55 protein-coding genes and 1 tRNA gene (1 of these 56 only partly in view) are annotated in these 54813 nt (G+C 69.4%); 14 read left to right on the top strand and 42 right to left on the bottom strand.

Going from position 1 to position 54813, the window contains the following annotated elements:
• The 21 genes from ACX40Y_RS05040 to ACX40Y_RS04940 form a co-directional block, all read right to left on the bottom strand.
• On the bottom strand, positions 1-514 hold the beginning of the coding sequence (locus tag ACX40Y_RS05040; protein ID WP_459118461.1) for an OmpA family protein. It extends 629 nt beyond the left edge of the window; only the first 514 of its 1143 coding nucleotides appear in the window; it begins with the start codon at positions 512-514; its stop codon lies beyond the left edge, outside the window.
• Between the two features lie 108 nt (positions 515-622).
• On the bottom strand, positions 623-1126 hold the full coding sequence (locus ACX40Y_RS05035; RefSeq protein ID WP_459118460.1) for a DUF2793 domain-containing protein: 504 nt from the start codon (positions 1124-1126) through the stop codon (positions 623-625).
• The gene (locus ACX40Y_RS05030; RefSeq protein WP_459118459.1) at positions 1123-3294 is read right to left on the bottom strand and encodes a GTA baseplate fiber-binding domain-containing protein; all 2172 of its coding nucleotides are present in this window, start codon (positions 3292-3294) and stop codon (positions 1123-1125) included. The genes ACX40Y_RS05035 and ACX40Y_RS05030 overlap by 4 nt, the downstream gene beginning before the upstream one ends.
• Before the next feature lies 1 nt (position 3295).
• The gene (locus tag ACX40Y_RS05025; protein ID WP_459118458.1) at positions 3296-3697 is read right to left on the bottom strand and encodes a peptidoglycan endopeptidase; all 402 of its coding nucleotides are present in this window, start codon (positions 3695-3697) and stop codon (positions 3296-3298) included.
• Positions 3694-4500 carry a DUF2163 domain-containing protein gene (locus tag ACX40Y_RS05020; RefSeq protein WP_459118457.1) on the bottom strand — a complete coding sequence of 269 codons (807 nt, stop codon included), beginning with the start codon at positions 4498-4500 and terminating at the stop codon, positions 3694-3696. The genes ACX40Y_RS05025 and ACX40Y_RS05020 overlap by 4 nt, the downstream gene beginning before the upstream one ends.
• The gene (locus ACX40Y_RS05015; protein WP_459118456.1) at positions 4497-6755 is read right to left on the bottom strand and encodes a DUF2460 domain-containing protein; all 2259 of its coding nucleotides are present in this window, start codon (positions 6753-6755) and stop codon (positions 4497-4499) included. The genes ACX40Y_RS05020 and ACX40Y_RS05015 overlap by 4 nt, the downstream gene beginning before the upstream one ends.
• A complete protein-coding gene (locus ACX40Y_RS05010) occupies positions 6755-7318 on the bottom strand; it encodes a tail tape measure protein (protein WP_459118455.1) in 564 nt (187 codons plus the stop codon). Before ACX40Y_RS05010 ends, ACX40Y_RS05015 begins: the two co-directional genes overlap by 1 nt.
• Positions 7311-7505, bottom strand: coding sequence for a phage tail assembly chaperone (locus ACX40Y_RS05005; RefSeq protein WP_459118454.1), 195 nt, complete (start codon positions 7503-7505; stop codon positions 7311-7313). The genes ACX40Y_RS05010 and ACX40Y_RS05005 overlap by 8 nt, the downstream gene beginning before the upstream one ends.
• Positions 7502-7825, bottom strand: a complete 324-nt coding sequence (locus tag ACX40Y_RS05000) for a gene transfer agent family protein (RefSeq protein WP_459118453.1) — start codon at positions 7823-7825, stop codon at positions 7502-7504. Before ACX40Y_RS05000 ends, ACX40Y_RS05005 begins: the two co-directional genes overlap by 4 nt.
• The gene (locus ACX40Y_RS04995; protein ID WP_459118452.1) at positions 7822-8229 is read right to left on the bottom strand and encodes a phage major tail protein, TP901-1 family; all 408 of its coding nucleotides are present in this window, start codon (positions 8227-8229) and stop codon (positions 7822-7824) included. Before ACX40Y_RS04995 ends, ACX40Y_RS05000 begins: the two co-directional genes overlap by 4 nt.
• A gap of 28 nt (positions 8230-8257) precedes the next feature.
• Positions 8258-8659, bottom strand: coding sequence for a tail completion protein gp17 (gene gp17, locus ACX40Y_RS04990; RefSeq protein WP_459118451.1), 402 nt, complete (start codon positions 8657-8659; stop codon positions 8258-8260).
• Positions 8656-8862 (bottom strand): hypothetical protein, encoded by a 207-nt coding sequence (locus tag ACX40Y_RS04985; protein WP_459118450.1) that lies wholly within the window; start codon positions 8860-8862, stop codon positions 8656-8658. Before ACX40Y_RS04985 ends, gp17 begins: the two co-directional genes overlap by 4 nt.
• The gene (locus tag ACX40Y_RS04980; protein ID WP_459118449.1) at positions 8862-9419 is read right to left on the bottom strand and encodes a head-tail connector protein; all 558 of its coding nucleotides are present in this window, start codon (positions 9417-9419) and stop codon (positions 8862-8864) included. The genes ACX40Y_RS04985 and ACX40Y_RS04980 overlap by 1 nt, the downstream gene beginning before the upstream one ends.
• A 93-nt stretch (positions 9420-9512) precedes the next feature.
• Entirely contained in the window at positions 9513-10541 is a 1029-nt protein-coding gene (locus ACX40Y_RS04975; protein ID WP_459118448.1) for a phage major capsid protein, read from the bottom strand.
• 21 nt (positions 10542-10562) lie between these two features.
• On the bottom strand, positions 10563-10931 hold the full coding sequence (locus ACX40Y_RS04970) for an HK97 family phage prohead protease (protein ID WP_459118447.1): 369 nt from the start codon (positions 10929-10931) through the stop codon (positions 10563-10565).
• Positions 10928-11236, bottom strand: a complete 309-nt coding sequence (locus ACX40Y_RS04965) for a DUF6127 family protein (protein WP_459118446.1) — start codon at positions 11234-11236, stop codon at positions 10928-10930. Before ACX40Y_RS04965 ends, ACX40Y_RS04970 begins: the two co-directional genes overlap by 4 nt.
• Positions 11233-12336, bottom strand: a complete 1104-nt coding sequence (locus ACX40Y_RS04960; protein WP_459118445.1) for a phage portal protein — start codon at positions 12334-12336, stop codon at positions 11233-11235. Before ACX40Y_RS04960 ends, ACX40Y_RS04965 begins: the two co-directional genes overlap by 4 nt.
• Positions 12337-12375: 39 nt before the next feature.
• On the bottom strand, positions 12376-13044 hold the full coding sequence (locus ACX40Y_RS04955; RefSeq protein WP_459118444.1) for a spermine/spermidine synthase domain-containing protein: 669 nt from the start codon (positions 13042-13044) through the stop codon (positions 12376-12378).
• A 358-nt stretch (positions 13045-13402) separates the two neighbouring features.
• Positions 13403-13693: an EF-hand domain-containing protein gene (locus tag ACX40Y_RS04950; RefSeq protein ID WP_459118443.1), complete on the bottom strand. Its 291-nt coding sequence runs from the start codon at positions 13691-13693 to the stop codon at positions 13403-13405.
• Between the two features lie 12 nt (positions 13694-13705).
• Positions 13706-14989 (bottom strand): DNA-packaging protein, encoded by a 1284-nt coding sequence (locus tag ACX40Y_RS04945; protein WP_459118865.1) that lies wholly within the window; start codon positions 14987-14989, stop codon positions 13706-13708.
• A gap of 32 nt (positions 14990-15021) precedes the next feature.
• Positions 15022-15528 (bottom strand): hypothetical protein, encoded by a 507-nt coding sequence (locus ACX40Y_RS04940; protein WP_459118442.1) that lies wholly within the window; start codon positions 15526-15528, stop codon positions 15022-15024.
• 582 nt (positions 15529-16110) lie between these two features.
• Between ACX40Y_RS04940 and ACX40Y_RS04935 the strand changes: the two genes are divergently transcribed.
• Entirely contained in the window at positions 16111-18354 is a 2244-nt protein-coding gene (locus tag ACX40Y_RS04935; protein ID WP_459118441.1) for a sensor histidine kinase, read from the top strand.
• A gap of 3 nt (positions 18355-18357) precedes the next feature.
• Here ACX40Y_RS04935 and dapF read toward each other — a convergent pair whose 3' ends face one another.
• Positions 18358-19302 carry a diaminopimelate epimerase gene (gene dapF / locus ACX40Y_RS04930; RefSeq protein WP_459118440.1) on the bottom strand — a complete coding sequence of 315 codons (945 nt, stop codon included), beginning with the start codon at positions 19300-19302 and terminating at the stop codon, positions 18358-18360.
• A gap of 32 nt (positions 19303-19334) precedes the next feature.
• A complete protein-coding gene (locus ACX40Y_RS04925; protein WP_459118439.1) occupies positions 19335-20000 on the bottom strand; it encodes a glutathione S-transferase family protein in 666 nt (221 codons plus the stop codon).
• Between the two features lie 97 nt (positions 20001-20097).
• Here ACX40Y_RS04925 and ACX40Y_RS04920 point away from each other — a divergent pair, with 97 nt between their 5' ends.
• On the top strand, positions 20098-22608 hold the full coding sequence (locus ACX40Y_RS04920; protein WP_459118438.1) for a DUF2339 domain-containing protein: 2511 nt from the start codon (positions 20098-20100) through the stop codon (positions 22606-22608).
• Between the two features lie 28 nt (positions 22609-22636).
• Here the strand turns inward: ACX40Y_RS04920 and ACX40Y_RS04915 are convergent, their stop codons facing one another.
• Positions 22637-23119, bottom strand: a complete 483-nt coding sequence (locus ACX40Y_RS04915; protein ID WP_459118437.1) for a DUF6456 domain-containing protein — start codon at positions 23117-23119, stop codon at positions 22637-22639.
• Positions 23120-23220: 101 nt separating this feature from the next.
• On the opposite strand from ACX40Y_RS04915, the gene ACX40Y_RS04910 reads away from it, so the two are divergent.
• Positions 23221-23784, top strand: coding sequence for a helix-turn-helix domain-containing protein (locus ACX40Y_RS04910; protein WP_459118436.1), 564 nt, complete (start codon positions 23221-23223; stop codon positions 23782-23784).
• Positions 23785-23852: 68 nt separating this feature from the next.
• Positions 23853-24215, top strand: a complete 363-nt coding sequence (locus ACX40Y_RS04905; RefSeq protein WP_459118435.1) for a hypothetical protein — start codon at positions 23853-23855, stop codon at positions 24213-24215.
• Between the two features lie 77 nt (positions 24216-24292).
• Here the strand turns inward: ACX40Y_RS04905 and ACX40Y_RS04900 are convergent.
• From ACX40Y_RS04900 to ACX40Y_RS04865, 8 genes are all read right to left on the bottom strand, one after another.
• Positions 24293-24368 (bottom strand) — tRNA-Val (locus tag ACX40Y_RS04900).
• 80 nt (positions 24369-24448) lie between these two features.
• Positions 24449-25399, bottom strand: coding sequence for a winged helix DNA-binding protein (locus tag ACX40Y_RS04895; protein WP_459118434.1), 951 nt, complete (start codon positions 25397-25399; stop codon positions 24449-24451).
• Positions 25400-25484: 85 nt separating this feature from the next.
• Complete coding sequence (locus ACX40Y_RS04890; protein WP_459118433.1) at positions 25485-26366, bottom strand: hypothetical protein; 882 nt, start codon at positions 26364-26366, stop codon at positions 25485-25487.
• A 19-nt stretch (positions 26367-26385) separates the two neighbouring features.
• Positions 26386-27861, bottom strand: coding sequence for an NAD(P)(+) transhydrogenase (Re/Si-specific) subunit beta (locus ACX40Y_RS04885; protein WP_459118432.1), 1476 nt, complete (start codon positions 27859-27861; stop codon positions 26386-26388).
• A gap of 25 nt (positions 27862-27886) precedes the next feature.
• Positions 27887-28180, bottom strand: a complete 294-nt coding sequence (locus ACX40Y_RS04880; RefSeq protein ID WP_459118431.1) for a proton-translocating transhydrogenase family protein — start codon at positions 28178-28180, stop codon at positions 27887-27889.
• Between the two features lies 1 nt (position 28181).
• A complete protein-coding gene (locus ACX40Y_RS04875; protein ID WP_459118430.1) occupies positions 28182-28475 on the bottom strand; it encodes an endonuclease domain-containing protein in 294 nt (97 codons plus the stop codon).
• Between the two features lie 175 nt (positions 28476-28650).
• Entirely contained in the window at positions 28651-29787 is a 1137-nt protein-coding gene (locus ACX40Y_RS04870; protein WP_459118429.1) for an NAD(P) transhydrogenase subunit alpha, read from the bottom strand.
• A gap of 1 nt (position 29788) precedes the next feature.
• Positions 29789-29926: an aa3-type cytochrome c oxidase subunit IV gene (locus ACX40Y_RS04865; protein WP_459118428.1), complete on the bottom strand. Its 138-nt coding sequence runs from the start codon at positions 29924-29926 to the stop codon at positions 29789-29791.
• Between the two features lie 162 nt (positions 29927-30088).
• On the opposite strand from ACX40Y_RS04865, the gene ACX40Y_RS04860 reads away from it, so the two are divergent.
• On the top strand, positions 30089-31516 hold the full coding sequence (locus tag ACX40Y_RS04860) for a sigma-54-dependent transcriptional regulator (protein WP_459118427.1): 1428 nt from the start codon (positions 30089-30091) through the stop codon (positions 31514-31516).
• A gap of 6 nt (positions 31517-31522) precedes the next feature.
• Here the strand turns inward: ACX40Y_RS04860 and ACX40Y_RS04855 are convergent, their stop codons facing one another.
• Positions 31523-31969 carry a response regulator gene (locus ACX40Y_RS04855; RefSeq protein WP_459118426.1) on the bottom strand — a complete coding sequence of 149 codons (447 nt, stop codon included), beginning with the start codon at positions 31967-31969 and terminating at the stop codon, positions 31523-31525.
• Positions 31966-33069 (bottom strand): PAS domain-containing protein, encoded by a 1104-nt coding sequence (locus ACX40Y_RS04850; protein WP_459118425.1) that lies wholly within the window; start codon positions 33067-33069, stop codon positions 31966-31968. Before ACX40Y_RS04850 ends, ACX40Y_RS04855 begins: the two co-directional genes overlap by 4 nt.
• Before the next feature lie 322 nt (positions 33070-33391).
• Between ACX40Y_RS04850 and ACX40Y_RS04845 the strand changes: the two genes are divergently transcribed.
• On the top strand, positions 33392-34189 hold the full coding sequence (locus ACX40Y_RS04845) for a Coq4 family protein (RefSeq protein WP_459118424.1): 798 nt from the start codon (positions 33392-33394) through the stop codon (positions 34187-34189).
• A 41-nt stretch (positions 34190-34230) separates the two neighbouring features.
• On the opposite strand, the gene ACX40Y_RS04840 is transcribed toward ACX40Y_RS04845, so the two are convergent.
• The gene (locus ACX40Y_RS04840; protein WP_459118423.1) at positions 34231-35010 is read right to left on the bottom strand and encodes a hypothetical protein; all 780 of its coding nucleotides are present in this window, start codon (positions 35008-35010) and stop codon (positions 34231-34233) included.
• Between the two features lie 78 nt (positions 35011-35088).
• On the opposite strand from ACX40Y_RS04840, the gene recF reads away from it, so the two are divergent.
• The gene (recF, locus tag ACX40Y_RS04835; protein WP_459118422.1) at positions 35089-36156 is read left to right on the top strand and encodes a DNA replication/repair protein RecF; all 1068 of its coding nucleotides are present in this window, start codon (positions 35089-35091) and stop codon (positions 36154-36156) included.
• Between the two features lie 25 nt (positions 36157-36181).
• Here recF and ACX40Y_RS04830 read toward each other — a convergent pair whose 3' ends face one another.
• Entirely contained in the window at positions 36182-36994 is an 813-nt protein-coding gene (locus tag ACX40Y_RS04830) for an EF-hand domain-containing protein (RefSeq protein ID WP_459118421.1), read from the bottom strand.
• 457 nt (positions 36995-37451) lie between these two features.
• Between ACX40Y_RS04830 and ACX40Y_RS04825 the strand changes: the two genes are divergently transcribed.
• Both ACX40Y_RS04825 and gyrB read left to right on the top strand, forming a co-directional pair.
• Complete coding sequence (locus ACX40Y_RS04825) at positions 37452-37820, top strand: ArsR/SmtB family transcription factor (RefSeq protein WP_459118420.1); 369 nt, start codon at positions 37452-37454, stop codon at positions 37818-37820.
• Positions 37821-37870: 50 nt separating this feature from the next.
• The gene (gene gyrB / locus ACX40Y_RS04820) at positions 37871-40375 is read left to right on the top strand and encodes a DNA topoisomerase (ATP-hydrolyzing) subunit B (RefSeq protein ID WP_459118419.1); all 2505 of its coding nucleotides are present in this window, start codon (positions 37871-37873) and stop codon (positions 40373-40375) included.
• An 18-nt stretch (positions 40376-40393) separates the two neighbouring features.
• Here the strand turns inward: gyrB and ACX40Y_RS04815 are convergent, their stop codons facing one another.
• The 4 genes from ACX40Y_RS04815 to ACX40Y_RS04800 all read right to left on the bottom strand — a co-directional run bounded on the left by ACX40Y_RS04815 (position 40394) and on the right by ACX40Y_RS04800 (position 47310).
• Positions 40394-42820 carry an ABC transporter permease gene (locus ACX40Y_RS04815; protein ID WP_459118418.1) on the bottom strand — a complete coding sequence of 809 codons (2427 nt, stop codon included), beginning with the start codon at positions 42818-42820 and terminating at the stop codon, positions 40394-40396.
• A gap of 8 nt (positions 42821-42828) precedes the next feature.
• The gene (locus ACX40Y_RS04810) at positions 42829-45240 is read right to left on the bottom strand and encodes an ABC transporter permease (RefSeq protein WP_459118417.1); all 2412 of its coding nucleotides are present in this window, start codon (positions 45238-45240) and stop codon (positions 42829-42831) included.
• A 94-nt stretch (positions 45241-45334) separates the two neighbouring features.
• Entirely contained in the window at positions 45335-46015 is a 681-nt protein-coding gene (locus tag ACX40Y_RS04805; protein ID WP_459118416.1) for an ABC transporter ATP-binding protein, read from the bottom strand.
• 11 nt (positions 46016-46026) lie between these two features.
• Positions 46027-47310 (bottom strand): efflux RND transporter periplasmic adaptor subunit, encoded by a 1284-nt coding sequence (locus ACX40Y_RS04800; protein ID WP_459118415.1) that lies wholly within the window; start codon positions 47308-47310, stop codon positions 46027-46029.
• 138 nt (positions 47311-47448) lie between these two features.
• Here ACX40Y_RS04800 and ACX40Y_RS04795 point away from each other — a divergent pair, with 138 nt between their 5' ends.
• Both ACX40Y_RS04795 and ACX40Y_RS04790 read left to right on the top strand, forming a co-directional pair.
• The gene (locus tag ACX40Y_RS04795) at positions 47449-48693 is read left to right on the top strand and encodes a sigma-54-dependent transcriptional regulator (protein ID WP_459118414.1); all 1245 of its coding nucleotides are present in this window, start codon (positions 47449-47451) and stop codon (positions 48691-48693) included.
• A 13-nt stretch (positions 48694-48706) separates the two neighbouring features.
• A complete protein-coding gene (locus ACX40Y_RS04790) occupies positions 48707-49840 on the top strand; it encodes a sensor histidine kinase (RefSeq protein WP_459118413.1) in 1134 nt (377 codons plus the stop codon).
• Positions 49841-49864: 24 nt separating this feature from the next.
• Here ACX40Y_RS04790 and purU read toward each other — a convergent pair whose 3' ends face one another.
• Positions 49865-50722, bottom strand: a complete 858-nt coding sequence (purU, locus tag ACX40Y_RS04785; protein ID WP_459118412.1) for a formyltetrahydrofolate deformylase — start codon at positions 50720-50722, stop codon at positions 49865-49867.
• The gene (locus ACX40Y_RS04780; protein ID WP_459118411.1) at positions 50715-51617 is read right to left on the bottom strand and encodes a methylenetetrahydrofolate reductase; all 903 of its coding nucleotides are present in this window, start codon (positions 51615-51617) and stop codon (positions 50715-50717) included. The genes purU and ACX40Y_RS04780 overlap by 8 nt, the downstream gene beginning before the upstream one ends.
• A 99-nt stretch (positions 51618-51716) precedes the next feature.
• On the opposite strand from ACX40Y_RS04780, the gene ACX40Y_RS04775 reads away from it, so the two are divergent.
• The 3 genes from ACX40Y_RS04775 to ACX40Y_RS04765 all read left to right on the top strand — a co-directional run.
• Complete coding sequence (locus ACX40Y_RS04775) at positions 51717-52421, top strand: alpha/beta fold hydrolase (protein ID WP_459118864.1); 705 nt, start codon at positions 51717-51719, stop codon at positions 52419-52421.
• Between the two features lie 4 nt (positions 52422-52425).
• The gene (gene desA / locus ACX40Y_RS04770) at positions 52426-53835 is read left to right on the top strand and encodes a syringate O-demethylase (protein WP_459118410.1); all 1410 of its coding nucleotides are present in this window, start codon (positions 52426-52428) and stop codon (positions 53833-53835) included.
• Positions 53836-54064: 229 nt separating this feature from the next.
• Positions 54065-54813, top strand: a 749-nt coding sequence (locus ACX40Y_RS04765; RefSeq protein ID WP_459118409.1) for an IclR family transcriptional regulator, incomplete at its 3' end; no start/stop codon positions are given.

Here is a 54813-nt window from a genome sequence, read left to right as displayed (position 1 = left end):
ACGCGAACACGGTGTCCGAATCGTCGACGGTGTCGGCCGCACCTGCGAAGCGCAGACGGTCCTTGATGCGGGCAACGCCGACGCCGCCGCCGACAAAGCCCTGGATGCCGGTGTCTTCACCGAAGTCGAGCAGGCCGTTGACCATGAACGACAATGCCGAGGTGCTGCCGCTCGAATCCTCGTAACTGCCGGCAATGCCGGTCGCGCCAGCGCCGCTGGCGAGCTGGATCGGCAGACCGATCGAGTTGCGCATGCTGTCGACGCGCGAGCGACGATAGCCGACTTCGGCTTCCGCGCGGAACGGACCGAAGTCATAACCGACGACGCCGTCGACGTCATAGCCGACATGGTTGTTCTGGGTCACCGCATCCTGGCTGGTGCCGACGTCGAAGTGAATGTCCTCCACCAGCATCGCACCGCCTTCGACACCCACGTACCACGCGTCGTCGCGGGCCAGAGCGGGCGTGCTGAGCGCGGTCGTCGCAAGTGCCAAAGTGACGGCAAGCTTCCGCATAATAATCCCCTTTCATGGTCGTCCTTACGGACAGGCCAAACTCACTACTCAAACCAAAGTTTCCACGCAAGCGCACAAATCCGCGGACTGTTGCATGAACGTCACAGGTTATCCAGCTTCGATAAGCCCGTGGGTTCGCAGCATCTGGAGGACCGCTGAAAGCGTGCTTCGCGCTTCGGCATCAACCGTTACGCCCCCATTGGGTTCCGCGATCGCCGGTGCGCGCGCGCCGATGAGCTGCTTTCCCTCGACGATCAGCCGCCCGTGCACCTCGCCCAGCCGCCATGCACCAGCGGCGAACACCGCCCATCCGCCATCGCGGCCGAGCCACGCCCGCATGCCCTCCACCGGCGCGACGAAGCGCCAGCCGCCTTCGGTCCAGCCGGCGATGCAGCCCGCCTGCGACGCCCAGGCGCCGGTCGGCGACGGGCCGACCAACCAGCACTGCCCGGGCAAGGGCGCATCGGGCGGCGTATTGATGTGCGCCGCAACAATGCTCGTGTGCACTGCAATGTCGATGCGCGCCAGCGCTTCGTTGTGCGCCATCTCCTTCTGCGCCTGGCCCGGCTCGATCAGCGGCAGGGCAAGGCGCGGCGTCGGCGATGAGGTCATGCGGTTTCTCCAAGGCTTGGCAGCGATAGCTGTGCGGGTTGCGAAAGGCCCAGCGTGCCGATCTGCCGCACGCGGATCGACAGCGGCAGGGCGCGATCGGCGTTCGGGATCGTTAGCTGCGGCGCATCGGTGACGAGCGTGCGGGTGGCCGCCGGGCTGGCGATCTCGATCGAATAGCGCTCCGCTTCTTCGCCCAGCGGCGCGTCGAGGCCGTCCTGCCACGCCCAGCCGAGCCTGCTGCGGCGGACCCAGCGGACGATCGTCGCATCGCCCGTCGTCACGGCGCTCAGCGCGACCGGCGATGGCGGCACCACCGACACGCCGGACAGCGTGGCGACGATGGCGGGTGCGGCCTCGTCGTCGCCGGGCCCTTGCGCGATCAGCGATATCGACGCGCCGATCGGCGCCGCGATATCGAGCGGCTTCAGCGTGTCGCGCGTGACGAGGACGAAGCGGTCGCCCGGCACCTGCGTCGCGATGGCGTATTCCGTGCCACGCCGCCCCCGCCACAGTTTCGATAGCCGCCAGCGCCCCGCCCCCAGCGGTTCAGCGCGGCCGAATTGGAGCAGCTCGTCCCCCACCATCGCCAGGTTCGCGCCGGCATCGATCGCCGCCGAGTCGGCATTGGTCAGCATCATCTCGTCATTGGCGACGGTGATCTCGATCCGGTTGATCCGGTCGATCAGCGCCGCGCGCGCGGGGCCGGGCGGCACCACCACCTGCCCGATCACCGCCGGATAGGCGGTCCGCCCGCCGTCGCGCCAGCTGGCGCCGCCATCGATGCTGTAGAGCAGCGCGGCGCTGCGCCACGCCGCGCCGGTGCCCGCGGCGGCGGCCACCAGCTGCGGCGCGCTCGCGGGCGCGGTATCGATCGCCGGCAACTCGAAGATCGTCGCTACCGTCCGCCCCTGCACCCGGTCGTCCGCCGCCAGCGATCGGCCGCCGCTCGCCGGCCCCGGCAGCGCCGCGGCGGCGATCCGCACGCAATCGAGCCGGATCGCCATCCGCTCGAACGCCCAGCGCTCGACGCGCCAGCTGCCCGGCACACCGGCGATGGCGATCCGTTCGCCCGGGCGCACCGTCATCGCATCCCAGCCCAGCCGCACGGTGCGCGTCTCGCGCTCGGCACTCGCACGGGCAAGCGCATTGCGCGCCATCGTCCGCGCGCTCGCGGCGTCGATCGCGACGGCCAACTCGATCCGCGTCTCGCGCCCGCCCGCACCCGCTCGCGCCGCCCGCTGCAGCCCCGCCTGATAGTCGCGCGCCGGATCATAATGGCCGATGCAGACGGCGCGCGGCGTCGCGTCCTCGGCGGCGATCGCCCGGGCGGCGCGCGCACCCCCGCGTCCCTCCGCCTCGGCGCCCACGTCGGCGAGCGTCACCGTGCTGCCGCCGCCGCACATCAGCCGCTGCCCGGCCCCATCGCTCGTCAACCACGCCCCCGCCGCCTGACGCAACCCCTCGATCGCGCCCTGCACGCTCTCGCCGGAGGCGGAAAAGCCACCCACCACCCCCAGCGCCTCGCCCCCTGCCAGCTCGGGCGCCAGATCGCCGACGATCGCCTCGATCGCCACCGGCGCCGCATCCGCCGTCACCTCGAAGGTCAGCTGCGGGATGCGATTGCCATAATCGGCCAGTTCCATCCCCTCGAACACCGCATAGGCGCAGCCGCGATGCGCCGGCGTCGTCGCCGCGCCTTCGATCGAGGCGATCAGCGGGTCGGGCGCCTGGTCCTCGCTGCCCCGGTACAGCCGGTATCCGGTGCGCGTCTTGAAGTCGCCGGCCGCGCCGCGCAGCAGCTTGCCGTCGGCCCAGATCCGCCCCACGCCCAGGATCGGCCGCGACGAAAGCGCCACCGCGAACGACGCACTATAACTATAGCTGGTCGTCGAAGGCTGCCCCTTGCCCCCGCCCTGCGTCGAGCGGTGCTCGATCAGGTCGGTCGCCCAGATCACGCAGCCGGCGACGCGCATCGTCCCGAACAGCCGGGGCAGCGGCGTGCCATAGGCGGAGGTCTGCACGCGCAGGTCGCTCAGCCGCGCGCCCTCGCGCCCCTTCGGCCTGAACAGGACTTGCCGGTCGATCGTGTTGCCGATCAGCGCGCCCACCGATGCGCCCAGCGGCCCGCCGATCAGCCCGCCGGCCACCGTCAATACCATCGTCGCCATGTCAGTCCTTCCCTTGCCAGCGCCACCGGCCGATCACCGGCCAGGGCGGCACGCCCGGTCGCTCGACCACGCGCCGCGCGATCAGGTCGGCATGGACGATCCCGTCCTCGGCCTGCACCGCCAGGTGGAGCTGCCCCGGCCCGCTGCGATACAGCAGCACGTCGCCCGGCCGCGCGGCCTCGACGGCAACCAGCCCCGCCGCCGCCAGCGCCGCCGCCACCTGCGCCGCATCGCCCGAATGCAGCGGATAGTCGTCGGGCACCGCGCCCTGCCGCCCCGCGCCCGCCAGCGCCAGCGCGACCAGCCCGACACAATCGACGCCCGCCGCGGCATCGCGCCCATGCGGCCGAAACCGCACCCCGATCATCGCCCGCGCCGCCGCAAGCACCGCCGCCCCGCTCATCCGCCCGGATACCGCGTCAGCAAATCGGTGCCCGGCAGCCAGGGCTCGCCACGGAAATTCACCGCATTGGCAAAGCGTCCCGCACAGCTCTCGATTCGCTTGTCACACCCCTCGATCAGCTCGATCAGCGCGCCGCTGCCGTCGAACCGGGGCGGTACGGCGAGCGTCACCCGCACCCCGTCCGAGGCGGCGATCGCATCCTCCAACCCCGAATTGCCCCCGCCGAACCAGCGCAGCCGCCCGTCGCCATAGGCATTGGCCTCCGGCTCGGCGGCGTCGAGCGTCAGCACCGAGCCGTCCACCGCCACCACCCGCGCGAACCGCCGCCGCCCCGCCATCGCCACGCGGCACCGCCGGTCGCCCAGCTCGGCGCGGCAGCCGGGCGAGGTCTCCTCCGTCACCGGCCGGTCGAGCGCGGCGGTCGCCCCGCGCAACTCGGCGGTGATCGCGCCGTCGCTCGTCTCGATACGCCCGATCGTCCCTTCGGCCAGCGCGATGCCGGCATCGGGCGCGGTCCAGTCGACCGCGAAGATCGCCACCCGCGCCCCGTCCCACCGCCCGGCAAGCAGATCGCGCTCGTCGATAGCCTCGCTGGTCAGCGCGCCTTCGACGTCCATGCTGTCGGCCTCGAGCGTGGCGCTGCGCTCGATCGCGCTCGGCGTCATCCCCGGCGCCGCGCGATAGGGCACACCGCCGATCACCAGGTCGCGATCATGCGCGGTCAGCCCGATCGTCACGCCGTCGCGCCGCTCGATCCGCCAGCACAAGGCGATCGTCGTCAGCGGTCCTTGCGGCCCGTTCATTCGCGGATCTCCACCAGCGGCACCGACGGCGCGGCGCCGGCCAGGAACGTCGCCCGGCTCACCCGCAACTGGTCCTCGGCAAAGCGCACCGGCACGTCGAACACGAACGATGCGCTCACCCGCACCCCCGCCGTCGGCGCCACATCGAGCGTCACCACCCCGCCCTCGCCCAGTGTGAACGCCGCCGTCGCCACCCCGTCGAGCGCGAGGCTCACCGTTCCCGCAACCGGCCGGGTAATCCGCCGCACCGCCTCGCCATAATGCTTCACCAGCTGAAACCGCCGGGTCGTGCCGTCGCCGGTACCGATCGGCACGTCGCGCGCGTCATGGTCGAACGGGTCACGCAGGCGAAAGCCACGCGCCGCCCCCATTCTCGCGCGAAAAAAGTGCAGCAATTCGGCGATGTCCGCCTCCGATCGCACGCCGGGGCCGACATCATAATGCGTCCGCGCCTCGGCCCATTCGGCATTGCGCCGCTCGGCCCCGCCCGCGCTCGTCACGATCGCGGTGGACAGTTCGGGCGCCACCTCCGCCTCGCGCCCCAGCGCGATCGGAAACGCCACGTCATCGAAAGGCGTCATCGCCGGCTCCTGGTCGAAATGAATGAATCCGTCGCGCATCACCTGCGGGATCGCCCAGACGAATGTCGCCGCAACGCCCCGCGCGCGCCCCGCCTCGGCCGCCTGGTCGATGGCCTGCCATTGCAGCCGGTCCTCGGGGCGCAGCACAAAGCCCGACAGATAATGCTGGCGCGCCCGCGCATAGCCCAGCCGCGCCTCGGCGGCGGCGAGCGCCTGCTCCGATGCGGCGGCATTGCCCGCCGCCGCCCAGTCATAATCCTCGAGTTGCAGCACATCGAACGCCGGCCATGCCCAGCCCAGGGGCAGGTTGGCGCGCTTCAGCTCGGGCATCGCCGGGTCGAGCACGGTGGGCAGATAGGCGAGCAGCATCACCACCGCGCCCGGCGCCTGCGCCTTCACCGCATCGCGCAGCGCCAGTGTCGATGCCGCGAGCAACGCCCCCGCCGCGTCGAGCACCGTCGGATCGACGCGCCCGCGCAGATTCTGTTCGCGCGGCTCGCCCAGCGCCGTGCGCGCCGCCGCGTCATGGATGCACAGCCGCCCATCGGCCATCACCCACCACCACGGCTCGCCCACCTGGAACTTCACCGCCAGCCCCGCGTCCTCGGCGATCGCGACGAACGCCAGCGCCACCGCGCGCAGATAGGCCATCGCCCCGGCATGGGCGGGGGAGAGCAAGGTCGATGGCGGTTCCCACCCGGTCAGCGCCGGGCTGCCATCGGCGGCGCACTGCTTCCAGTCGCCCCAGCAATGCGCGTCGAACAGCTCATAGCTGAGTGACCAGATCACGCCGTAGCCCAGCGCCTTGGCCCGTCGGGCAAAGTCGCCATGCCACGCCGCGCAGGGCACGTTGAGCACGCCGCCGGCAAGGCTGACGTAAAAGCCGCCGCCATTGGCTTCGAGCCGGAAATAATGGCTCATGCCGACATAATGGAGGATGTCGCCGCGATAGCCGAGGTGCAGCATGTTGCGCAGCAATCGCGCCGGCGTCAGGTTATAGCTGTCGTCATAGCCGCTGGCGATGCTCAGCCCATGTTCGGGCAGCACGGCCTCGCCGATCGCCAGCACCGATCCCGGCCCGCCGCACGCAATCTCGCTCAGTTCGACCCAGGCCTCGACCGGCGCCGCCAGCGCGCTCGCATCATCGGCGGCATAGCCCGGCGGCACCAGCGAGACGAACATCCGGTCGACATCGCCCGCCCACACCGGGTCCGCCTCGCCCGGCAGCATGAAGCCGCCGTCGATCGCGGCGAAATCGAGCACGATCCGCGCGTCGCCGGGCGTGCCCTCGGCATAGTTCCACAGCCGCACATACCAGGCGCGCGGAACGCCCGCGGCATCGCGCCCCTCGATCGTCAGCACCGGGCCGTTGACCGCGTCGAGCGCGACCACGCCCGAGGATCGCCAGCGAAAGCGCAAGGTGCAGTCGCGAAAATCGCGCCGCGTTTCATAGGCGAGCAGCGGATGATCGTGCCGGTCCTCGGCCTCCCAGATCAGCCCCGCCAGGTCGCCGCGCCGCTGGAACACCAGCTCGACGCGCAGCGCATCGGGCGCGGTGGTGACGACGCTGGCCATCATCGGCCGGGGGAAATTGACGGTCCAATAAGCGGGGTCGAACCGCGACAGCACGCCCTCCGCCTGCCCGCGCCGCGCGGCGGCCAGCCACCAGCCCATCAGTCGAGCCCGGCCAGCGCGGCGCGGACCGCGCGCGCCACCTGCCGGCTCGATTGCGCCAGTGCGCGCGGCGCCTCGCCCGCCTGCGCGTTGACGGTGATCGCCACGCGCACGTCGCGCCCGCCTGCAGGCGCAGCGTTCGGCGCCACCTGTCCCGCACTGGTCGGCACGAACAATTCCGGCCCGCGCTCGCCCACCCGATAGGCACGGCCGGGGCTCACCGGCCCGCCCGTCGCACGACCCGGCAGCCCCAGCAGCCCACCGATCAGCCCGGTCAACAGCCCGGTGCCGCCGCTCGCGCCGCCCAGCGACGGGATGGCGATGCCCAGCGCCGCGCGGGCAATCTCGTCCATCACCCCCAGCGCGGCACCGCGCAGATCGTCAAAGCCCAGCTTGCCGGTTCGCACGGCGCGCAGCAGCGATGTTTCCACCGCCCGCCCGGCGCGGTCGACACCCGCCTCGAACGGGCCTTCCAGCGATGCGCGCATCGCATCGACGTCGCGGGCGAAGCTCGCGGTATCGGCACGCACCGAAACCACCAGCCGCTCGATTTCCTCATCCATCGGGGAATTGCTCCTGCAATCGCGCCAGCAGCGCCGCGTCGGGCGGCGCGGCGACATCGCCTGCCGCCGCCTGCGCCAGCGCCGCCAGCTCGGCGGGGGTCGCCCGCCAGAAAATCTCCGGGGTCCATCCGAACGCCAGACCCGCCGCGCCCGCCAGTTGCGCGGCGCGCTCGGCAAAACCGGTCATCGCCCGGCCAGGATCTGGCCGATCAGCACCTTCAGCGCCGGGGTCGCCGCCGCGAGGCCTGCCTGCGTCACGCCCTCTGCGAAATCGGCACGGCTCAGCGCCGGTGGTGGCGCCTTCAGGCAATGCCAGAACAGCGCGATCATCTCGCCCAGCCCCAGCCGCCCCGCCGCCGCGCGCTCGACCAGCGCAAACAGCGATCCCACTTCCTGTTCGGCCGCCACCAGCGCCTCGAAACTCGGGCGCAGCGCCAGCATCGTGCCGCCCACCCGCAGCATCGCCTCGCCGCGGGCCGGGTTGGCACCCGGTTCGGCGCCGCTCATGCGCTCACCACCGGGCCGGAGCTTTCCAGGCTCAGCGTGTAGCTGCGCTCGCCGTTGAAATCGCCGGCATAGTCGAGCCGCGTGACCAGGAACTTGCCCGTCATCGTCTCGCCGCTCTCGAAGCTCAGCCGGTAATCGTCGAGCACGCCGGCCAGCGCATTGGCCTTCAGCCGTGTCTCGGCCGCCGATCCGGTGAACACGCCCGCGCCGGAGACGCTCACCGATCGCACGCCCGCGCCCGACAGCAATTCGCGCCAGCCGCCCGAATCTTTGCTGGTGATCGTCACCGCCTCGCCATTGACCGAAAGCTGTGTCGTGCGCAGCCCGGCCACCGTCGCGAACGTCACCGGGGTGCCGCCATTGCCCACCTTGAGCAGGAACGCGCTGCCCTTTTCCGCCGCCATGTCCATTCTCCTTGATCGTTGGGAAACGTCACGCCTCGCGCAGCATCCGCGCGCGATGCTCGATGATCGCGGTCAGCCGGTTGTCGCCCTCGGCGACGATCCGGCTGCGCAGCGGCACGAGGCTCGCGATCCGCCAATTGTCGCCGATCGCGCGCGGCATCGCCGCCAGCGCCGCCTCGATCTCGCCCACCAGCCGGCGGGCGCGCTCGCGCCGCTCGCCGCTGTCGCGCAGCAGGATCGTCAGCCGCGCCTCGCGCCCCGGCTGGTCCTTGGTGCCCCAGTCGGTCAGCAGCGGCTCGTCGATCAGCACGAACGGCCGTGCCGCGCGCAGCGGCGGCGCCTCGAACACATGGGTGACGACGCCGGCGATCGGGGCGTGGCTGCGCAGCGCGTCGGCCAGCGCCGCCATCAGGGCCGCATACGGGTTCATCGCAGCAGCCCTCCCGTCCAGCGCAGCATCGGCTCGGCCAGCCAGCGCCGCCACAGCCCGCGCCCGACGATCGTCACGCCCGCCTCGCCGGCCTCGATATCGAGATCGGGAAATTCGGCCGCCAGCCGCTCGCCCAGCCGCGCCGCCGCGTCGGCCGCGCGCCGTTCGCCGGCATCGCGCCCGCGCGCGATCAGTCGCGCCATCATGCGCAGCGCTCCGCCGGCGCCAGCCGCAGCCGCCGCCACGGGCGCCACAGCGCCGCCACGGCAGCGGGCGGCGCCGCGCCGTCGACGCGCGCCTCGAAACAATGGGCGGCAAGCGCAACCGCCCCGCTGGTCAGCGGCGCGGGCACCCCCGCCCAGTCGCTCGCCGTACCGGCGACAAAGGTGACACGCACCCGTCCGGGCGGCACCACGCCGCCGGCCAGCCGTACCCAGCCGTCGCCGCGCGCGTCGATGTCGATCGCATAGGCCGTCACCGGCAGCAGCGTCGCGGTGCCGGCGGCATCGACCGCCTCGACCAGCGTGATCGCCGTGACCGGCGTCGCCGGCAGTCGCTGCCAGCCGGGCGCGCGCGGCAGCATCGCGCGCCATTGCCTCGCGATCCAGGCGGTGCCGGTAAAGGCCTCGCCGATCGCCAGCGCGGTCGTCAGGGCGGCGTCGATCGCCTCGTCGTCGGCGGCGCCCTCGATGCGCAGATGCGCCTTGGTCGCGGCGCGGCCGGCATCGATCGCCGCCACCGGAAAGGGTGGTGCGTCCATCTATCATTCTCCAGTTGCAGGTCAGGGCAGGCGCGGGGCCGGTGCCCCTTCCCGGCTGCCGGGAAGGCCAGCGGGAAGGGGCGTTGGCCGCGCTCAGCTCGCTGCGAACTTGAGCAGCTTGATCGCCTCCGAATTGGCCACCATGCCGCCCACCCGCTTGGTCGCGTAGAAATGGACGTAGGGCTTGTTCGAATAGGGATCGCGCAGCAGCTGCGTCTCGCCGCGCTCGGCGATCAGATAGCCTGCGCGGAAATTGCCGAACGCGATCGACAGGCTGTTGGCGGCGATGTCGGGCATGTCCTCGGCCTCGACCACCGGGTAGCCCAGCAGCGTCGCGGGCTGGCCGGCGGTCAGCCCCGGCTGCCACAGCATCTGCCCGTCGGTCGATTTGAACTTGCGAATCTTGGCCAGCGTCGCCGAATTCATCACCCAGCTCGCCCCCTGGCGATAGGGTGCCCGCAGCGCCTGCACCAGGTCGATCAGCTTCTCCTCGGGGTTGGCGGCAAAGGCCCCCGCCGCGCCGCTCGCCAGATATTGCAGCGTGCCGAATGCGCGCGTCGCATCGGTCGTCGTCGCGGTGGGCGATGCCAGAAAGCCCTTGGGCTTGTTCGTGCCGTTGCCGTTCACGAACGCCGCGCCCTCGGCCACCGCGAATTCGCGCGCGATCTCGTCGGCCAGCCAGCCCTCGACGTCGAACGCCGCATCATCGAGCATCGCCTGGCTCGCCGCCGGATTGGCATAGAGTTCGCCCGAAGGCGGCGCGATCTCGTTGAAGGTCGGCGTCGCCGTCATCGGCCGCGCCGCCGTCTCCGCCGCCCAGCCGCTCTCGAAGCCGCTGCTCGTCACCAGCTTGCGATAGCCGCTCGTCCCCACCTTCACCACATTGGCGATCGCGCGGATCGGCGAGATCGCCTTCAGCGTCGCGTCGATCTGCGCGTCGATCTCGCGCGGCACGGCATAGCCGCCCTCGCCGCCGGTCGTGCCGGCCAGCGCCTTGGTCTCCACGCCGCCGCGCACATAGCCGTCGAACGCCGCACTCGCCGCCGGGCGCCCGCCCGCCAGCACCGGCCGCACCGGCGGCAGCGTCACCTGGTCGAAGCTCGTTTCCATCTCGTCCATCATCGTCTCCCATGTGAAAGAAGTTCAGCCGAGCGCGTGGATCCGCGCCAGCGGCTGCATCGGCTCGGCCACCAGGCTCACCTCGATCAGCCGCAGCGCGGTCAGCTCGCGCAGCCGCCCGGCGCGCGCCGCCTCGACCCGGTATCCGAACGAAAGCCCGCGCACCGCGCCCGCCGTCACCAGCGCCGCCAGCCGCGCATCCTCGACCCGCCCGATCACGCGCAGCCCGCGCGCATCCTCGCCGATCGCCTCGATCGCCCCGACCGGCGCACCCCGGTGCTGCCACAGCAGCGGCACCGCGCCGACGCGCCCGAACGCGCCCGGCCGCACCACGTCGCCGCCGCGATCGGCGCGGTCGAACACCGCGGCATAGCCCGCGAAGCGCACGCTCATTTGAGCCAGCCCGGAAAGCCCAACCGCATCGCCAGCGCCACCAGCACCAGCGCCGCGATCATCCGCCCGATCCACTGCACCACTGCCTTGACCGCGGATTTCTTCGCGTCGCGCCAAGCCCCCAGCAGCTCGCGCAGCTCGGCCATGTCCTTGGCGGCATGCGGATCGTCGAGCCCCAGCCGCGCCATCGCCCGCGCCGCGCCCAGCTCGCCCGCTTCCTCGGCGATCGCGCGCAGCGTCGTCCGCCCCGCGCCCTCGGCCTCGGCCTGCTCGATCAGCTGCGCCAGCATCGTGCCCTCGGTCATGGCTTCACCCCCAGCATCGCGCGCTTTTCGTCGTCGCTCAGGAACCCGGCATCGGCCACCTGACGCCACAGCCGCTCGCGGTCCTCGGCCAGCGCCGTCACCCGGTCGACATCCACCGCCAGCCGCGCCCCCGGGAACCAGCCCGCCAGCCCCTGCGCCAGCCCGCCCAGCAGGTGCTCGGCCATCGGCAGGATCGCCAGCCGCCACAGCGCGCGATTGGCCTCGCGGTAATTGGCGTAGGCCGCGTCGCCCGGCAGCCCGAGCAGCATCGGCGGCACGCCGAACGCCAGCGCGATCTCGCGCGCCGCCGCCGCCTTCAGCCCGACGAAATCCATGTCGGCGGGCGTCAGGCTCATCGCCTGCCAGCGGAGCCCGCCTTCGAGCAGCATCGGCCGCCCGGCATTGGCGGCGCCGGCGAACCCGGCCTCCATCTCGGCCTTCAGCCGCGCGAACTGGTCGGGCGCCAGCGCCGATCCGTCGCCGGGATCATAGACCAGCGCCCCGCTCGGCCGCGCCGCATTGTCGAGCAGCGCCTTGTTCCAGCGCGTCGCCGCATTGTGGATCGCGATCGCCCCCGCCGCGCCTTCCAGGCAGCCGAGCCCGTAATGATCGTCGGCGGGGTGGAACGCGCGCAGATGCACGATCTCGGGCCGCCCGCCATCATCGGCCGCCAGCCGCGTCACATGCTCGCCCACCCGGTAGCGATAGGCGACCGGCCAGCCGCCCGCATCGGGCTCGACGCTCACCCGCTCCGGCCGCAGCGCATAGAGCGACCGGACCGTGCCGCCCTCGTCGCTGACCAGCTGGACATAGCCGTTGCCGTGCAGCAGCAGCTGCGCCGCCAGCGTCTCCAGCAGCCGCTGCCCGCCCGATCGCGCCGCCACCAGCGCCACCAGCGCCGGGTCCGATCCGGTCAGCGGCGCGCCGCCCACCCCTTCCGCGATCAGCCGCACCGCGCGCTGCGCCACCGGATTGTTGCAATAACCGTCGCGCAGCTGCGCCTCGTAACCGCGCGGCCAATCGCCCAGCCCGCTCCATCCGGCGCGCGCCAGCGCCGGCCGCGCGGCATCGCGCGCGGCCTTGCGTCCGAACCATTTCATTCGCTGTCTCCTGCTGCCGCCCCCGGCGGCGCCGGAGGGCTATCTCATGCTGGCAAACCAGATCACGTGGCGCGGCCCCTTGCCGTTCGCCCGCGCACGCACCGCCACTTCCTCCACGCGGAAGCCGGCATCGCGCAGCCGCCGCGCAAACGCCGGGTCGGGCGCCGCCGACCACACCGCCAGGATGCCGCCGGGCTTCAGCGCCGCGCGCGCCGCCGCCAGCCCGGCCATCGAATAAAGCCCGTCATTGCCCTCGCGGGTCAGCCCGTCGGGGCCGTTGTCGACATCGAGCAGGATCGCATCATACGTCCCCCGCCCGGCGGCGATCACCGCGCCGACATCGTCCTCGATCACCCGCACGCGCGGATCGTCGAGGCAGCCGGCGGCCAGCTCGGCCATCGGCCCGCGCGCCCATTGGATGATCTTGGGCACCAGTTCGGCCACCGTCACCCGCGCCGCGCCGCCCAGCATCGCCAGCGCCGCGCGCAGCGTGAAGCCCATGCCATAGCCGCCGATCAGCACATGCGGCTGCGCCTTGCCCAGCCGCTCCAGCGCCATTTCCGCCAGCGCCACTTCCGAACCGCTCATCCGGCTGTTCATCAGCTCGTTGCGTTCGAGCACGATCATGAAATCGTCGCCGCGACGAAACAGTCGCAGCGGCGGGCCGCCGGGAACCTCGGCGGTATCGATCAGCTCGCGGGGGGTCATGCGCTCTCCTGTGCCATTCCCCCGCCCCTATCGGGAACCGCCCGCCCCCGAAAGGGCGCACGGATCGACATTCACGCGAAGCCCCGACAATCCGCCCCTGCAAGCCAGCGCCATCGCATATGCGCCGAAGTCCCCCTCACCCTTCCGCCGCTTCGCGGCTCCCTCCCTCTCCCACAAGGGGAGAGGGAGAAATGGCGCAAATTTCCCTCTCCCCTTGTGGGAGAGGGAAGGGGCCCGCCGCCGCAGGCGGTGGGAAGGGTGAGGGGGACAGGGGGCAAATGCGATCGCGGTCACAAGCAGGGGAAGGAATGTCGATGAACATCGATCCGCTCCAACGATGAACCCAGGGTTCACCCCCCTACGGCACCACCTGCGCCGCCTCACCCGCCACCGCGCCCGAGGCGCACAGCAACGCCGTCGCCATTTCCGCCCGCGTCAGCCAGCCATCGGCGTCGATATCGGCACAGGCGAACGCCGTCCTCGGCGGCGCCAACGCCTCGTCCAGGCTCAGCCGCCCGTCGCCGTCGCTGTCGGGTGCCGAAAGCACCACCGCATAGCCCGCCGTCACCGCCACGCTGCCACCCAGCCGCGTATCGCGCGCGCACGCGCCCACCAGCAGGGCAAGCCCTGCCGCGATCAAGCTCCGCATCCTGTTTCTCCTTCAGAGTTCCCGGATCGCCGCGCGGCCCCGCCGCGTCAGCATCAATTCGGTCATCGCCCACACCATCGCGTCGGCGCGGTCGGGGGATTGCCCCGGCCCCTGATAGCCGCCCTGCACCTGCAATCCGGCCAGTTCGTCCTCGAGCATCGGAAAGCGGCCCGCGAACCATGCCCGCCCCGCCTCGAACAGCAGCGCCACCGGCTCGGCGCGCGCCACCTTGCCGCGGCTGGCATGCACCATGCGCAGCGGCAGGCCGCGTTCGGCCGCGCGCAGCACGCTTTCCACCATCGCCCCGCCCTGGTTCTTCTCGGCGACGACGCAGGCCGCGCCGTGCCGCGCCGCGCACGCCGCCACCGCATTGGCCCAGCCCTCGGGGCTCAGCCCCTGCACGCTGGCATCGTCGATCACATGGGCATGCCCCTCGCGCCCCAGCGCCACCGCGACGATGCCGCACGCATCGCCATCGGTCCCCGCCGGCGGATCGACGCCCACCACCACGCGCACCAGCTCGCCCGGCGGCGCGCCGCGACACCGCTCGATCAGCGCGCGCGGCCACAGCGCGCCCGCGACATCCTCGATCATCTCGCCGTCCAGTTCCTGCCGCCCCAGCCTTGTGTCGGCATAATCGGCGAGCATCGCCGCGACGAAGCTGTCGGGCAGATGCGGATTGTCCCGCGTCCGCCCCACCGTCTCGTGCACGTCCGGCATCGCGCGCACCCGCCGCATCAGCGTCACCGGGCGCGGCGTCGTCGTCACCACCACGCGCGGCCGCGCGCCCTGGCGCAGCCCCATCATCAGATTGTCCCACGCCGCATCGCCGACGCGCGCCGGCCATTTCGCCAGCTCGTCGCACCAGGCAAAGCCATGTTCCGGCCCGCGCAGCTTTTCGGGTGTCTCGGCCGAATAGACGATCGCCCGCGCACCGGTCGGGAAATCGATTTCCCCAAGCGTCGCGCGCCACAGCAGCGCCTCGTCGTCGCGCGCCGCTGCCAACAGGCCCGACGGCCCCTCGATCATCACCCGGCGCACCTCGTCGATCGTCGCGCCCACCAGCGCGATCCGCGCGCCCGCATGGCTGCGCGCCATCTGCATCACCCATTCGGCGCCGGCGCGCGTCTTGCCAAAGCCGCGCCCGGCGCGGATCAACCAGATCCGCCAGTCGCCCTCGGGCCAGAACTGGCCGTCATGCGCCCAGCGCGACCACCATTCGTTGAAGAAGCGCAGATGCGCCTCGGGCATTTCGCGCACCAGCTTGGCACGCTCCTTCGCCGGCAGCCGCGCCATCCGCGCGATCGCGTCGAACGGGGCGCCCGCGCTCACGGCACCTCGCCCTGTTCGCGCGCCAGCCGTTTCTCCACCGCGTCGAGCTTCTTGAGCAGCGCCGCCTCGGCCTCCTCGCGCGTCGCCCGCGGCGTCGCGCCGCGCGGTCTGCGCGCCGGGCCGCCCACCGCGCCGCGATGGTGGCGAAGCAGCTCCATCGCCAGCTTGAGGTCGACCGGCGGCGGCACCGCCTCGCTCGATCCGGGCTCGATGTCGTTGACGGTGCCTTCCGCACCGGCGGCGCGCAGCAATTGTTCCTCCAGCCGGTCATAGCCGGTCAGGATCGCCGCGCGCCACAACTCGGCGAAATGCGGGTCGCGCCGCCGCAGCCGGTACGCGCTCGCCGTCGATACGCCGATCTGGCGCGAGGCGGTCGTCACGTTGCAAGTCGCGGCGAGCACATCGAGAAATCGGGTGCGCCGCGCCTTGGTCCAGCCACGATCGGCCGCCTTGCGCCGTTGCATGCGACGTTGATTGCCGCCGGCGATGATCTCGTCGTCCATAGCCTGTCTCCGAAAACGCAGACGGGCCGGCGCCCCTAATGGAGCCCGGCCCATCGAGCGGCCATCCCGGCCGCGAGTCGCAATTCTTCAGCGTTCCCTGCATGTGCCATATCAGCGTGACGATGTCAATAGCAATTATCCCATTTGGTTATTGCACGACACGCCTTGCGAACGTTCTCCAAAAAAAACTAAGCTGGCCGGGCTCGTAACGAAAATCGGGATCGCAGGGGGAAACGGGCCATGAACGCAGTCATTCTCAAGAAGACGGCACCACCGTGGAAATAATCGCGATGCCCATCCGCGCGTGAGCGCGCGGATGTTTCGCGCTCGCATGGGCGGGAGCCGGTCTCGCGCCCTGAACCGTCATGTCCGGCCAACTTGCGCAATGGTTTGCATTGTTATAGTGCGCGCGCAACGAAGGCCGGGTCCGGTTCTATTGCGACAAGGAACTGCGTTTCTGGCGGCGTCGAGGAGAGGTCGACGCTCAAAGGGGCTCGTACTTCCACATTATTACCGAAAGCGATGGTCAAGGTGGTGCCCGGTGGTCGGCACGTGCCCTGCGTCGCGTGTCGGAGACGTGCTTTGACAGACAACAGGGGTTCTCGCCGCTTCGTCCCCGGGCAGGGCGGCGCATTACGACGCATTGGCGAACGACAGGCGGCACCACGGGCGGCGCGGACGACGGCCGCCTGGCTGAAGCGCGTGCCCGCGCGCTGGCGGCGTCAGCCGGGCGGGGGCCGCGCCGGCTTCCGCTATCCCACGCATCGGCCGGTGCTAGGGCCGGTGCGCCCGCTGATGCTCGTCATTCTGCTGGGCAGCGCGATCGTCGCCGGGATGCTGTGGATCGCCAGCCTCGAGATGCTGGCGCGCGACCGGGCGGAGGCGATCGAGACGGCGATCCGCGAGAACAACAACCGCGTGGTCGCCTATGAACAGTTTGTCGATCGCACGCTCGCGATTGCGCAGCTCGCGCTCGATCATTTCGCCCAGACGCTGCCGCCGATCGCGGCGCCGGCCCCGGCAGCCGCGCCGCCGCGCCTGCTCGATGATCCACTCGCGCGCAATCCGCTGTTCGCCTCGGTGATGGTGGCGGATGCGGCGGGCAATGTGCGCAGCGCCTCGGTGCCGGGGCTGCCCGCGATGAATATCGCCGATCGCTCCGGCTTTCGCGAGCTTCAGGCGAGCAGCCCGGCACAGCGCTATGCGATCGGCCGGACTGCGATGTCCGCCGCGCTCGGCCGGCCGGTGGTTTCGATCGGCCGCGCGCTGTTCCATCCCGACGGCCGCTTTGCCGGGCTCGTCGCGGTGCGGATCCCGGTCGAGCGCTTCACCGACTTCAATCGCGATGCCCGGACCGCCGACAGCGATCTGATCGCGCTCGTCCGCGGCGACGGAGTCACGCTCGCCCGGCGCCAGGGCGGGCGCGTCAGCTATGGCGAACGGATTCGCGATCATGCGGCGGTATGGCGCGGGACGGATGGGTCAAGCGGCGCCTTTGTCGGCGCGCTTCCCACCGATGGCGTCCGGCGGCTGGTCAGCTGGCGGCGGCTCCCGGTCTTCGACGTGGTCGCCGCGACCGGCGTCGGCGAGTCCGATCTGCTGGCGGCGGTCAATCGGCGGCGCCATCGCACCTTCGCCTTTCTCGGCGTCATCACGGTTGCGCTGTTCGCCTTTGCCGGGCTGGCGATGTACGGGCTGTGGCGGCGCGAAACGGTGGCGCGCGATCTCGCCGGCACCAATGACCGGCTGTGCGAGGCGCAGCGGATCGGCGGGATCGGCGATTGGGAATATGACGTCGCGAGCGATCGGCTGATCCTCTCCGATCATCTCTGCCGCATGCACGGCCGCGATCCGGCCGACGATCTGATGCCCGCGCGCGCGGCGCTGCGGCTGGTCGAGCGCGGCGACCGCGGCCGGCTGCTCGCGGCGGTGCGCGACGCGATCGTCACGCGCACGCCGCAGAGCTGCGACATCCAGATGTGCAGCGGCGATCGTGCGGTCTCGCACCGGCGGGTGCGGATCGTCGCCACCGGCACGGGCGCGGCGCTGTCGCTGATCGGCACCGAACAGGACATCAACGCGGAGAAGGCGCATGCAGCGCTGCGCGACGAGGTTGCGCACGGCGCGCGGATCGAGGCGATGAACCTGATGGCGGCAACGATCGCGCACGAGCTCGCCCAGCCGCTCACCGCCGCGTCCAACTATATCGCGGCGGCGCGCTTTGCCGGCACCACCAATATCGAACTGATGCGCGATCTGCTCGGCAAGGCGCGGGCGCAGATCGGGTTGACGCACCGCATCGTCGAGCGCGCGCGCGACATGGCGGCCAATCGTCGCGGCGAATCGGCGGCGCAGGTCGCCGAAGTCGTCGAGGAAGCGGTGGCGCTGCTGCGGATCGCGACGCCGGGCTGCGCGGTCGCCTTCGCCTTCGATCTCGATCCGGCGGCGCCCTGGCTCGCGGCGGACAAGGTGCAGGTGCAGCAGGTGCTGCTTAATCTGCTGCGCAATGCGGTTCAGGCGGTGTCGGGGCGCCTCGACGGCGAAGTCGTGGTCGCCAGCCGTCTCCAGCCCGACGGGATGGTGCAGCTCTCGGTGTCGGACAACGGCCCCGGCCTGCCCGCCGATGCGCCGGACATCTTTTCGCCGTTCATCTCGTCGAGCCGCGCCGGCGGCCTCGGCCTCGGCCTCTCGATCTGCCGCGCGATCGTCGAATCTTACGGCGGCCAAATCCAAGCCGCCCCAACCAACGAAGGCGCGCGGATCAGCTTTTCGCTGCCGCTGCTCGCGGTCGCTCGGGTCGAGCGGCGCGACGTCCAGCGCGCCTGAGGCTCAGGCGAGCGCCGCCACCGCACGCGTCCATGCCACCGCCTCGTCGGGCCAGCGCTCGACGATCTCGACGGCCCCGGCCTCCCCGCTCGCGGGATCGACCTCGATCGCCGCGCGATGCTCGAACGTCGCGTTGCCGCAAATCGTCACGCACCGTTCGGCATCGGCCGCGCCGCGCACCAGCCCGCCGCGATTGAACACGCGCACCTCGCTGCCGAACGCCGTCCGTCCGGTCAGCGCCGCGCTCAGCACCGATGCCGCCATCGCGCTGCCGCAACTGTCGGTCAGCCCGACGCCGCGCTCGAACGTCCGCACGAACAGCGCGTCCGGCCCGCGCCGTTCGACGAACGAGACATTGGCCCGCGCCGGGATCAGCGCCGGCCGCGCCTCGCACCATTGGCCGAGCGCGACGAGCTCCGCCTCGTCCACCCTATCGACGAACGTCACGAGATGCGGGTTCGGCATCGCCACCGCCGTGAACGCCCGCGCGCTCGGCAGCCCGGCGATCGGCGCATCGATCACCGCGCCGTCGATGCCCACCAACCCGACATCGCTCGCCGCGATCGAATTGGGGCCGACCAGCGTGCGGATCGTCGCGACGCCGGGCGCCAGATCCCGCTCGCGCGCGACATCGGCCGAACTCGTCTTTAGCTTGACCCGCGCCGCCGCGATGCCCAACACCTCAAAGCCGAGCCGTGCAGTGCAGCGCAGCCCATTGAGGCAGGTCTCGGCTTCGGAGCCGTCCGAATTCCACATCCGCATGCCGAACGCATGGTCGGCATCCCCCGACACCAGCGCGAGCAGCCCGTCGCCACCGACCGGGCCATTTCGGTCGGCCAGCACACGCGCGATCGTCCGCCACGCCGCCTCGTCGAGCGAGAGCGCACGCGCGTCGATCAGCGGGAAATCATTTCCCGAACCATGGCATTTGACGAATTCGATCCGCATCGCGCCCATCTAGGGCGTGGACACGCGCTTGGCTATGCCGCGCGCACCTCGCCGCCGCCCATCGCTTCCACCTGCGCCTTGTCGCGCGCGATGATCTCGGCAAAGCTCGGCCGCGCATGGATCGCGTCGATATAGGCGGCGGTCCGCGGATAGCGCGCCGGATCGACGCACACGCCGATGCAACCCAGCGTCGCCAGCACACTCGCCACCGCGATATCGGCCAGCGTCAGCCGGTCCTCGACCAAAAAGCCGCTGTCGGGAATCGTCCGCTCCAGATAGTCGAAAAGCGGCGGCAGCTGCTCGCGCTCGGCATGGTCGGCGGCGTCGTGATCGCCCGGCTGGCGCATCACGCGCGGCCGGACGAATCGGTTGCCGAAAATCGCGCCGCCCGCCGCCATCATCAGCGTATCGGCCAGCTCGTCGAACCAGATCGTGCGCGCGCGTGCCTGCGGCTCGGCGGGGATCAGGCTGGGCTCGGGGAATTTCGCCTCCAGATAGGTGACGATCGCGGTCGAATCGGCGATCATGAAATCGCCGTCCTTGAAGGCGGGCATTTTGCCGAACGGGCTCGCCGCGGCGAAATCGGGATCGCCTTGGCCGATCCCGGCGAACTTCAGCTCCAGCGTCAGGCCCTTTTCGGCCCCGAACACCATGCATTTGCGAACATAAGGCGACAGCGTCGAACCATAGACGATCATGTCATTCCCCTCTTCCGGTCGCGCAGTGATAGCGCGCTGCGAACCGGAATGCGCGATTCTCGCGACAAACCGTCGCCGGGATGCCACAGTGGCGGCGATGACAGATTTCTTCGTTCTGCTGCTTGCCATTGCCGGGATCGGCGCGTTCGTCAGCCTGCGCCGCCGGATCGATCGACTCGAAGCGGCGCTGCACGCGGCGCGGGAAGGTCTGATATTGCAGGGGCAGGCGCCCGTGGCCGAACCGCCGCGCGCCCAGGCGAGCATCCGCCCACGCGGCGATGAACCCGTGATCGTCGTGCGGGAGCCCGAAGTCGAGCCTGTGCAGGCGGCGCCCGCCCCCGATCCCGCCCCAGCGCAGGAGGTCCACCGCCCCTCCCCCGCAAGGCTGAGCGTCGAACGGCCCAGCTTCGAAACACTGGTCGGCGGGCGGCTGCCGATCTGGATCGGCGGCGTCGCGCTGATCCTCGCCGGCTTCTTCCTCGTCCGCTATTCGATCGAACAGGGGCTGCTCGGCCCCGGCGCGCGCACCTCGATCGCCGCGCTGTTCGGCCTCGCCCTGATCGCCGCCAGCGAAGTCGCGCTTCGCCTGCCCGCCACGCGCGACGATCCGCGCATCGGCCAGGCGCTCGCCGGCGCCGGCATCGCCAGCCTCTATGGCACGCTCTACATGGCGGCAGCGCTCTATCACCTCGTCGCGCCGCTCACCGCGTTCGCGGCCGTGCTCGCGATCACGCTGGCCGCGCTGGCCCTGTCGCTGCGGCATGGCCAGCCCACTGCGATCATGGCGCTGATCGGGGGGTTCGCGGCGCCGCTCGTCGCCGGCTTCGATGCCGCGGGGCTCGGCCCGCTGCTGGTCTATCTCGGCCTGTTCGTCGCCGCGCTGTTCGGGCTGGCGATCCGGCGCGGGTGGGGCTGGCTCGCGCTCGCCGCGAGCGTGATCGGCCTCGCCTGGACGCAATTCCTGATCGCGGTGGTCGATGGCCACGCCAGTCTGTCGGCGATCGGCGGTTATACGATGCTGCTCGCCGGCGGCGCCAGCGCGGCGCTGCCGGCTGCCGGCATTCGCGGCCGGCTGCGGCTGCTGCCGCTGGTGGTCGGCATGATCCAGCTGATCGTGATCGCCCCGGGCCTCGATTTCGGGCCGCTCGCCTGGAGCTTCTATCTCGTCCTTGCCGGTGCCGCGCTCGTGCTCGCCTGGCGCGACGCCGCCTATCTGCCCGCCGCCGCCGCATCGCTGGTGCTGCTGCTCGTGCTCGAGGCGCTGGCGCTCGGCCAGCCCGAACACGCGACGACGCCGCTGGCGGCGATCATCGCCACGTTGCTGTTCGCGGGCGCCGGCCATGCGCTCGCCGCGCGCGGCCGCGGTTGGGCGGCGCTGGCCGTGCTCGGCGGTGCCGGGCCGCTGCTCGTCGCGCACGCCGTCGCGCCGGTGCTGCTGCCCGCGATCGGCTGGGGTCTGCTCGAACTTGGCGCAAGCATCACCACCGGCTGGATCGCATGGCGGCGGCGCGGCACTGCCGATGATGACGCGCTGGTCGGCGCCAGCCTCGCCACCGCGATCCTGGTCGCCGTCGGCCTTGCCCAGTTCCTGCCGGTCGACTGGCTGGCCGTGCCGCTCACCCTCACGCTGATCGGGCTCGCCGTCTGGGCAACGCGCGTCGGCGGCGCAAGATTGTTCGATCTGCCGCTGTTCGCGTTGGTCGCTGCGCTGATCGCTGCGGCGCCCGAACTGGCGGCGATGGGCGGCACATTGCTTGTGGCGCTTGCCGGCGATCGCCTGCCCTATGTCGCGCTGCCGTCGATCGGCGACGCGCTGCGCATGCTGGCGCTGCCCGTCGTCGCGACGCTGGTGCTGCTGCGCGATCCGCGCCAGTTCGGCGCCGGCCGGCGGATCGCCGCGCCCGCCGCCGCCGCGATCGGGCTGATGCTGCTCTACGCCCTCGCTAAGCAGCCGCTGGCGATCGACACCCAGGCACGTTTCCTCGACTGGGGTTTTGTCGAACGCGCGCTCATCACCCAGGCCTGTTTCGCCGCCGCCTGGTGGCTCGCCCGTATCGATCGCCTGCCGATGCTGATGCGCGCGCTGCTGATCCTCGCCATCGGCCGCCTGGTCGCGTTCGATCTCCTGTTGTTCAACCCGGCGCTGGTTGCCCAATGGGTCGGGCCGCTGCCGCTGTTCAACGTCGCCGTGCTGCACGCCGCCGCCGCCGCCGCCTGGCTGTGGACACTGTCGCCGCGCCGCGAAATCCGTGGCGCGGCGATGGCGGCGACGCTGGTCGGGGTGATCGCCGCCGTCCGCCAGGCGACGCACGGCGCGTTGATGGTCGGGCCGGTCGGCACGCTCGAAAATGGCGGCTATTCGGCGGCGCTGCTCGGTCTGGCGCTGTTCTGGCTGTGGCGCGGCATCGCCGCCGCGCGGCACGATCTTCGCCTTGTCGGGCTGGCGCTGCTCACATTGGTCACGCTCAAGGTCTTCCTGGTCGATGCCGCCGCGCTCGACGGCGTTCTGCGAATCCTGTCGTTCCTCGGCCTCGGCGTCGCGTTGATCGCGATCGGCTGGGCCTATGGCCGCTTTCTCGGCGGCGGCCGGGCGAGCGACCCGGCCTGATCTGGGCGGAAGCGATCTTATGGGCGCCTCAGTGCAGCCCGTAATGATCGGCGAGCCGGTCGAGCGCGAGCCCGAGCACCAGCTTGGCGGCCCGGCTCGGCCAGCCCAGTGCCTTTTCCGCCGCCGTCAGCCCCTCGCCGGCGCACACCACCCGCCACAAGATGTCGGCCAGCCCCTGACCGGCAGCCGCGATCGCGGCATCGAAGCGTCGCCGCGCCGCGATCTGCGCCGCCACCGGATCGAGTGGCTCCGGAGAACAGGCGCGATTGCCGCCGCGCGGCGCAGCATCCCAGCGCATCGTGACGCGCGGAGCGAGCGCGGCCATCTCGTAATCGCCGCGCAGCCGCTCCCCCGCCTCGAACTGCCGCGCATCGATCAGCCCGCGCGCATGCAGCCAGGCGAGCGGCGATTCGGCGACGTTGACCGTCACCCGGCGCCCGCCGCGCCCCGCTGCCCCGCGCCCCCGCACCACCACGCCATTCTCCAGCGCACATTCTTCGAGCTGACGCATCGTTGATCTCCTTTTGTTCTCGCTTGTACCCTTGCCACGAAGCGCCAAGTGTAGGACAGCAAAAAAACCAGATCGGTTAAAGAGCTTCGGGGAGTCGAGCGATGATCACTGCGATCCGGGAAGTCCGCCGCGCCAAGGGCCTGACGCTCGACGATGTCGCGCAGCGTTGCGTGCCCCCCACCACCGCACAGACAATCGGACGGCTCGAAACCGGCACGCGCACGGTCTCGGTCGGCTGGCTCAATCGCATCGCCGGCGCGCTCGGCGTCGACGCAGCCGATCTGGTGCGGCTGCCCGATCGGCCCGACGTCCCGGTCGTCGCGCAGCTCGGTGCAGACGGTGCGACGGCGCCCTCGCGCGCAGCCTCGCTCGTCCCGCCGCGTCCCGAGCCCGGCATGGTCGCGGTCACCGTTCAGGTGAGTCTGGGCGATTATCGCGCTGGCGATTCGATCTGGTGCGAACGGCTCACGCCCGACTCGTTCGGCGGCGCGGTCAACCGCGACGTGCTCGTGCCCCGGCCGGCCGGCCGCTTCATGTTCGGCCGCCTGATCGGGCGCGAGGGCGCGCGATTGCAGGTCCTCCCGCCGGGCGCCGGGGGCCGGCAGCAGATCGTTTCCGATCCGCCCTGGATCGCCGTCGCCGTGCGGCTGGTTCGGCCGCTATAGGCAATCTTCCGCCCTTGCCTGTCGCCGCGAACGGACGCATCTTCCCGGCCTTCAGGAGGGCAATCGCAATGAAAACAAGGATCATGATCGCGGTCGGCGCGCTCGTCGCTTCGGTGCCGGCGCTCGCCGAGGATTGGGATTTCATCCTCATCAACAGCACCGGCAAGACGGTCACCAAGGTCGAGATCGCGGCCGGGGGCAGCGACAAATGGGAAGCCGACAAGGTCGACGAGCAGGCCAAGGGCGAAAAGTCCGTCAAGCCGGGCGCGCGCACCACGATCCATTTCGACAAGGGCAGCGGCTGCAAATATGATCTGCGCGCGACCTTTGACGACAAGACCAGCGCCATCTGGTCGGGGATCAACGTCTGCGACAATTCCTACGTCACGATCAAATATGCCGGCGAGAAGCCGACCTTCACCGCCAACTGACCTGGCGGGATATCCGCGCATCGCGGGCGACGACGATCACGTCGCCGCCCGCGTCATGCTGCACCGATGCTGCGGGATGGTGGGCGCTGACGGGCTCGAACCGCCGACCCTCTCGGTGTAAACGAGATGCTCTACCAACTGAGCTAAGCGCCCGCGCGGCCCGCGATGCCAAAGCTTTGCGCGAAGGGCAAGGGGGCGCGCGCCGCCCATCGTCCGATTATTGCGCCCCGATGTCACACCAGCCCGAGCCCGGCGCGTTTCAGGCCGCCGACGAGCCGCACCATCGCATCGCGCGCCCGTTCGCTCAGCGCGATATAGGCGCGGCGCCGGTCATTGGGATCGGCGCGGCGCTCGAACAGCCCCGCCTCGTTGAGCGTGCCGATCCAGCGCAGCGCGGTGGTCGGCGGCACGGCGGCTGCGATGCACAGGCTCGAAACCGACACCGGCCGCCGCTCGAGGTCCGAGGCGAACAGGTCGAGCAGCATGTCCCAGGCGGGATCCGCGAACAGGTCGCCCGCGAAATAGTCGGCGCGCATCCGCCGCGCGCGGATCACCCGGCGGATTTCGGCTGCGGTAATGTCGACGGGCTCGGCGGGTTCGGCGCGAAACCGCAGCGTCTCGTTGCGCAGCGATGCCGCGCCCTCGTCCACTGCTTCCGCGCTCCGGGTCAGCCGCGCCAGCGTGTCGGCGATCCGCGCCACCTCCTCCTGAAACCGGCGCATGCGCAGCGCGATCTCGTCGCCGTTCGAATCGTTGAGCCGCCCGCGCCACCGCCACCGCGCGCCCGCCATCGCCGCCAGCCGCTCCGCCGGGCTCGGATCGCACAGCAGCTGCACGCCGGGATCGAGCAGCCCGATCAGCTGGTCGATCCGATCGAGCGGCATCGTCACCACCACGCCGATGCCGCGCGCATGCGCCAGCGCATCGACGCGCGTCAGCACCGTCTCGACCAGCGCCGGATCGGCATCGGCGGTCTCGACCGCGATCAGCCGGGCGCGATCGAGCCTGCCGTAATCGCCGATTGCCTCGGCCAGGCCGATCGGCGCGTCGACCACATAGCCCGCGCCGCGCGCCGCCAGCATCCCGGCCTCGCCCGCAGCAGCACTGTCGGCGACGATCAGCGCTTCCTCACGATCGATGCTATAGCCTTCAAATTGCGTCGAACTCGATTCCGCTGCCTGCATCACCGCCCCCCGTGGTTCGTCGTCTGTTCCCCAGATGCAGCATCGATCCGAAATGGCGGAGTCGGATTGCCTCCATTTCGGACGGTCAGCCGCGGCGGCGCAAATCGGGGATCTGCCCCTCGGTCAGCCCCAGCATCACCCGCGCCGCGCTCGCCAGCGTCGCCGCCGACAGCACGAAGCTGATCGCGACCAGCGCCAGCGTCCCCGCGATCAGCACCAGCTGCGCCGCCACCGGCAGGTTCCTGGCGGCAATCGTCATCATGATCAGCGCCTGCGCCAGCGCGTCGGGGTTGATCCCGGTCTGGAGCAGCAACGCCAGAATCGGGCCGAAGAACAGCGCGATCAGCACCGTCCATGCCGCGACCACCAGCGCCCCGATCGCCACGAACGCCCCGAAGATCGACCAGAAATGCCCGCGCGACTGCGCCCAGGCCTCGTCCACCGTGATCGCTTCGTAGAGATAGGTGAGCGGCAACGCGATCGAGAGCCGCACATGCACGAACGCCAGCGCGGCCAGCTCGCCCAGCAGCAGCAACGTCGCCAGCACGCTGCGCAGCCCCGGATCGACGACCAGCCAGCCGAGCAGCGACAGCAGGAACCCGTTGAACAGCGCGAGCAGGAACATCACCACCCCCGTCGCCACCGCCAGCATCGCCAGCAGCGCGAACACGCGCAGCTCGTTTCCACCGAAACGGAGGTAAAACACGCCGCGCTTGTACGGGTGCAGCGTCGCGCGCGTCACCGCCGTCATCAGCACCGCGATCAGCAGGAGCGTCGCCAGCTGCGTCGCCAGCGCCGGCACCAGCATCGCCGCGCCGCCGCCGCCCCGCGCGCCGACGTGCATCAGCATCAGCCGCGCCGTCCCGATCACGAAGATCCCGACCAGATAGAGGATGGACCAGGCCGCGACCGACCCCGGCCGCTGCCGCAGCAGGCGGAACGCGCCCCCCAGTATCGATCCGATCACGCGCGCGCCCCTTGCTGCCTCAGTCCAGCGACTTGACGATCTCCTCGACCATCTTCTTCGCGTCGGCAAGCAGCATCATCGTATTGTCGCGATAGAACAGCTCGTTGTCGACGCCGGCATAGCCCACGCCGCCCATGCTGCGCTTGATGAACAGCACGGTCTTGGCCTTTTCCACGTCAAGCACGGGCATGCCATAGATCGGCGAGGACTTGTCGGTCTTGGCCGCCGGATTGGTCACGTCGTTGGCGCCGATCACGAACGCCACGTCGGTCTGCGCGAACTCGGCGTTGATGTCCTCCAGCTCGAACACCTCGTCATAGGGGACGTTCGCTTCGGCCAGCAGCACGTTCATATGGCCGGGCATCCGCCCCGCCACCGGGTGGATCGCATATTTGACTCGGACGCCGTGCTCCTTGAGCTTGTCCGCCATCTCGCGCAGCGTGTGCTGCGCCTGCGCCACCGCCATGCCGTAACCGGGGACGATGATCACCTGCTCGGCCTGGCTCATCAGGAACGCCGCATCCTCGGCGCTGCCGCGCTTCCACGGCCGGTCGACGGCCGCCGCGCCGCCGCCACCGCCCGTCTCGGCGCCGAAGCCGCCGGCGATCACGCTGATGAAGCTGCGGTTCATCGCCCGGCACATGATGTAGCTGAGGATCGCGCCTGAGCTACCGACCAGCGCGCCGGTGATGATCATCGCCGAATTGTGCAGCGTGAAGCCCATCGCCGCCGCCGCCCAGCCCGAATAGCTGTTGAGCATCGACACGACGACCGGCATGTCCGCGCCGCCGATCGGGATGATCAGCAGGAAGCCGATGACGAACGACAGCACCGTGATCGTCCAGAAGATCCACGGCGCCTGATCCTGCGTGAAATAGGCGATCAGGCCCAGGATCGCGGCGAGCACGCCCAGATTGATCGCATGGCGCGCGGGCAACAGGATCGGCTTGCCGCCCATATTGCCGTTGAGCTTGAGGAACGCGATCACCGAGCCGGAGAAGGTGATTGCGCCGATCGCGACGCCAAGGCCCATTTCGATGCGGCTGACGCCCAGGATTTCGCCATCCTCGCCCAGGATTCCGAACGCGCCCGGATTGAGGAACGCCGCCGCCGCCACCAGCACCGCCGCCATGCCCACCAGCGAGTGAAAGGCCGCGACGAGTTGCGGCATCGCCGTCATCGCGATCCGCCGCGCGGTGACGATGCCGATCGCCGCGCCGATGCCGATCGCCGCGAGAATCTCGAGCACGGCCATCGTGTCGAGCTGCCAGCGGCCATAATTCTCGCAGATCGCGCCCGCAGGGCAGGCCGGCGGCGCCATCGGCACATGCGTGGCCAGTGTCGTCACGACGGCGATGGTCATGCCGATCATGCCGAAACGGTTGCCCCGCTGGCTCGTGCTCGGGCTGGAAAGGCCGCGCAGCGCGAGGATGAAGCACACCCCGGCCACGAGATAGGCGAGCGACGCCCACGGATTGGCGGCGACATGTTCCATGCTCAGCATTCCCCCAGGCGGCGCATCAACGCGCCTTCTTCTTGTACATGGCGAGCATCCGCGCCGTGACGGCGAAACCGCCGAAGATATTGATGCTGGCCAGCACCACCGCGAGCAGCCCCAGCCATTTCGACGTCGCGCCCCCCGCGCCCAGCCCGCTCGCCGCGCTGGCGATCAGCGCGCCGACGATGATGACGGAGGAAATGGCGTTGGTCACCGCCATCAGCGGCGTGTGCAGCGCCGGCGTGACCGACCAGACGACATAATAGCCGACGAAACACGCCAGCACGAAGACCGACAGGATCGAGATAAAGTCCATCTTATAAATCCTCCCCGGAACGGGGAGGGGGACCGTCCGAAGGACGGTGGAGGGGGCTCACCACAAGCGAGGCAATGGCGGCGATCACCGGCTCCGGATCGCGCAAAAGCTCGGCGGCTGCGACCCGCAACACCCGATACCCGTTCTGTTTCATGAATGCATCACGCTGAGTGTCACGCACAACGCGGTTCCCCCGCTCGTGCGCCTCGCCGTCCACTTCGATTGCAAGGCGCGCTGCGGGACAAAAGAAATCGACGATATAGGGGCCGATCGGATGCTGGCAGCGAAACCGCACGCCCAGCTTCGCGCCCCGCAGCGCCTCCCATAGCAGGACTTCGGGAACGCCATCGCCCGCCGCTGGCGGCGCGCGATCAGCGTCTCCGGGCGAAGCGTCCGCGGATAGCCCCCTCCACCGCGCTTCGCGCGGTCCCCCTCCCCGTTGCGGGGAGGATTGGGGAGCACCAATCCCGTCAACCCACCAGCCTCGCGTTCACCACCTTGCCGCCTTGTGTCACGCGCACGGCGTTGCCGATCTCCTCGTCGAGCACCGGCTTGCCCGCTTCCTTGTCCCAGAAGGCCGAGAGGAAGTTGAACAGGTTGCGCGCGAACAGTGCCGATGCGTCGGCGGCCAGCCGGCTCGGCACGTTGCGATGGCCGATGATCTTCACGCCGTGGCGCTCGACGATCTCGCCCGCCACCGCGCCTTCCACATTGCCGCCCTGCTCTACCGCCAGGTCGACGATGACGCTGCCCGGCTTCATGCTCGCCACCTGCGCGTCGCTGATCAGGCGCGGCGCCGGCCGGCCCGGGATCAGCGCGGTGGTGATGACGATGTCCTGCTTGGCGATATGGCTCGATACCAGTTCGGCCTGCGCCGCCTTGTATTCGTCGCTCATCTCGGTGGCATAGCCGCCGGTTCCCTCGCCTTCGATGCCCGCGACATTCTCGACGAAGATCGGCTTGGCGCCGAGCGACTGGATCTGCTCCTTGGTCGCCGCGCGCACATCGGTCGCGGAGACCTGCGCGCCCAGCCGACGTGCGGTCGCGATCGCCTGGAGCCCGGCAACGCCCACGCCCATTACGAACAGCTTGGCCGCGCTCACCGTGCCCGCCGCGGTCATCATCATCGGAAAGGCGCGGCCATATTCGGCGGCGGCATCGAGCACCGCCTTGTAGCCCGCCAGGTTCGACTGCGACGAAAGAATGTCCATCGACTGCGCACGGGTGATTCGCGGCATGAACTCCATCGCCAGCGCCTCGGCCCCCATCGCCGCATAGCGATCGATTCGCGCGCGCCCGCCGTCTTCGCCCGCGCCGAAGGGATTGAGCCCGGCGACGATCCACGCGCCCTGCTTCAGCCCGGCCAGGCTCTCGGGGTCCGGCCCCTGCACGCCCAGCAGGATATCGGCATCCGCGATCACGTCGGCGCGTGCGCCCAGCGTCGCCCCGGCATCGACATAGGCCTGATCGGCACAGGAAGCCGCCAGTCCAGCCCCTGTTTCCACCGCCACCGCGGCGCCCAGCGCAACGAACTTCTTGACCGTTTCGGGAGTCGCGGCAACACGTCGCTCGCCCGCAGCGCTTTCTTTTAGTACGGAAATCTTCACGTCAGCCGGCGATCAGAAAAACAACGAAACCGACGATGAGAAACACCGCGACGCTTCCCCATTTCATCAGACCGGTAAAACCGTGCCAGGTCTGCAGGTGCGCCTTCATGTCGGCGGCATTGTCACCCGTTTCGGCCATCGCATCACTCCCCTTCTACTCTCGCGCCAAACTCTTATACCGTTCGGCTTCGCACCCTCAACCCCGCGCACGGCAAACGGGTTCAGACTCGCTTAAGCCGAACTTTACCCATCTCTTCTATTCCGGGCGGCCTGAAATGGGACATTTGAGAACGGAGACGGCATGACGCGCAACGGACAGCGCCTTCTGTTGCTGATCGACGCGGAGACGGCGCAGCGCCGCCTCGTCGCCGCGATCGCATCGCGGCGCGGGTGGCGTACCCTTTTTGCCGACGATGCCGAATCGGCGATCGCAACGCTCAACACGCCCGATGGCATCGCGCTCGATGCGATCATCCTCGATCATCCCGCCTCGGATGCCGATGCCGTCAGCCTGATCGCCGATCTGCGCGCGCGCCGCCCGCAACTGCCGATTCTGGTGCTCGCCGCCAACGGCTCGGTCGCAGCCGCCGTCAATGCGATGCGCGCCGGCGCCACCGATTTCCTGGTCAAGCCGATCGCGTCCGAACGGCTGCTCGCGGCGCTCGACGCGGCGGTCGGCGGGGCGGGGGCGGGCGAACTGCGCCCGCTCACCGAGAAGCTCAGCGCCAATCTCGGCTTCGAGGAGATTGTCGGCTCGGCGCCGCAGTTCCGCGCCGCGCTGGCGATCGCCGCCAAGGCCGCGCGCGCGCGCGTCCCCGTGCTGATCGAGGGCGAGCTCGGCGTCGGCAAGCAGATGGTGGCAGAGGCGATTCACGCCGCCTCGCCGCGCAGCCGCAACGAGATGATCGTCGTCAATTGCGGCGCGATCCCCGCCAATCTCGTCGAATCGGAGCTGTTCGGCCACGAAATGGGCGCGTTCACCGGCGCGTTCGAACGCAAGATCGGGCGGATGCAGGAAGCCGATGGCAGCACCATCCTGCTCGACGAAGTCAGCACCATGCCGCCCGACGCCCAGGTCAAGCTGCTGCACATGCTGCAGACCGGCGAGGTCCAGTCGATCGGCGCGCGCCACCCGCGCGAGGTCGATGTGCGCGTCGTCGCCGCCAGCAACGTGCCGCTGATCGCCGAGGTCGAGGCCGGGCGCTTCCGCGAGGATCTCTATTATCGGCTCAACGTCGTCCAGGTGGCGATCCCGCCGCTGCGCGAACGGATCGCCGACGTGCCCGCGCTCGTGCGCCATCTGCTCACGCGGATCGCCGAACAGCCGGGGCTGCGCCCGCTCAGCATCAGCGACGATGCGCTGCACCTGCTCGCCAGCTATGACTGGCCGGGCAATGTCCGCCAGCTCCAGAACGCGCTGTTCCGCGCCGCCGTGCTGTGCGACGAGGGCGGGCTGACGCGCGACGACTTCCCCCAGATCGCCAATCTCGCGCTCGGCCGAGGGAGCGAGAGCGCGCCGGCCGGCGCCGATGCCGGGCATCCGCATGTCGCCCTGTTTCATCCCGACGGCCATCTGCGCCCGCTCGACGAGATCGAGGCCGACATCATCCGGCTCGCGATCAGCCATTATCGCGGGCGGATGACCGAGGTCGCCCGGCGGCTCGGCATCGGCCGATCGACGCTCTACCGCAAGCTCGGCGAGCTCGGGATCGATCAGAGCGCGGCCTGACGTGCGTCACGCCCAGCGCGCGGGAAAGCTCGGAAATTCGATGAAGCTCGGCGGCGCGCCGGTCGAAGGCGGCGGGTCGCACACGCCTTCGCCGATATAGCGGAGCGCCATCGACAGCCCGGAGCGTGAAAATGGCTTGGGGATGATGCCGTGCGCGCCGGCCAGGTCGGGCGGAACCTTTTTCGGATTGGCGGTGACGAACACCACCACCGTGTCCGCCCAGCGGCGGTGGATCAGGCCGGACACGTCGATGCCGCTCGATCCGCCGGCCAGCTGGACGTCGACCAGCGCGACATCGGGCGCGGGGCTTTCGGGCAGCGCCTCCACCTCGGCGAACGACGCAGCCTCGGCTAGCACATGGTGGCCGCAATCCTCCACCATCGCCTCGATATCCATCGCCAGCAGCATCTCATCCTCGACGATCAGGACGTTCATCGGCGTGGTGGGCGTCATGAATCCTGCTCCAGTGGAAAGCGTATCGTCACGCGTGTGCCAGGATAGGCCTGCGTCCATTTCGTCTCCGCGCGCAGCTGGCGCGACAGTCTCAGGATCAGCGCGCGGCCCAGGCCCTCGGCGGGCATCTCGCCGGCGATGCCGGGACCGTCATCGGTGACGACGATCTCGGCCACCGTGTCGTCGCGCCGTGCCGTCACCGTCATGCGGCCCGGGCGGCCGTCGCGATAGGCGTGCTTGACGGCGTTGGTCAGCACTTCGTTGAGCACCAGCCCCAGCGCCGCGGCATCGCTCGCCGCCACCTCGATCGGCTCCACGTCGACATCCACGATGATGTCGTCGCGGCCGCTCGCGCCGATCACGTCGGGCACCAGCGTCGCGACGAACGCGCCGACGTCGAATCGGGTGACGTCCTCGGACTGGTAGAGCCGGCGATGGACCGTCGCCAGCGCGTCGATCCGCTCGAGCATCGCCTCCAGCTTTGCGCCGATCGCCGGATCGTCGATCGTCCGCGCCTGCAGGCGGATCAGCGATCCGATCATCGTCAGGTTGTTCTTCACGCGGTGGTCCACCTCGTGGAGCAGCATCGTCTTGGCGGCGAGCGCGTCCTGCAGCGCCTCGGTCCGCCGCGCGACCTCGCGCTCCACCTTTGCCTTCTCCTCGGCGATCGCCGCCTGCGCCTCGATCCGGTCGGTCATGTCGAGCTGCGAGGCGAAGAAGAACTCGATCTCGCCCGCGCTGTTGCGCACCGGGCTCAGATACAGCGCATTCCAGAACGGCGTGCCGTCCTTGCGATAGTTGAGCAGGTCGACCGAGAAGTCGGTCCCCGCCTCGATTGCCGCGCGCACCTGCGCCACCGCCTCGCGGTCGGTGTCCGGCCCCTGCAGGAACCGGCAGTTGCGCCCGATGATCTCGTCGCGGCCATAGCCGGTCAGCCGCTGGAACGCCTCGTTGCAGAAGATGATCGGATTGTCGTCCTGGCGCGGGTCGGTGATGATCATCGCCATGCGCGTCGCGCGCACCGCTGCCGCAAACGGATCGCCGCGCCCCTGCTCATGGGCGATGTCGTCCGTCAGATGCCAGTTGTCGCGTTGCAGCAAATCAGACCTCCTCACCGCCAGCTTCTTTCGAACCCGCCCGGACATAACCGTCGTCGTGCCGCTTTGGTCCCGAATAGTGCCGATTGCCGCTGGATCGCGTGGTTGATGCGCCCTTGACGACGCCCCCCGCGCTTTCCCCGGCTTGGCGCCGCGGCCGCTCCGGGGCATTCCATCGCCAAGCCCCGAGGGTCGCACTCCTGCGGGACCCGGGTCGGACGGCGGTCGCATCCCGCCCGCCGTCCGCCTCGATCCGGGTTGCAGCGCGATTGAAATCGCGGCCCGGTCATTCTATTTACATGACTGTCAATTAACAGGCGACGGCATGGCAACCCAGGCTTCTCACCCGACCCGCGCGGCGATCGATGCGCCGACGCCCCCCGCGATCAACCCCGGCATTCCGCTGCGGCGCGAATGGGGCACCGCCTTCGCCGCCTTGCGCCGCCTGCTCGCCGATGGCGACGACACCGAACAGGTGTTCCGCATCATGCGCGCGCTCAACGGCGATGTCAGCCAGCGCAACTATCGCCGCCTGCTCACGCTGCCCCAGGGCGGCCGGATCGCCTATCGCCGGGTCGAGCTGGCCGAGCGGCTGTGCGACCGCGACTGGATCGACGGCTTCGCCCCCGGCACCGTCGGCGCCGCCTATCGCGCGTTTCTCGACGCGACCGGCTATACCGCGCAGGGCCTGGCCGAGGTCAGCATGGTCGAAGGCGGCTTCCAGAGCATGGATGTCGAACATCCCTATGCCTGGATGGGCCGGCGCGAGCGCGACATCCACGATCTCTGGCACGTGCTCACCGGCTACAAGGCGAGCGAGCATCTTGGCGAACTCTGCCTCGTCGCCTTTTCCTATGCCCAGACGGGCGGGCTCGGCTGGGGGGCGATCGCGCTCGCCGGTGGGCTCAAGACGATCCGCGTCACCCGCCGCCTCGATTGCGTCCGCGCGATCATCGAGGGGTATCGCCACGGCAAGCGTGCCGCATGGCTGCATGGCGAGGATTATGAGGCGCTGCTCGCCGAGCCGCTCGAGGCTGCGCGCCGCCGCCTGAACATCGCCGATCCGGTTCGCTACCGGATCGCCCAGGCCAGTCTGGAAGCGGCGGGAATCGCCGCCATCTGATCGCCCGGTGCCGGCATATCGCGCCGGCACCGGGCCGCGCATCACTTCGCCGCCGGGCTCGCCGTGGCGGTCGGCGCCGGCGTCGCGCCGGCCGTGCCCTTGGCACCGGCAGCCTTGGCCGCGTCGAGCGCCTTGTTCGCCTGGTCCATGATCCGCTGGCGCAGCGCCGCGCGGTCGAGCACCTTCGGCAGCGCGAACTCGCTCGCCGGGATCGCGCCGGTGGTCACGTCGGTCAGCGTCATCGCCTCGCCCATGCGCAGCGGCATGCCCTTCTTCAGCGTGTCCTCCAGCACCTGCTCGGCCTTGGGTACGCTGGTATAGACGGTCGCCATGCGCTGGCCGGTCAGCTGCGTCTGCATCGCCACCGCCTTGGCGACATTGGCATAGGCCGGATCGGTGTTGATCACGATCTGGATCGAATCGCCGTTCGGATTGCCCTTGGGCTGCACGCGCCAGATCTCGCCCTTCTTCTCGCCCACCTTCTCCTCGCCGACCTCGATCGCTTCATAATCGGGGTCTTCGGGCAACGCCTTGGGCTCGACGCCGTTCTGCTTGGCGATATCGGCGGTCGCGCCGACGAAATCGGCGAAGCTCGCGGCGAATTTCTCGCTGCCGTCGTTGATGACGACATAATCGACACCGCCCTTGCGGATCAGCGTCTGCTGGCCGGCCTCGACCTTCAGGTTGCCGTCGGCAGCCGCCTTGATCGTGATCGTGCCGCGGCCGCCGCCGACGCTGTAGTGCGCCGTCACGTCCTCGGGTGCCTTGGAGCAGGCCGCGACCAGGCTGAGCGCGGCGATAATGAGCGTTTTGCGGATCATGATGTCTGGGTCCCCTAACTTGCCCACCTATCAGGCAAGTGGTGTTCGTGAGCAAGGGGCTGCGCTACAGCCCTGCGCATGGCCGTCAAGCGTCTCGTGCTTACCGATTTTCGCAACCATGCCGATGCCGTGCTCGCGCCGGGCGCGGGGTTCGTGGTGCTCAGCGGCGAAAACGGCGCCGGCAAGACCAATATTCTCGAGGCGCTGTCGCTGCTTGCGCCCGGCCGGGGCCTGCGCGCCAGCCCGCTCGGCGAGATGGCGCGCCAGGGCGGCAGCGGCGGATTCGGCGTCGCCGCGACGCTCGACGCGGCCGAAATCGGCACCGGCGCGCGCGCCGATGCGCCCGAGCGCCGGCTGGTGCGGGTCAACGGTGCCGCCGCCGCCGCGAACAGCCTCGCCGAATGGACGACGGTCCTCTGGCTCACCCCGGCGATGGACCGGCTGTTCGTCGACGCGCCGGGCGACCGCCGCCGCTTCCTTGATCGGCTCACGCTCGCGCTCGCGCCCGGCCATGCCCATCACGCGACCCGCTACGAAGCGGCGATGCGTGAACGCAACCGGCTGCTGGCCGGCGAAACCCCGCCGGACCCGGCCTGGCTCGACGCGATCGAGGCGCGGATGACGGAGCATGGCGCGGCGATCGACGCCGCCCGGCGCGAAACGGTCGCGGCGCTCGACGCCGCGCTCGCCGCGCAGCCGCCCGGCCCCTTCGCCCGGGCCGGTCTGATGCTGGCCGGGTGGGAGGGTGATGCGCGCGCGCTCGCCGACGCGCTTCGTGAAGGCCGGCGCCGCGATGCCGCCGCCGGCCGCACGCTCGCCGGCCCGCATCGCGCCGATCTTCAGGTCACGCATCTCGACAAGGACCAGCCGGCGCATCGCTGCTCGACCGGCGAGCAAAAGGCGCTGCTGCTCGGAATCGTCCTCGCCCATGCCGAACTGGTCGCCGCCCGCGCCGGGCGCGCGCCGATCCTGTTGCTCGACGAAGTGGCGGCGCATCTCGATCCCGGCCGCCGCGCCGCGCTCTTCGAACGGCTCGCGGGCCGCGGCCAGGTCTGGATGACCGGCACCGAGCCCGCGCTGTTCGAGGCCGTGCCCGGCGACGCCACGCGCTACCGGGTGGCGGAGGGCCAGGTGCTGCCGGGCTGAACCGGCAGCGGCCAACCCCCGGCGATCACAGATACAGCTTGTCGACCACCTCGGGATTGCGAACTTCCTTCGCATCGGTGTCGCGCAGATATTCCTCGCCGCGCGTCGACAGATAGAGCGACTTGCCGTCGCGGAACAGCAGCACATCGTCCAGCGGCACGCCCACTTCGGTGCGCGGCACGCCGCCCAGCGTGGTGAAATCGGTGCCGCGCAGGTCGATCATCGCATAATAGCGATTATTGTCCTCGGTGCGCACGATCCGGTCGATCTGGCCCACCGTATCGCCCTTCAGGTTGACGACCTTCTGCCCCTCGAACACGTCGGTATCGACCGGCGTCACCGTCAGATAATAGGTCGCGGTCACATAATCGGGATTATACCAGCGGACGCCGCGATCATTGGCGCTGGCATAGGTGTTGCCCCGCGTCGCCGCACTGGCCCAGCCATTGCCCTGTTGCGCGGTGTTCGCCTGCATCGCCTGTGCTTGCGTCGCCTGTGTTTGCATCGTCTTCTGCTGCATCAGCGTCGGCGCATTGGCGAATTCGGTCGGCGTGATCATGCCGTTATTGTCCAGGTCCAGCGTGCTGAAGCTGCGCGAGATCGTCGTGCCCCAATTGCTGCGCTGGTCGGCGCGATAGCTGCTCAACTGGCTGCGCCCGATCGTGTTCATCCGAAACTGGCTGAATTCCTGGCGGGACAGTTTCTCGTCATTGTTGCGGTCGGCCGCCTCGAACCATTCGGCGCGGTTGTGAAAGCCGCTCGTCGTCTGGGCGCTGGCCTGGGTCGCCGGGATCGTGATCATGGCGATGGCGGTCGCCGTCAGCATTTGCTTGCGCATGTCGCTTCTCCATTCTCGATCTGAAATGAAAACGCCCACGTCGCGCGGGTCGTTATCTCGACAATGGCTGATTAGCGGCATGGTTCCGCTCGTATTTCACTTGGCGCGTGAATCAAAACATCCACTCAACAACGCACGCCAAATGCGTTTATTCGCAAGCACAATGCTTCCTGTTCAATGAAGATGGCCGATGCAAAGCCTCATCAGCCTAACGCGGATCTATAATTTCGCCCTATTGTCATCAAGGTCACGCTGCCGAACCGATCGACAACTGATCGATTGCGGACGGCATCTTGAAATGTAGGATAATCCCTGCTCGCTTCCCGGCATGGCCCACCATGCTTCCGCTCCGCCCCCACGCACTGCACGAACGCAAAGTTCGTCAAGCGGCCTTTCGGCGAAAACCGCGCAAATCCGGGGAAAACGGCCCGATTCATTGCCAACCGAACGGTGTGCAATGGCGACGATCCTTGCCGTGCACGATCTCATGGTCGGCGATGCGCTCGATGCGGTGTTCGGCGCGCTTGCCGACCCCACCCGCCGGGCGATGCTCGCGAGGCTGGCCGGCGGGCGTGCGGCGACGATGATGGCGCTTGCCAAGGGCCTGCCGGTCAGCGCCACCGCCGCTGCCAAGCATCTCGCCGTGCTCGAACGCGCCGGGCTGGTCGAGCGGCGCCGTGCCGGGCGCACCGTCTCGGTCGCGCTCGCCGCCGAGCCGATGGCAAAGGCCGCGCTCTGGCTGCTGGCGTGGAAGCCGTTATGGCCGGCATCGATCGTGCCGGTCGCCGGAATGCTCCATCGCGCCGCGATCCTGGCCCGCCAGTGACGGCGCAGCGGCACGCCATTTCGCTTTCGTTTTGCGGCGCCAATTCCTATATGCTCGGCATGGCAGACACTCCCCCGACGAACGATCCCAACGCGAATGATTATGGCGCCGACTCGATCAAGGTCCTGAAGGGCCTCGACGCGGTCCGCAAACGGCCCGGCATGTATATCGGCGACACCGACGACGGTTCGGGCCTGCACCACATGGTGTTCGAAGTGTCGGACAACGCGATCGACGAGGCGCTGGCCGGGCATTGCGACCTGATCCTGATCACGCTCAATCCGGACGGATCGGTCTCGGTCGAGGATAATGGCCGCGGCATCCCGACCGGCATCCACTCGGAAGAGGGCGTTTCGGCCGCCGAAGTGATCATGACCCAGCTCCATGCGGGCGGGAAGTTCGAGAACACCTCGGACAGCAATGCCTACAAGGTCTCGGGCGGCCTGCACGGCGTGGGCGTGTCGGTGGTCAATGCGCTCAGCGAGTGGCTCGATCTCAACATCTGGCGCGACGGCGAGGAGCATTACATGCGCTTCCGCCACGGCGATGCCGAGGCGCCGTTGAAGGTGATCGGCCCGGCGAACGGCAAGAAGGGCACGCGCGTGACCTTTCTCGCCAGCCCGGCGACCTTCAAGATCACCGAATATGATTTCGACAAGCTCGAGCATCGCTATCGCGAGCTCGCCTTCCTCAATTCGGGCGTGCGCCTGATCCTGCGCGACGCACGGCACGAGGAGGTGAAGGAAATCGAGCTGTTCTACGAAGGCGGCATCGCCGCGTTCGTGAAGTGGCTGGATCGCAACAAGGTCGCGCTGATGCCCGATCCGGTGGCGATCAGCGGCACCCGCGACGACGTGACGATCGACGTCGCGCTGGAGTGGAACGACAGCTATTACGAAAACGTCCTCTGCTTCACCAACAACATCCCGCAGCGCGACGGCGGCACCCATCTCGCGGCGTTCCGCGCGGCGCTGACCCGCACGCTCAACAACTATGCGGAAAAGTCGGGCGCGCTGAAGAAGGAGAAGGTCAGCCTCACCGGCGACGACATGCGCGAGGGCCTTACCGCGATCGTCTCGGTCAAGCTGCCGGACCCCAAGTTCAGCAGCCAGACCAAGGACAAGCTGGTCTCTTCCGAAGTCCGCCAGCCGCTCGAAAGCCTGATGGCCGACAAGCTGGCCGAATGGCTGGAAGAGAATCCCGCACATGCCCGCATGATCATCCAGAAGGTGATCGACGCCGCCGCCGCGCGCGAGGCCGCCAAGCGCGCCCGCGAGCTCACCCGCCGCAAGGGCGTAATGGATATCGCTTCGCTCCCCGGCAAGCTCGCCGACTGCCAGGAGCGCGATCCCGCCAAGTCCGAACTGTTCCTGGTGGAGGGTGACTCGGCCGGCGGCTCGGCCAAGCAGGGCCGCGATCGCCACTTCCAGGCGATCCTGCCCTTGCGCGGCAAGATCCTCAACGTCGAGCGCGCGCGCTTCGACCGGATGCTCGGCTCGAAGGAAATCGGCACACTCATCCAGGCGATGGGCACCGGTATCGGCCGCGACGACTTCAACGTCGAGAAGCTGCGCTACCACAAGATCGTCATCATGACCGACGCAGACGTGGACGGCGCGCATATCCGCACGCTGCTGCTGACCTTCTTCTACCGTCAGATGCCCGAGATCATCCAGAACGGGCACCTCTATATCGCCCAGCCGCCGCTCTATAAGGCGACCAAGGGCCGCTCCGAGGTGTACCTCAAGGACGACAACGCACTCGACCAGTATCTGGTCGATGCCGGCGTCGGTGGCACGGTGCTCGACACCAACGGCGCCCAGCGCTCGGGCGAGGACCTGCGCACGCTGGTCGAGCATGCCCGCCGCATGCGTACCCTCATGCGGTATGTGCCGCGCCGCTACGATCCGATGATCATCGAGGCGCTGGCGCTGGGCGGCGCGCTCGATCCGTCGGTGAGCCGCGAGCGCCATGCCGAGGAGCTGAAGACCGTCGTGCAGCGCCTCGACGCGGCCGATGCCGAGGCCCGCTGGAGCGCGCGCATCACCGAGGATGGCGGCTATCATTTCGAGCGGCTGTGGCGCGGCGTGACCGACCACCACATCGTCGAGGCCAGCTTCCTCGTCTCGGCCGAGGCGCGCAAGCTCCATGCGCTCGCCGCCGAGCAGGCGCCGGCCTATCTTTCCCCGTCCAAGCTGGTCTCGGCCAAGGGCGCGGCGACGGAGGCCGATGCGCCGGTGGCCGAGGACGACGCCCCCGTCGCGGTCGGCAAGGGCGAGACGCTGGTGTCGCGCCCCTCGCAGCTGCTGGACGCGATCCTCGCCTTCGGGCGCAAGGGCCTCGCGATCCAGCGCTACAAGGGGCTGGGCGAGATGAACGCGGAGCAGCTGTGGGAGACCACGCTCGATCCGCAGAACCGCTCGATGCTCCAGGTGGCGATCGATCAGGCCGATGTCGCCGATTCGATCTTCACCCAGCTGATGGGCGACGTGGTCGAACCGCGCCGCGAGTTCATCCAGCAGAACGCGCTCAGCGTCGCCAATCTCGACGTCTGAGCGCCACGCCGCCCGCCCCTATTCGTGACGCAGGGCGCGGGCGGGTTCGGCGCGGGCGCTGCGCCACGACTGGCTGATGACGGTGGCGACCGCGATGCCGATCGCCGTCGCGGATGCGAGCAGGAAATAGGCCGGCGACAGCGCGATCCGATCGCCGAACCCCGCCAGCCAGGCGCGGCTCGCCGCCCAGGCGATTGGCCAGGCGATCAGGTTAGCGAGCAGCACCGGCCGCAGGAACTGGCGGACCAGCAGGCGGAGGATATCGCCGGTCGACGCGCCTAGCGTCTTGCGGATGCCGATCTCCTTCACCCGCTGCGCGGTGCTGAACGCGGCCAGGCCCCACAGGCCGATACAGCCGATCAGCACGGCCAGCCCGGTGCCGATGCCGACCAGCCGGGTCGCATGTTCGTCGGCGGCGTAGAGGTCGGCCATCCGCTGGTCGGCGGTGGCACCACGGAACGGCACCTGCGGCACCAGCCGGCGCCACGTCTCCTGGACCTTTTCCAGCATCGCCCGCGGATCGCCGGTAAAGCGCAGCGTCGCGATAGGCTGGGGCACCAGGTCGCGGTAATAGATGTAGTAGGCGGCCGTATCGGCCGTGCGCGGGGAGAAGAAGCGAAGCTCGTCGATCACGCCGATGATCGTGCGCGGGCGGGGACCGCCCACCGTCTTCCCGACCGCTTCCTCGGGCGTACGGAAACCAAGCGCCGTCACGGCGCGCCGGTTGAGGATGACGTTGCGACCCAGATTCCAGCGCCTCCAGTCGGTGGAATCGTCGGCGGCATGCGCGTCGTCGACCAGCCGCCCGGCGAGCAGCCGCGGCTGATAGGTCTGGAAGAAGTCCGGTCCGACGCTGATCAGGCGCAACAGCGGGCCTTGCCCGGGCGGGCCCGGTTGCTCCACAATGTCGATGTTGCTGGTGCCATCGCCGCCCGGCGCTGCATTGGCCGTGCCGACGCGCTGCACGCCGGGCAACGCCCGCAGCGCCGCCAGCAGCGCATGCGCCTGATCCGCTCCGACCTTCGGATCGGCGAGCGAGGCGATGGTGATCAGCCCTTCGCGGCGGAAGCCCAGATCGGCGTCGCGCAGGTGACGCATCTGCACCGCCATCACGACCGTGCCGATCAGGAAGGCGATGGCGAGGCCGAACTGCACCACCACCAGCATTTCGCGCAGCCGCGCCCCCGCCTTGCCGCCCCCCGGCGTCCGCGCCGAGGCCAGCACTGCGGCGGCGTGAAAGCGCGACAGGACCAGCGCGGGGTACCCGCCGGCCAGCAGCCCGACGATCAGCGTAAGGCCCGCCAGCATCGGCAATGCCCCGCCATAGGGCATGGCAAGCGACAGGCCCCCGGCGGCGTTGACCAGCGGCAGCCCGACTTCGGCCAGCATCAACCCGAGCAGCGCAGCGACACCGACGGTGGCGACCGCCTCGCCCAGAAACTGGCCGATCAGCGCCGCACGGCTCGCCCCCACCACTTTGCGCATCGCCACCTCACGCGCACGCAGCCCGGCGCGGGCGGTGGCGAGGTTCACATAGTTGACGATGCCGATCAGCAAGGTGAGCAACCCGATCGTGCCGAGCGTGGTGATCATGAGCGCGCGGCTGGCGCTTTCGGCGCCCATCGGCTTCAGATGCGTGTCGGCGATCGGCACCAGCGGCAGCGACAGCATCTTGGAGGCGCCGGGGCCGAAATCGGGCTGGGCGCGGCGATCGATGAAGCCGGGCAGCTTCGCGGCAAAGGCGCGCGCGGCACCAGGGGTATCGAAGCGCAGCCAGGTACTGACCGACGCCGTCCCCCATTTATACCAGGTCCATTCGGCCGGTGGCGGCGTCTTCGGAATCGGAATCAGGATGGCGAGGCGGAGTTCGCTATTGGCCGGCAGATCCTCGAACACGCCGGCGACCCGGTAATTGGCGGGCGCGTCCATGCTGACCGTAATCGTCTGGCCGATCGGGTCGGCGCTGCCGAAATAGCGCCGTGCCGCCGACCGGCTGAGCAGCGCGGCGGACGGGTCCGCCAGCGCGCGGGCGCCGTCGCCCTGCACCATGGGCAGGGCGAACACGTCGAAGAAGTCGGGGTCGACCTGTGCGACATCTTCGGTCGTGGCGACGCCGCCGCGTAGCACCGCACCCCCGCGCTCTCCCCCGCGGATCCGCGTGCCGACCAGACGGGGAAAATCCTGCCGCATCTGCTCGAGCAGGCCCGCCATGGTCGTCGGATAAGCGCCGTTGAACGGGCTGCCGGGGAACTGCACCGCCGTATCCACGCGGTAGATGCGATCATTGCGCGGCAGCCAGCGCTCGAAGCTCGTCTCGAACCGGACATAGAGCGCGAGGATGAGGAAGGTGGCGATCCCCACCGCCAACCCGCCGATGGTGAGCGCGGCGTAGAGCCGATCGCGGGTGAGTGAGCGATAGAGGGCGACCCAGGCGAGGCGGTGCATGACGGCTCCTATTCGTAGCGCAGGGCGCGTGCGGGTTCGGCACGGGCAGTGCGCCAAGACTGGCCGATGACGGTGGCGACCGCGATCAGCACGGCGAGGGCTGAAGCGAGAAGGAAATAGGCGGGGGAGAGCGCGATCCGGTCATCGAAGGTCGACAGCCAGCGCTGCATCGCCACCCAGGCGAGCGGCCAGGCGATCAGGTTGGCAATCAGGACAGGTCGCAGGAACTTGCCGACCAGCAGCTTGAGCACGTCCGCGGTGGAGGCACCGAGTGCCTTGCGGATACCGATCTCCTTGATCCGCCGCGTCGTGTCGAACGCGGCCAGGCCATAGAGGCCGATGCAGCCGATCCCGATCGCCAGCACCGCACCCATGGTGAACAAGCGGGTGCGCTGGGTGTCCTGTTCGTAATAGCGCTTGTACAGGTTTTCCTCAACGGTGCGGCCGATGAACGGCTCGGTCGGCACGATCCGCTTCCACGCCGCCTCGATCGCATCGGCTGTCGCCCTCGGGTTGCCCGTGTAGCGAAGCGTGGCGAAGGACGCCTCGAACGGCTTGCTGCTGAAGCGATAGACCACGCCGCCCACCGCCTCGCGCGGGCCGCGAAAGCGCAGGTCGTCGATTACGCCGATCACGGTCATCGGGCCGTTGCCGCTCAGCGGCTTGCCGATCGCTTCCTGCGGGCTGCGGAACCCGAGCTTGGCGACGGCATCGCGGTTGAGGACGACGCTGTAGGGCGTGTCGCTGCCCTTGATGCGAAGTGCGAAATTGTCCGATGGGTGCGCATTGTCGAACACCCGCCCGGCGACCAGCCGCGCACCGAAGGTACCGAAATAGTTTTCACCAACCTGCACATGCATCAGTGAAGGCTTGATCGTCGCTTCCTTGCCGGGCTGGTACATCGAGGCGCGGTTGGTCATATTCTGATCGCCCGGCGCATTCTCCGCAGAGGTGACGTTCGTCACGCCCGGGATCGCCGCGAAGGCCCGGAGCAGCGCCGTCTTCTGTTCAGGCAGCACCGAATCCGAAACGAACGAGCGGACCACGTATAGTCCGTTGCGCTGGAAGCCCAAGTCTGCGGCGCGAATGTGAGCGGTCTGCGCAATCATCACGGTCGTGCCGATGGCGAAGGCGATGGCGACGGCGAACTGGCCAACCACCAGCCCGGCGCGGAGCCGCGCGCCGGCCTTGCCGCCGCCGGGCGCACGCGCCGAGGCCAGCACTGCGGCGGGCCGAAAGCCCGCCAGCACCACCGCAGGATAGAGGCCCGCGACGCCGCCGACCAGCAACACCAGCATCAGCAGCCCCGGCAGGATGCTTTGCGCACCCCAATAATCGACCGCGAGATTCAGGCCGCCCAGGCTGTTGAGGAAGGGGAGCGCAAGTTCGGCGAGCGCAAGCCCGATCAATGCCGCGAGTGCCACTGTCGCCACCGCGTCCAGCAGGAACTGAAGGATCAGCGCACGCTGGGTGCCGCCCAGGACCTTTCGGACGGCGACTTCGCGGGCGCGCAGTCCGGCGCGGGCGGTGGCGAGGTTGATATAGTTGACCACCGCGATCAGCAGCGTGAGGGCGCCCACGGCACCGAGTGTCGTGACCACCGCGCGATCGGCCGGATCGAACAGATGGTGATCGGTCAGTGCGCGCAGCGACTGTTCCCATTCGCCCTTCTTGATATCGCCGCCGAACACGCGGCGATCGGCAAAACGGTGCAATTCGTCTTCGAAGGCGCGGGCGGCAGCCTTGTCGGGAAAGCGTAGCAGGGTCGCGAGCGAAGTGCTGCCCCAGTGATCGAACCATTCGCTTGCGAAGCGTGCACGGTTCATCGGCACGTAGATTTCGGAGGTTAGGCTCTGATCCTTGCGATTGTTCGCGATCACTGCGCCGACCCGATAGGTGTAGGTCTTGTCGCCGATGACGATCGTCAGCGTGCGCCCCAGCGGGGACTGCGCGCCGAAATAGGTGGTGGCAACGCGCTGCGTGATCACTATGGTGTCTGGATCGGCGAGTGCACGGCTCGGGTCGCCGGCGAGCACCGGCAGGCGCATCAGCTGGAAATAATTTGGATCGACCGCTGTCAGATCCTCGCTGCTGCTCACCGCGCCCTGGCGGATGATGCCGCCAAGCGGCCAGAAGCGCGTGCCTTCGAGCTGCGGATAATCGGCGCGGAGATGTTCGAGCTCGGCCCCCATGGTATAGGGGCTCGGCGTCTCCGGGTAGCCGGGCATGTGGTAGGTTTCCTGGATCAGGTAGAGCCGGTCCGCGCCGGGGATCCACCGGTCGAACCCGGTCTCGAACCGCACGAACAGGTATAGCACCAGGAACACCGCGATGCCGAGCGCCAGCCCGCCGATGTTGAGCGCGGCGAACAGCTTGTGGCGGGTGAGCGAGCGATAGAAGCTGGTAAGCGCCGGGGTCATGGCGTCACTCCCGTTTCACGGGTGGTGGACAAATGGCGGAGCAGGGCGACGGCGAGGAGCAGCAGCACCAGCACGGTCAGGACGCGGTCAAGCTTCACGCCGCCCTCCGCACGGCGGACAATATCCTGCCGTCGAGCATGTGCACCGTCCGCCGGGCGATGTCGGCATGGGCCGGCGAGTGCGTCACCATCACGATGGTGGCGCCGTCGGCGTTGAGTCGAGTGAGGATGTCCATCACCTGCGCGCCGTTTTCGGAGTCGAGATTGCCGGTCGGTTCGTCGGCCAGGATCAGCTTCGGCTCGCTGACGATCGCGCGCGCGATCGCGGCGCGCTGCTGCTGGCCACCCGACAGCTGGTGCGGATGGTGGTCGCGACGATGCGCGATGCCGACCCGATCCATCGCCGCGTCGACCCGTTCGCGCTTCTCGCGCGCCGGCATCGAACGATAGGCGAGCGCCAGCGCGACATTCTCGGCGATCGTCAGTTCGTCGATCAGGTTGAAGCTCTGGAACACGAAGCCGAGCCGGTCGCGGCGGAGCTTCGCCAACTGGGCCTCGGCTACCCTGGCGATGTCCTCGCCTTCGAACAGGTACGCGCCACTGGTCGGCCGGTCGATCGTGCCAAGGATGTTGAGCAGCGTCGACTTGCCGCAGCCCGACGGCCCCATGATCGCCACGAACTCGCCCACTTCGACGGTCAGGTCGATTTCGGCGAGCGCTGTCGTTTCGACTTCGTCGGAGCGATAGGCGCGATGGATGGCTTTCAGTTCGATCATGGCGGGGCTCCTTAACGGATCAGCAGGGTCTGGTAGGGGGCGTAGGTGGCGAGCGGGCTAGTGACGATGCGGTCGCCGGGGGCGAGGCCGCTGGTCACTTCGACCTGGTCGGGATTGCGGCGGCCGGTGGCGATTGCCCGGCGCACGGCCCTGGCATCGCTGGTCAGCACGAAGGCGGTGGTACCGCCGGCATCGAGCCAGCCACCCGACGGTGCCACCACCGCGGACCGGTCGGCGCCGAGCGTCAGCCGCACGTCCAGCGTCTGGCCGCGGTTGAGCCCCGTCGGCGGGGCACCGGTAAAGCTGAGTTCGATGCGGAAGCGCCCTTCGGTCACCTGCGGCAGCACTTTGATGACGGTAAGCGGGATCGATCGCCCGTCGATATCCGCGACCGCGCTCAGCCGGGTGCGGACCCGGCCGAGATAGAATTGGTCGACATCGGCGGTCAGCTTCCAGGCATGTTCGGAATCGACCTGGCCGACGGCATCGCCGGGCTTCACCATCTGGCCCGGTTGCAGCGTAAAGGCGGTCAGCCGCCCCGCCACCGGCGCGCGCACCACCAGCGCGGCAAGGCCCGCGCGGGTCATCGCCAGGCTCTCGCGCAGCTCGCCGGCGGTCGCATCGACACCCGCCGACTGGGCGGCGAGCATCTTGTCCGCTTCCTGCGCGGCCCGGGTCAGCGCGGTCAGGCGCGCGCGCTGATAGGCGGCCTCGTCGCGCAGCGGCGCCAGCGCGGCGGCGGTGACGATCTGCTTGTCGAACAAGATCTGCTTCTGGCGCAACAGCGCCTCGGCCTTGGCCAATTCGTTGCGGGCGGAGGCGATGTCGCGCTGGGTCTGTTCGCGAGCTTGCTGGATCGACAGGCGCTGGCCGCTGATCGAACTCAGCTGGCCGGCGATGTTCGCCGAACGGCTGGCGACGTCGAGCGCAAGGTCGGGATTGGCCAGCCGGGCCAGCGGTGCGCCGGCGGCAACCGACTGACCGTCGCTGGCGATCAGCGCCTCGACCTGGCCGCCGCTGACCGCCGTGACATAGACGGTCTGGAGCGGTGCCACCTGCGCGCGCAGCGGCACATAATCGGCGAAGGCGGCGCGGGTCACCGGGGCGATGCGGATCGTTGCAGCATCGACCGCGAGCGACCCCGACGCGGGCATCCACCACCAGAGCAGGACAGCGGCGACCGCAATCACGACGCCGATCGCGCCGCGCAGCAACAGCTTGCGGCGGCGGGCATGCGGACGCTCGATCCGCCGGTCCATCGCGGCACCGTTGGTTGGAGGGAGGCTTGTTTCCATGCCGCCAGCGTAACTGATCGCGGCGTTCGCACCTAAAGCACTGTTTTTATGAAACTATCTGCAAGGGACTGGCGTGGGAGCCGAACAGTCGCCAAGCTAGTGTCCGAATCCGAACACTTGCCAGGAGCCGTCAAGCCCGTGTCCCCCGAATCACCGACCGTGCTGGTGATCGACGACGATCCCGACATCGTCCGCGCCGCGACCCTGCTGCTCGAGCGCAGCGGCATGCGCGTGATCGGGGCAGCCGATCCCGATGCGGCCTGGGTCCGGCTGGCCGAAGGGCCGGTGGACGCGATACTGCTCGACCTGAATTTCGCGCGCGGCCGGACCAGCGGCGAAGAGGGGTTTCGCATGCTCGACCGGCTGATCGCGGCGGATCGCAACGCCGTGGTGGTGGTCGTCACCGGGCACAGCGGCATCGCGGTGGCCGTGCAGGCGATGCGCGGCGGGGCGAGCGACTTCGTCATCAAACCGTGGAGCAACGAACGGCTGCTCGCCACGGTCGAGCGCGCAGTGGAGCTGCGCCGGGCGAAGCTGGCGGCGGCACCGGCGCCGACGGCGGAAGAGGCGCTGTTGCTGCTGGGCGAGGCGCCGGAGATCGAGACCGCACGCGGGCTGATCGCGCGGGTCGGGCCGACCGACGCCGCCGTGCTGCTCACTGGGCCCACGGGGAGCGGCAAGACACTCGCCGCGCAGATGCTCCACCGGGCCTCGCCGCGCGCCGAACGGCCGCTGGTGGCGCTCGATGCCGCCGTCGCGGATCTGGCGACGATCGAGGCGCGGGTTGCCGCCGCCGAGGACGCGACGCTGCTGGTCGAGGAAGTCGACCGGCTCGCGCCGGCGCTCCAGCCGGAACTGGCGCGTCGGCTGGGCGGCCTGCGCGTGCTTGCCACCAGCCGGCTGGACCGGGCAGGCCTCCGCGCCGCACTGATCGACGATCTGCGCTTCCGACTGAATGCGGTGGAGATCGTGCTGCCGCCGCTCGCCGGCCGGGGCGCCGATGCGGTGCTGCTCGCTCGGCACTTCCTGGCGCTGTTCGCCGGCCGCTATGGCCAGCCGCTACGTGGCCTGACCGACGAAGCCGCCCGCGCCATCGCCGCCGACAGCTGGCCCGAAGGTGTACACGGCCTGCGCCAGGTGATCGAGCGTGCGGTGCTGCTGGGCGGCGGTGAGGCGATCGACATTGCCGCGCTGGGTCTTGCGCTGGCTGCCGACGCGGTGGAGCCGCGCGCGATCAAGGCCGACCTCAACCTCAACCGCAGCGAAGCGGCGCTGGTCGCAGCGGCGCTGAAGCGCCACGCCTTCAATGTCAGCCGGGCGGCGGCCGAGCTGGGGCTGACGCGGGCAGCGCTCTACCGGCGGATGGCAAAATATGGGCTCTAGGGGTTGGGCAGCATTGCTGCGCAGCGCAGTGCTGATGCTGGCGGGTGCGGCCGGCGCGCTGGCTTGGCAGGCAGGTTTCTATGCCAGCGCGTTCGTCGCTGCGTTCACCGCGCTGCGGGCGATGGGGACGGCAGTGGCGGCGGCGCGCCAGCCCCGCGTACTTGCCCCGGCTGCGCAAGGGCCTGCGCCCGATCGGGCGTATCGCGAACGCCGGCTGACCGCGCTGCTCGATCTCTCGCCCGCGCCGATCGTCACGTTGGATGGCGAGGGGCGGCTGCATGTCGTCAATCGCGCTGCCCGGCGCCTGTTCGGAACGGCGGAGCTGGTCGCCGCGCCGCCGCCCGATCTTCTGGCGGCGATCGCGACGGGCCAGGCGCGGGCGGCAACCGTGACGATCGCCGGGCGAAGCTATGCGCTTACCACCAGCGATTTCGTGCTGGGCGGCAGCCAGAGCCGGCTCGCCGCACTGATCGATATCGACGCGGAACTGAAGGCGGCAGAGGCGGCGACGCTGCGCGATCTGGTGCAGGTGCTCAGCCACGAAATCGTCAATGCGCTGACGCCGATCGCCTCGCTCAGCCGGACGGCAGTGGCGATGCTGGACGATTCAGCGCCGGCGCTGCCCGCGATCCGCGACGCCGTGGCGACGGTGGCGCGGCGGGCCGAGGGGCTGCAACGCTTCGGCGAGTCATACCGTGCGCTCGCACGGCTTCCGGCACCGCAGCTGCAAACCATACGCATCGACGATCTCGTCGCCGATCTGGCCCGGCTGTTCGCAACACGCTGGCCCGGCCATGACCTGCAGGTGGCGGCAGCGGGATCGGCCCCGCTTCGGGCGGATGCCGATCAGCTGAGCGCCGCGCTCTGGGCGTTGCTCCAGAATGCGGCGGAAGCGACCGGCGGCGGCGGCGTCGCGACGCTGACGGTCGAGACCGGTGCCGGCGAGACCCGCTTCCGCATTGCCGACAACGGCCCCGGCATCGCCGCCGCGGACCGCGAGGCGATCTTTCGCCCCTTCTTCACCACCAAGTCGAACGGAAGCGGCGTCGGGCTGGCACTGGCACGGCAGATTTTCCTCGCACATGCCGGCGATCTCCGGCTGATACCCAGCGTGCGCGGCGCCTGCTTCGAGGGCTGGCTACCCTGATCGGCGGCGCGGGCACCCCGCCGCTCAATCCCGGAACACCACCGTCCGCGTTCCGTTGAGCAGCACCCGATCGTCGAGGTGAAGACGCACCGCCTCGGCGAGCACGCGCCGTTCGACGTCGCGGCCCTTGCGCACCAGATCGTCGGGCGTGTCGGCATGGCTGGCGGGTTCCACCGCCTGGTGGATGATCGGCCCCTCGTCGAGGTCGGAGGTCACATAATGTGCCGTTGCGCCGATCATCTTGACGCCGCGCTCATAGGCCTGGTGATAGGGCTTGGCGCCCTTGAAGCCCGGCAGGAAGCTGTGGTGAATGTTGATGCACCGGCCGGACAGGAACCGCGCCAGATCGTCCGACAGGATCTGCATGTAGCGCGCCAGAACGACAAGTTCGGCCCCCGTTTCGATCACGACCTGCTTCACCTGCGCCTCCTGCTGAGCCTTGGTCGCCGGGGTCGTCGGGAAATAGTGATAGGGTATGTCGCCGATGAGCGAGGTGTAGAGCCGTTCGCGCGGATGGTTGGAAATGATCGCCACCACCTCCATCGGCAGTTCGCCGAGGATCATGCGGTACAGCAGATCGCCCAGGCAATGATCCCAGCGCGACACCATCAGCACGACCTTGCGGCGGACGGCCTGGTCCTTCATCGTCCATTCCATGCCCGCTGCCTCGGCCAGCGGCGCAAAGGCGCGGCGTAGCGCTGCCAGCCCCTCGGCACCATCATGCTGGAACGCGACGCGCATGAAGAAGCGGGCGTTGCCGGCATCGTTGAACTGCTGCGCATCGACGATGTTGCAGCCATGCTCGCTCAGGAAACCGGAGACGCGGGCGACGAGCCCCAGCGAATCGGGGCATTGCAGGCGCAGGACGGCGATATCAGCCATGACGGATTGCTTCTCCTTCTGGGGCGCGATGTGCCCGGTCATAGTCGGCGATCCACGCGACGGTCTTTTCGACGCCGCCGAACGGATAGAAATGCAGCCGCACCGGACCATGCGTCGACGTCAAGCCCTTCGCCAGTGCCGCGACCAGCCGGTCCGGTCCGGCGGTGCCGAGCAGCTGGCCGATCGAGATGCCATATTTGGCCAGCACGGCGGCCGACGCCCCGACGCCGCAGCGCGCCGCGAACCGCACCAGCGTCTTGATCCCCGCCGGGCCGGGCACGCCGATCCGCACCGGCGCATCGATGCCCCGGCGCCTTAGCTCGGCCAGCCAGGCCAGCACCGCCGCAGCGTCGAATGCGAACTGGGTGACGATCAACGGCGCCAGTCCGCGCGCGGCGATCGCGTCGCATTTGGCCGCGAGCACCTGCCATGCCTGGTCGGACGACATATGGGGATGGCCCTCGGGATGGCCGCCGACGCCGATCGCCCGGATGCCCGCGCGCTCGAATGCGCCGCTGGCGATCAGCTCGCTGCTGTCGGAATAAGGGCCTTCGGGCGCGGGAGGATCACCGGCCACAACGAAGCAGCGCCGCACCGCCGCCCGTTCGGCGACCGCCGCGAGATAGGTTTCGAACTCGCTCGCCGCCGAGATGCGCCGCGCCGAGAAGTGCGGCATCGGCTCGAAGCCCAGCTGGCGCACCCGAACCGCCGCAGCCACCCGGGCATCCATCGCCTCGCCCGGCAGGAAGGTGATCGCGACCGGCGTTTCGGCCGGGATCGCGGCTGCGGCCGCCTCGAGCGACGCGACATCTTTCGCAGTGATCTCGATCGAATAGCCGTCGACCATATTGCGCGGCGGGTGCGCCCAGTTCGGATGAAGAATCGGCGTCGTCATCGATCTCTCCCAAGCTTGGGAAAGCCTCTAGCCGCGCCAACGAACTTCGTATAGACGAAACTTCACAAGCATGAATTTGGAGAGCCAGCGTTGCGAGTCGTGATCCTGCCCGGGCTGATGTGCGACGCGCGCATGTTTGCTGCGCAGCAGACGGCATTCGATGCGACGGTGATCGATGGCTATTATGGCGGGGCGGCGACGATCGAGGCGATGGCCGAACACGCGCTATCGGGGATTCCCGATGGCTGCGCGTTGTTCGGCCACTCAATGGGCGGACGGGTCGCCCTGGCGATGTGGCGCATGGCGCCCAATCGGATCGCGCGCATCGCGATCGCCAATAGCGGCGTTCACCCGGTTCGCCCCGGTGAAGCTGAGGCACGACATGCGCTGCTCGCGCTGGGCCGGACCGAGGGGATGGCGGCACTGGTCGATCGCTGGCTACCGCCGATGGTGGGCCCCGCGCTGCCGTTCGACAGCGACGGTTATCGCACGCTGCGGACGATGGCGATCGACGCGGGCGTCGAGGTCTATGCTGCGCAGATCGCGGCGCTGCTCGCTCGTCCCGATGCGATCTCGGTGCTGCCGACGCTTGCCTGTCCCGTCGCGATCATCGGTGGAGCACATGACCAATGGTCACCCGTTGCACAGCAACAGTCGATCGCAGCCGCCATTCCCGGCGCCATGATCGAGATCGTCGCCGATGCCGGCCACATGGCACCGGCCGAACAGCCCGAAGCCTTCAATCGCGCCGTGGCGCGATGGCTGGTTCACCCCAATCCGCAACCTTCGCCAAGCAAAGGATGATATAGTGACCGACAAGACCCTCCAGGCCGTGCTCGACGCACAGCCCAATATCGTCGATTTTCTGCGCAACCAGCAGGTGGGGCCGAATGTCTATCCCGGTGTGCCGGCCGAATATTCGAACTGGCGGGACGAGCAGCGCTCCTGGGCGGAAACCGCAGTGCTGTTCAACCAGAGCTTCCACATGGTCGATCTGCTCGTCACCGGGCCGGGGGCGTTCGACATGCTCTCCTATCTCGCGCCCAACAGCTTCAAGGGCTTCGTGCCAAACCGCGCCAAGCAGTTCGCACCGGTGACGCCGGAGGGCTATGTGATCGGCGACGTGATCCTCTTCTATCTGGATGAAGAGCGTTTCGAACTGGTCGGCCGCGCGCCGGCGATCGAATGGGTCGAATATTGGGCGTCGACGGGCAAGTGGGACGTCAAGGTCGAGCGCGACGAGCGCACCGCCGCGCGCCCGCGCGACCAGCAGGGCTATCGCCGCAACTATCGCTTCCAGCTCCAGGGGCCGAACGCGATGAAGGTGCTCGAACGCGCGATGGGCGCAACGCCGCCCGAACTCAAATTCTTCCACATGGCGCCGATCACCATCGCCGGCGTCGAGGTTCGCGCGCTGCGCCACGGCATGGTCGGCCAGCCGGGCTATGAACTGTTCGGCCCGTGGCAGGATTATGATGCCGTGCACGGTGCGCTGGTCGAAGCGGGCAAGGACTTCGGCCTCGTGCTGTGCGGCGGCCGGACCTACAGCTCGAACACGCTCGAATCGGGCTGGATCCCCTCGCCGCTTCCGGCGATCTACACCGGCGAAGGCACCAAGGCGTATCGCGAATGGCTCGGCGCCCGCGCTTATGAGGGGATGTGCTCGCTGGGCGGCAGCTTCGTCTCCGAGCGGATCGAGGATTATTATCTGACCCCTTGGGATCTGGGCTATGGCATCATGGTCAAGTTCGACCATGACTTCATCGGCCGCGCGGCGCTGGAGAAGATGAAGGACCGCCCGCACCGTCGCAAGGTCACGCTGGCGCTCGACAATGAGGACATCGTCCGCGTGATGTCGTCGATGCTCCAGACCGGCGACAAGGCGAAGTTCCTTGAATTCCCGAGCGCGGTCTATGCGATGCACCCCTATGACGCGGTGCTCAAGGACGGCAAGACGGTCGGCCTGTCGACCTGGATCGGCTACACGATCAACGCGGGCCGCTTCCTCGCGCTGGCGATGGTCGACGAATCGGTCGCCGCACCGGGCACCGAAGTGACGCTGCTGTGGGGCGAGCCCGACGGCGGCACCTCCAAGCCCACGGTCGAGCCGCATGTGCAGACCGAAATCCGCGCGACGGTCGCCCCGGCGCCCTATTCGGAGGTCGCCCGCGACAGCTATGCCGATGGCTGGCGCACCAAGGCCGTCCAGACGGCATGAGCGGACGGGCGCTGCAGCGGCGATGCGCGGCCGCAGCGCCCATGCCGGCACCCGCGTCGGCGCGCAGTCGCCGCGCTGGCATGTTGGCCCGAGCCGTGACATGGAGGCGCCTTTCCGCAACGGATCGGGGACGCTCCCGATCGGCTAACAGGGGACGCGAGGCGATGGCGATGGCGGCAGTGGAAGGTTCGAGCGGCGCACGCGCCGGCGCTCCGCTGCCGAGGCGCTGATGGCCGGTTCGCGGGACAGCGCCGGCCCGACCGCGGTCAAGTCGGCCGTTCGCACGCTCGACCTGATCGAATATGTCGTCGCCCGCCCTGACGGCGTTCCCGCCCAGGAGATCGCCACCGCGCTCGACATCCCGATGAGCAGCCTTTCCTATCTCGTGGCGACGCTCGTCGAGCGCAACTATCTGCGCCGTGACGGGCGGCTTCTCCAGCCCGGCGAAGGGCTCGAAAGGCTTGGCCGCGGCGCATCGCAATCGCTGCTCGACCGCGCCAGGCCGCTGGTTCGCGGGCTCAGGCGGCGGTTCGACGAGACCGCGTCGCTGTTCCAGGCCGTCGATTGGGAAATGACGGTGGTGATGACGGAAACGTCGCGCCAGAATCTACGCTACGCGCTCGATGTCGGCGCACGCGTGCCGCTCCATGCCATCGCCGCGGGCAAGGCGCTGCTCGCCAGCTATGACGATCGCCAGCTCGACGCCTATTTCGCCGCCAGCCAGCGATCGCGGTTCACGCCCCAGACCTTGTGCGACGAGGCGGTGTTGCGGCGGCAGATCGTCGAGATCCGGCGGAGCGGCGTGGCGGCGACCGAGGACGAGCTGACCCAGGGCATTTCGGGTCTCGGCATTTCGGCGTCGCGGGGCGGTGCGACACTGGTGGCGATCGGCGTTGCGGCGCCGTCGATTCGGATGAGCGCGGAGCTGCGGGATCAGATTGCTGGCGAGTTGCTGGCGATCAAGCAGCGGCTGGAGGG

The sequence above is a fragment of the Sphingomonas sp. RS6 genome, assembly GCF_054489705.1.
This window is presented reverse-complemented; position numbering and strand designations above follow the sequence as displayed.

Excerpts from the sequence above, each read along its gene's own strand:
- ACX40Y_RS05035 (WP_459118460.1), bottom strand. The coding sequence starts at position 1,126 with ATGACCTCATCGCCGACGCCGCGCCTTGCCCTGCCGCTGATCGAGCCG.
- ACX40Y_RS05030 (WP_459118459.1), bottom strand. The coding sequence starts at position 3,294 with ATGGCGACGATGGTATTGACGGTGGCCGGCGGGCTGATCGGCGGGCCG.
- ACX40Y_RS05025 (WP_459118458.1), bottom strand. The coding sequence starts at position 3,697 with ATGAGCGGGGCGGCGGTGCTTGCGGCGGCGCGGGCGATGATCGGGGTG.
- ACX40Y_RS05020 (WP_459118457.1), bottom strand. The coding sequence starts at position 4,500 with ATGAACGGGCCGCAAGGACCGCTGACGACGATCGCCTTGTGCTGGCGG.
- ACX40Y_RS05015 (WP_459118456.1), bottom strand. The coding sequence starts at position 6,755 with ATGGGCTGGTGGCTGGCCGCCGCGCGGCGCGGGCAGGCGGAGGGCGTG.
- ACX40Y_RS05010 (WP_459118455.1), bottom strand. The coding sequence starts at position 7,318 with ATGGATGAGGAAATCGAGCGGCTGGTGGTTTCGGTGCGTGCCGATACC.
- ACX40Y_RS05005 (WP_459118454.1), bottom strand. The coding sequence starts at position 7,505 with ATGACCGGTTTTGCCGAGCGCGCCGCGCAACTGGCGGGCGCGGCGGGT.
- ACX40Y_RS05000 (WP_459118453.1), bottom strand. The coding sequence starts at position 7,825 with ATGAGCGGCGCCGAACCGGGTGCCAACCCGGCCCGCGGCGAGGCGATG.
- ACX40Y_RS04995 (WP_459118452.1), bottom strand. The coding sequence starts at position 8,229 with ATGGCGGCGGAAAAGGGCAGCGCGTTCCTGCTCAAGGTGGGCAATGGC.
- gp17 (WP_459118451.1), bottom strand. The coding sequence starts at position 8,659 with ATGAACCCGTATGCGGCCCTGATGGCGGCGCTGGCCGACGCGCTGCGC.
- ACX40Y_RS04985 (WP_459118450.1), bottom strand. The coding sequence starts at position 8,862 with ATGGCGCGACTGATCGCGCGCGGGCGCGATGCCGGCGAACGGCGCGCG.
- ACX40Y_RS04980 (WP_459118449.1), bottom strand. The coding sequence starts at position 9,419 with ATGGACGCACCACCCTTTCCGGTGGCGGCGATCGATGCCGGCCGCGCC.
- ACX40Y_RS04975 (WP_459118448.1), bottom strand. The coding sequence starts at position 10,541 with ATGATGGACGAGATGGAAACGAGCTTCGACCAGGTGACGCTGCCGCCG.
- ACX40Y_RS04970 (WP_459118447.1), bottom strand. The coding sequence starts at position 10,931 with ATGAGCGTGCGCTTCGCGGGCTATGCCGCGGTGTTCGACCGCGCCGAT.
- ACX40Y_RS04965 (WP_459118446.1), bottom strand. The coding sequence starts at position 11,236 with ATGACCGAGGGCACGATGCTGGCGCAGCTGATCGAGCAGGCCGAGGCC.
- ACX40Y_RS04960 (WP_459118445.1), bottom strand. The coding sequence starts at position 12,336 with ATGAAATGGTTCGGACGCAAGGCCGCGCGCGATGCCGCGCGGCCGGCG.
- ACX40Y_RS04955 (WP_459118444.1), bottom strand. The coding sequence starts at position 13,044 with ATGACCCCCCGCGAGCTGATCGATACCGCCGAGGTTCCCGGCGGCCCG.
- ACX40Y_RS04950 (WP_459118443.1), bottom strand. The coding sequence starts at position 13,693 with ATGCGGAGCTTGATCGCGGCAGGGCTTGCCCTGCTGGTGGGCGCGTGC.
- ACX40Y_RS04945 (WP_459118865.1), bottom strand. The coding sequence starts at position 14,989 with ATGGCGCGGCTGCCGGCGAAGGAGCGTGCCAAGCTGGTGCGCGAAATG.
- ACX40Y_RS04940 (WP_459118442.1), bottom strand. The coding sequence starts at position 15,528 with ATGGACGACGAGATCATCGCCGGCGGCAATCAACGTCGCATGCAACGG.
- dapF (WP_459118440.1), bottom strand. The coding sequence starts at position 19,302 with ATGCGGATCGAATTCGTCAAATGCCATGGTTCGGGAAATGATTTCCCG.
- ACX40Y_RS04925 (WP_459118439.1), bottom strand. The coding sequence starts at position 20,000 with ATGATCGTCTATGGTTCGACGCTGTCGCCTTATGTTCGCAAATGCATG.
- ACX40Y_RS04920 (WP_459118438.1), top strand. The coding sequence starts at position 20,098 with ATGACAGATTTCTTCGTTCTGCTGCTTGCCATTGCCGGGATCGGCGCG.
- ACX40Y_RS04915 (WP_459118437.1), bottom strand. The coding sequence starts at position 23,119 with ATGCGTCAGCTCGAAGAATGTGCGCTGGAGAATGGCGTGGTGGTGCGG.
- ACX40Y_RS04910 (WP_459118436.1), top strand. The coding sequence starts at position 23,221 with ATGATCACTGCGATCCGGGAAGTCCGCCGCGCCAAGGGCCTGACGCTC.
- ACX40Y_RS04905 (WP_459118435.1), top strand. The coding sequence starts at position 23,853 with ATGAAAACAAGGATCATGATCGCGGTCGGCGCGCTCGTCGCTTCGGTG.
- ACX40Y_RS04895 (WP_459118434.1), bottom strand. The coding sequence starts at position 25,399 with ATGCAGGCAGCGGAATCGAGTTCGACGCAATTTGAAGGCTATAGCATC.
- ACX40Y_RS04885 (WP_459118432.1), bottom strand. The coding sequence starts at position 27,861 with ATGGAACATGTCGCCGCCAATCCGTGGGCGTCGCTCGCCTATCTCGTG.
- ACX40Y_RS04880 (WP_459118431.1), bottom strand. The coding sequence starts at position 28,180 with ATGGACTTTATCTCGATCCTGTCGGTCTTCGTGCTGGCGTGTTTCGTC.
- ACX40Y_RS04865 (WP_459118428.1), bottom strand. The coding sequence starts at position 29,926 with ATGGCCGAAACGGGTGACAATGCCGCCGACATGAAGGCGCACCTGCAG.
- ACX40Y_RS04860 (WP_459118427.1), top strand. The coding sequence starts at position 30,089 with ATGACGCGCAACGGACAGCGCCTTCTGTTGCTGATCGACGCGGAGACG.
- ACX40Y_RS04855 (WP_459118426.1), bottom strand. The coding sequence starts at position 31,969 with ATGACGCCCACCACGCCGATGAACGTCCTGATCGTCGAGGATGAGATG.
- ACX40Y_RS04845 (WP_459118424.1), top strand. The coding sequence starts at position 33,392 with ATGGCAACCCAGGCTTCTCACCCGACCCGCGCGGCGATCGATGCGCCG.
- ACX40Y_RS04840 (WP_459118423.1), bottom strand. The coding sequence starts at position 35,010 with ATGATCCGCAAAACGCTCATTATCGCCGCGCTCAGCCTGGTCGCGGCC.
- recF (WP_459118422.1), top strand. The coding sequence starts at position 35,089 with ATGGCCGTCAAGCGTCTCGTGCTTACCGATTTTCGCAACCATGCCGAT.
- ACX40Y_RS04830 (WP_459118421.1), bottom strand. The coding sequence starts at position 36,994 with ATGCGCAAGCAAATGCTGACGGCGACCGCCATCGCCATGATCACGATC.
- ACX40Y_RS04825 (WP_459118420.1), top strand. The coding sequence starts at position 37,452 with ATGGCGACGATCCTTGCCGTGCACGATCTCATGGTCGGCGATGCGCTC.
- gyrB (WP_459118419.1), top strand. The coding sequence starts at position 37,871 with ATGCTCGGCATGGCAGACACTCCCCCGACGAACGATCCCAACGCGAAT.
- ACX40Y_RS04815 (WP_459118418.1), bottom strand. The coding sequence starts at position 42,820 with ATGCACCGCCTCGCCTGGGTCGCCCTCTATCGCTCACTCACCCGCGAT.
- ACX40Y_RS04810 (WP_459118417.1), bottom strand. The coding sequence starts at position 45,240 with ATGACCCCGGCGCTTACCAGCTTCTATCGCTCGCTCACCCGCCACAAG.
- ACX40Y_RS04805 (WP_459118416.1), bottom strand. The coding sequence starts at position 46,015 with ATGATCGAACTGAAAGCCATCCATCGCGCCTATCGCTCCGACGAAGTC.
- ACX40Y_RS04800 (WP_459118415.1), bottom strand. The coding sequence starts at position 47,310 with ATGGAAACAAGCCTCCCTCCAACCAACGGTGCCGCGATGGACCGGCGG.
- purU (WP_459118412.1), bottom strand. The coding sequence starts at position 50,722 with ATGGCTGATATCGCCGTCCTGCGCCTGCAATGCCCCGATTCGCTGGGG.
- ACX40Y_RS04780 (WP_459118411.1), bottom strand. The coding sequence starts at position 51,617 with ATGACGACGCCGATTCTTCATCCGAACTGGGCGCACCCGCCGCGCAAT.